The 54,976-nt window shown below is 70.3% G+C and carries 59 protein-coding genes (2 of these 59 only partly in view); 41 read left to right on the top strand and 18 right to left on the bottom strand.

The features are described 5' to 3' along the window. Together AC07PU_RS33255 and AC07PU_RS33250 are read left to right on the top strand one after the other, a co-directional pair. Positions 1-131, top strand: partial view of an NAD(P)/FAD-dependent oxidoreductase gene (locus AC07PU_RS33255; protein ID WP_495322524.1) — the 3' portion only. The gene continues 1,216 nt to the left of window position 1, outside the view; the window shows 131 of its 1,347 coding nt (coding positions 1,217-1,347); its start codon lies off the left edge, out of view; the stop codon is at positions 129-131. A 25-nt stretch (positions 132-156) separates the two neighbouring features. After that, positions 157-408: a hypothetical protein gene (locus AC07PU_RS33250; RefSeq protein ID WP_296776335.1), complete on the top strand. Its 252-nt coding sequence runs from the start codon at positions 157-159 to the stop codon at positions 406-408. 30 nt (positions 409-438) lie between these two features. On the opposite strand, the gene AC07PU_RS33245 is transcribed toward AC07PU_RS33250, so the two are convergent. Beyond that, complete coding sequence (locus AC07PU_RS33245; protein WP_296776338.1) at positions 439-2,376, bottom strand: PhoX family protein; 1,938 nt, start codon at positions 2,374-2,376, stop codon at positions 439-441. 98 nt (positions 2,377-2,474) lie between these two features. Further along, entirely contained in the window at positions 2,475-3,002 is a 528-nt protein-coding gene (locus AC07PU_RS33240; RefSeq protein WP_208511984.1) for a thermonuclease family protein, read from the bottom strand. A gap of 201 nt (positions 3,003-3,203) precedes the next feature. Between AC07PU_RS33240 and AC07PU_RS33235 the strand changes: the two genes are divergently transcribed. After that, positions 3,204-3,926 carry an SDR family oxidoreductase gene (locus AC07PU_RS33235; protein ID WP_495322523.1) on the top strand — a complete coding sequence of 241 codons (723 nt, stop codon included), beginning with the start codon at positions 3,204-3,206 and terminating at the stop codon, positions 3,924-3,926. Between the two features lie 11 nt (positions 3,927-3,937). Continuing rightward, the gene (locus tag AC07PU_RS33230; protein WP_495322522.1) at positions 3,938-4,639 is read left to right on the top strand and encodes an aspartate/glutamate racemase family protein; all 702 of its coding nucleotides are present in this window, start codon (positions 3,938-3,940) and stop codon (positions 4,637-4,639) included. A 9-nt stretch (positions 4,640-4,648) separates the two neighbouring features. Here AC07PU_RS33230 and AC07PU_RS33225 read toward each other — a convergent pair whose 3' ends face one another. Beyond that, on the bottom strand, positions 4,649-6,346 hold the full coding sequence (locus AC07PU_RS33225) for a long-chain fatty acid--CoA ligase (protein ID WP_495322521.1): 1,698 nt from the start codon (positions 6,344-6,346) through the stop codon (positions 4,649-4,651). A gap of 289 nt (positions 6,347-6,635) precedes the next feature. Between AC07PU_RS33225 and AC07PU_RS33220 the strand changes: the two genes are divergently transcribed. From AC07PU_RS33220 to AC07PU_RS33165, 12 genes are all read left to right on the top strand, one after another. Further along, the gene (locus AC07PU_RS33220; protein WP_057596490.1) at positions 6,636-7,076 is read left to right on the top strand and encodes an OsmC family protein; all 441 of its coding nucleotides are present in this window, start codon (positions 6,636-6,638) and stop codon (positions 7,074-7,076) included. Between the two features lie 47 nt (positions 7,077-7,123). Next, positions 7,124-8,092 (top strand): Bug family tripartite tricarboxylate transporter substrate binding protein, encoded by a 969-nt coding sequence (locus tag AC07PU_RS33215; protein ID WP_296776342.1) that lies wholly within the window; start codon positions 7,124-7,126, stop codon positions 8,090-8,092. 406 nt (positions 8,093-8,498) lie between these two features. Next, a complete protein-coding gene (locus AC07PU_RS33210; protein ID WP_495322520.1) occupies positions 8,499-9,272 on the top strand; it encodes a GntR family transcriptional regulator in 774 nt (257 codons plus the stop codon). Further along, a complete protein-coding gene (locus AC07PU_RS33205) occupies positions 9,269-10,069 on the top strand; it encodes a transporter substrate-binding domain-containing protein (RefSeq protein WP_495322519.1) in 801 nt (266 codons plus the stop codon). Before AC07PU_RS33210 ends, AC07PU_RS33205 begins: the two co-directional genes overlap by 4 nt. A 15-nt stretch (positions 10,070-10,084) precedes the next feature. Next, a complete protein-coding gene (locus AC07PU_RS33200; RefSeq protein WP_495322518.1) occupies positions 10,085-10,747 on the top strand; it encodes an amino acid ABC transporter permease in 663 nt (220 codons plus the stop codon). 7 nt (positions 10,748-10,754) lie between these two features. Next, on the top strand, positions 10,755-11,408 hold the full coding sequence (locus tag AC07PU_RS33195) for an amino acid ABC transporter permease (protein WP_093340005.1): 654 nt from the start codon (positions 10,755-10,757) through the stop codon (positions 11,406-11,408). Continuing rightward, positions 11,392-12,174, top strand: coding sequence for an amino acid ABC transporter ATP-binding protein (locus AC07PU_RS33190; protein WP_495322517.1), 783 nt, complete (start codon positions 11,392-11,394; stop codon positions 12,172-12,174). The genes AC07PU_RS33195 and AC07PU_RS33190 overlap by 17 nt, the downstream gene beginning before the upstream one ends. Before the next feature lie 192 nt (positions 12,175-12,366). Then, positions 12,367-12,861 (top strand): P-loop nucleotide/nucleoside kinase family protein, encoded by a 495-nt coding sequence (locus AC07PU_RS33185; protein ID WP_495322516.1) that lies wholly within the window; start codon positions 12,367-12,369, stop codon positions 12,859-12,861. A 99-nt stretch (positions 12,862-12,960) separates the two neighbouring features. After that, positions 12,961-13,470 carry a sigma-70 family RNA polymerase sigma factor gene (locus AC07PU_RS33180; protein ID WP_093340011.1) on the top strand — a complete coding sequence of 170 codons (510 nt, stop codon included), beginning with the start codon at positions 12,961-12,963 and terminating at the stop codon, positions 13,468-13,470. A gap of 1 nt (position 13,471) precedes the next feature. Then, positions 13,472-14,458, top strand: a complete 987-nt coding sequence (locus AC07PU_RS33175; RefSeq protein ID WP_495322515.1) for a FecR domain-containing protein — start codon at positions 13,472-13,474, stop codon at positions 14,456-14,458. 104 nt (positions 14,459-14,562) lie between these two features. After that, complete coding sequence (locus AC07PU_RS33170) at positions 14,563-17,010, top strand: TonB-dependent siderophore receptor (protein WP_495322514.1); 2,448 nt, start codon at positions 14,563-14,565, stop codon at positions 17,008-17,010. Between the two features lie 35 nt (positions 17,011-17,045). Beyond that, on the top strand, positions 17,046-17,531 hold the full coding sequence (locus AC07PU_RS33165) for a GNAT family N-acetyltransferase (RefSeq protein WP_093340014.1): 486 nt from the start codon (positions 17,046-17,048) through the stop codon (positions 17,529-17,531). 3 nt (positions 17,532-17,534) lie between these two features. Here the strand turns inward: AC07PU_RS33165 and AC07PU_RS33160 are convergent, their stop codons facing one another. The 3 genes from AC07PU_RS33160 to AC07PU_RS33150 are packed head-to-tail and all read right to left on the bottom strand — an operon-like array spanning position 17,535 to position 20,564. Then, positions 17,535-18,758, bottom strand: a complete 1,224-nt coding sequence (locus tag AC07PU_RS33160; protein ID WP_093340016.1) for a CaiB/BaiF CoA transferase family protein — start codon at positions 18,756-18,758, stop codon at positions 17,535-17,537. 14 nt (positions 18,759-18,772) lie between these two features. Next, entirely contained in the window at positions 18,773-19,564 is a 792-nt protein-coding gene (locus tag AC07PU_RS33155) for an enoyl-CoA hydratase/isomerase family protein (RefSeq protein ID WP_057596478.1), read from the bottom strand. Between the two features lie 46 nt (positions 19,565-19,610). After that, positions 19,611-20,564, bottom strand: a complete 954-nt coding sequence (locus AC07PU_RS33150; protein WP_143129053.1) for a tripartite tricarboxylate transporter substrate-binding protein — start codon at positions 20,562-20,564, stop codon at positions 19,611-19,613. Positions 20,565-20,653: 89 nt separating this feature from the next. On the opposite strand from AC07PU_RS33150, the gene AC07PU_RS33145 reads away from it, so the two are divergent. From AC07PU_RS33145 to AC07PU_RS33090, 12 genes are all read left to right on the top strand, one after another. Next, a complete protein-coding gene (locus AC07PU_RS33145; protein ID WP_296776362.1) occupies positions 20,654-21,340 on the top strand; it encodes a GntR family transcriptional regulator in 687 nt (228 codons plus the stop codon). A 104-nt stretch (positions 21,341-21,444) separates the two neighbouring features. Beyond that, positions 21,445-22,032: a DUF1439 domain-containing protein gene (locus AC07PU_RS33140; RefSeq protein ID WP_495322513.1), complete on the top strand. Its 588-nt coding sequence runs from the start codon at positions 21,445-21,447 to the stop codon at positions 22,030-22,032. After that, positions 22,029-23,051 (top strand): glycerophosphodiester phosphodiesterase, encoded by a 1,023-nt coding sequence (locus tag AC07PU_RS33135; protein WP_495322512.1) that lies wholly within the window; start codon positions 22,029-22,031, stop codon positions 23,049-23,051. Before AC07PU_RS33140 ends, AC07PU_RS33135 begins: the two co-directional genes overlap by 4 nt. A gap of 26 nt (positions 23,052-23,077) precedes the next feature. Further along, positions 23,078-23,329: a hypothetical protein gene (locus AC07PU_RS33130; RefSeq protein WP_371268778.1), complete on the top strand. Its 252-nt coding sequence runs from the start codon at positions 23,078-23,080 to the stop codon at positions 23,327-23,329. Positions 23,330-23,355: 26 nt separating this feature from the next. Continuing rightward, positions 23,356-23,781, top strand: a complete 426-nt coding sequence (locus tag AC07PU_RS33125; RefSeq protein WP_093340025.1) for a hypothetical protein — start codon at positions 23,356-23,358, stop codon at positions 23,779-23,781. Between the two features lie 77 nt (positions 23,782-23,858). Continuing rightward, a complete protein-coding gene (locus tag AC07PU_RS33120) occupies positions 23,859-25,340 on the top strand; it encodes a TolC family protein (RefSeq protein WP_495322511.1) in 1,482 nt (493 codons plus the stop codon). A 1-nt stretch (position 25,341) separates the two neighbouring features. Beyond that, positions 25,342-26,727, top strand: coding sequence for a multicopper oxidase family protein (locus AC07PU_RS33115; RefSeq protein WP_495322510.1), 1,386 nt, complete (start codon positions 25,342-25,344; stop codon positions 26,725-26,727). Positions 26,728-26,766: 39 nt separating this feature from the next. Then, complete coding sequence (locus tag AC07PU_RS33110; RefSeq protein ID WP_495322509.1) at positions 26,767-27,279, top strand: cupredoxin domain-containing protein; 513 nt, start codon at positions 26,767-26,769, stop codon at positions 27,277-27,279. 19 nt (positions 27,280-27,298) lie between these two features. Beyond that, the gene (locus AC07PU_RS33105) at positions 27,299-27,748 is read left to right on the top strand and encodes a DUF411 domain-containing protein (RefSeq protein WP_495322508.1); all 450 of its coding nucleotides are present in this window, start codon (positions 27,299-27,301) and stop codon (positions 27,746-27,748) included. Positions 27,749-27,783: 35 nt separating this feature from the next. After that, a complete protein-coding gene (locus AC07PU_RS33100; protein ID WP_093340032.1) occupies positions 27,784-28,074 on the top strand; it encodes a copper-binding protein in 291 nt (96 codons plus the stop codon). Positions 28,075-28,138: 64 nt separating this feature from the next. Beyond that, complete coding sequence (locus AC07PU_RS33095; RefSeq protein ID WP_495322506.1) at positions 28,139-28,357, top strand: addiction module protein; 219 nt, start codon at positions 28,139-28,141, stop codon at positions 28,355-28,357. A 2-nt stretch (positions 28,358-28,359) separates the two neighbouring features. Beyond that, positions 28,360-28,656 carry a type II toxin-antitoxin system RelE/ParE family toxin gene (locus AC07PU_RS33090; protein WP_495322505.1) on the top strand — a complete coding sequence of 99 codons (297 nt, stop codon included), beginning with the start codon at positions 28,360-28,362 and terminating at the stop codon, positions 28,654-28,656. Positions 28,657-28,668: 12 nt separating this feature from the next. On the opposite strand, the gene AC07PU_RS33085 is transcribed toward AC07PU_RS33090, so the two are convergent. After that, positions 28,669-29,970 carry an NAD(P)/FAD-dependent oxidoreductase gene (locus tag AC07PU_RS33085; protein ID WP_495322504.1) on the bottom strand — a complete coding sequence of 434 codons (1,302 nt, stop codon included), beginning with the start codon at positions 29,968-29,970 and terminating at the stop codon, positions 28,669-28,671. A 47-nt stretch (positions 29,971-30,017) separates the two neighbouring features. Between AC07PU_RS33085 and AC07PU_RS33080 the strand changes: the two genes are divergently transcribed. From AC07PU_RS33080 to AC07PU_RS33060, 5 genes are all read left to right on the top strand, one after another. After that, the gene (locus tag AC07PU_RS33080; RefSeq protein WP_398498261.1) at positions 30,018-31,052 is read left to right on the top strand and encodes a P1 family peptidase; all 1,035 of its coding nucleotides are present in this window, start codon (positions 30,018-30,020) and stop codon (positions 31,050-31,052) included. Between the two features lie 18 nt (positions 31,053-31,070). Beyond that, complete coding sequence (locus AC07PU_RS33075; RefSeq protein ID WP_495322503.1) at positions 31,071-32,597, top strand: TAXI family TRAP transporter solute-binding subunit; 1,527 nt, start codon at positions 31,071-31,073, stop codon at positions 32,595-32,597. Between the two features lie 48 nt (positions 32,598-32,645). Further along, positions 32,646-34,400, top strand: coding sequence for an aminodeoxychorismate synthase component I (pabB, locus tag AC07PU_RS33070; protein WP_495322502.1), 1,755 nt, complete (start codon positions 32,646-32,648; stop codon positions 34,398-34,400). A gap of 69 nt (positions 34,401-34,469) precedes the next feature. Next, a complete protein-coding gene (locus AC07PU_RS33065) occupies positions 34,470-34,976 on the top strand; it encodes a MerR family transcriptional regulator (RefSeq protein ID WP_495322501.1) in 507 nt (168 codons plus the stop codon). Continuing rightward, the gene (locus AC07PU_RS33060) at positions 34,885-35,346 is read left to right on the top strand and encodes a carboxymuconolactone decarboxylase family protein (RefSeq protein ID WP_495322500.1); all 462 of its coding nucleotides are present in this window, start codon (positions 34,885-34,887) and stop codon (positions 35,344-35,346) included. The genes AC07PU_RS33065 and AC07PU_RS33060 overlap by 92 nt, the downstream gene beginning before the upstream one ends. Positions 35,347-35,364: 18 nt before the next feature. Here AC07PU_RS33060 and ettA read toward each other — a convergent pair whose 3' ends face one another. Beyond that, positions 35,365-37,026 (bottom strand): energy-dependent translational throttle protein EttA, encoded by a 1,662-nt coding sequence (gene ettA / locus AC07PU_RS33055; RefSeq protein ID WP_093340042.1) that lies wholly within the window; start codon positions 37,024-37,026, stop codon positions 35,365-35,367. A 343-nt stretch (positions 37,027-37,369) separates the two neighbouring features. Between ettA and AC07PU_RS33050 the strand changes: the two genes are divergently transcribed. Beyond that, positions 37,370-39,163, top strand: a complete 1,794-nt coding sequence (locus AC07PU_RS33050) for a DEAD/DEAH box helicase (RefSeq protein WP_495322498.1) — start codon at positions 37,370-37,372, stop codon at positions 39,161-39,163. Positions 39,164-39,252: 89 nt separating this feature from the next. Then, a complete protein-coding gene (locus AC07PU_RS33045) occupies positions 39,253-40,284 on the top strand; it encodes an endonuclease/exonuclease/phosphatase family protein (RefSeq protein ID WP_296781330.1) in 1,032 nt (343 codons plus the stop codon). 12 nt (positions 40,285-40,296) lie between these two features. Here AC07PU_RS33045 and AC07PU_RS33040 read toward each other — a convergent pair whose 3' ends face one another. From AC07PU_RS33040 to AC07PU_RS33020, 5 genes are all read right to left on the bottom strand, one after another. After that, positions 40,297-41,493 carry a mandelate racemase/muconate lactonizing enzyme family protein gene (locus AC07PU_RS33040; RefSeq protein ID WP_495322497.1) on the bottom strand — a complete coding sequence of 399 codons (1,197 nt, stop codon included), beginning with the start codon at positions 41,491-41,493 and terminating at the stop codon, positions 40,297-40,299. Between the two features lie 65 nt (positions 41,494-41,558). Further along, on the bottom strand, positions 41,559-42,566 hold the full coding sequence (locus tag AC07PU_RS33035; RefSeq protein ID WP_093340048.1) for a TRAP transporter substrate-binding protein: 1,008 nt from the start codon (positions 42,564-42,566) through the stop codon (positions 41,559-41,561). Between the two features lie 61 nt (positions 42,567-42,627). Then, on the bottom strand, positions 42,628-43,929 hold the full coding sequence (locus tag AC07PU_RS33030; RefSeq protein ID WP_208513005.1) for a TRAP transporter large permease: 1,302 nt from the start codon (positions 43,927-43,929) through the stop codon (positions 42,628-42,630). Continuing rightward, complete coding sequence (locus AC07PU_RS33025) at positions 43,926-44,492, bottom strand: TRAP transporter small permease (RefSeq protein WP_208513006.1); 567 nt, start codon at positions 44,490-44,492, stop codon at positions 43,926-43,928. The genes AC07PU_RS33030 and AC07PU_RS33025 overlap by 4 nt, the downstream gene beginning before the upstream one ends. Before the next feature lie 94 nt (positions 44,493-44,586). Continuing rightward, on the bottom strand, positions 44,587-45,336 hold the full coding sequence (locus tag AC07PU_RS33020; RefSeq protein WP_203202117.1) for a FadR/GntR family transcriptional regulator: 750 nt from the start codon (positions 45,334-45,336) through the stop codon (positions 44,587-44,589). 171 nt (positions 45,337-45,507) lie between these two features. On the opposite strand from AC07PU_RS33020, the gene AC07PU_RS33015 reads away from it, so the two are divergent. The 5 genes from AC07PU_RS33015 (at position 45,508) to AC07PU_RS32995 (ending at position 50,174) form a co-directional block, all read left to right on the top strand. Beyond that, the gene (locus AC07PU_RS33015) at positions 45,508-47,247 is read left to right on the top strand and encodes an IlvD/Edd family dehydratase (RefSeq protein WP_495322495.1); all 1,740 of its coding nucleotides are present in this window, start codon (positions 45,508-45,510) and stop codon (positions 47,245-47,247) included. Between the two features lie 8 nt (positions 47,248-47,255). Next, positions 47,256-48,167, top strand: a complete 912-nt coding sequence (locus AC07PU_RS33010; RefSeq protein WP_495322494.1) for a 2-dehydro-3-deoxygalactonokinase — start codon at positions 47,256-47,258, stop codon at positions 48,165-48,167. Continuing rightward, on the top strand, positions 48,164-48,805 hold the full coding sequence (locus AC07PU_RS33005) for a 2-dehydro-3-deoxy-6-phosphogalactonate aldolase (RefSeq protein WP_431509727.1): 642 nt from the start codon (positions 48,164-48,166) through the stop codon (positions 48,803-48,805). Before AC07PU_RS33010 ends, AC07PU_RS33005 begins: the two co-directional genes overlap by 4 nt. Before the next feature lie 35 nt (positions 48,806-48,840). After that, positions 48,841-49,578 carry an aldolase gene (locus AC07PU_RS33000; protein WP_296797521.1) on the top strand — a complete coding sequence of 246 codons (738 nt, stop codon included), beginning with the start codon at positions 48,841-48,843 and terminating at the stop codon, positions 49,576-49,578. A 281-nt stretch (positions 49,579-49,859) separates the two neighbouring features. Beyond that, the gene (locus AC07PU_RS32995) at positions 49,860-50,174 is read left to right on the top strand and encodes a hypothetical protein (protein WP_203202122.1); all 315 of its coding nucleotides are present in this window, start codon (positions 49,860-49,862) and stop codon (positions 50,172-50,174) included. Between the two features lie 63 nt (positions 50,175-50,237). Here the strand turns inward: AC07PU_RS32995 and AC07PU_RS32990 are convergent, their stop codons facing one another. The 4 genes from AC07PU_RS32990 to AC07PU_RS32975 form a co-directional block, all read right to left on the bottom strand. Continuing rightward, complete coding sequence (locus AC07PU_RS32990) at positions 50,238-50,945, bottom strand: SDR family oxidoreductase (RefSeq protein WP_431509728.1); 708 nt, start codon at positions 50,943-50,945, stop codon at positions 50,238-50,240. A 34-nt stretch (positions 50,946-50,979) separates the two neighbouring features. Then, positions 50,980-52,395 carry an MATE family efflux transporter gene (locus tag AC07PU_RS32985; protein WP_490876791.1) on the bottom strand — a complete coding sequence of 472 codons (1,416 nt, stop codon included), beginning with the start codon at positions 52,393-52,395 and terminating at the stop codon, positions 50,980-50,982. Positions 52,396-52,423: 28 nt separating this feature from the next. Next, a complete protein-coding gene (locus tag AC07PU_RS32980; protein WP_431509729.1) occupies positions 52,424-53,758 on the bottom strand; it encodes an MFS transporter in 1,335 nt (444 codons plus the stop codon). A gap of 111 nt (positions 53,759-53,869) precedes the next feature. After that, positions 53,870-54,325, bottom strand: a complete 456-nt coding sequence (locus AC07PU_RS32975) for a MarR family winged helix-turn-helix transcriptional regulator (protein WP_495322493.1) — start codon at positions 54,323-54,325, stop codon at positions 53,870-53,872. 56 nt (positions 54,326-54,381) lie between these two features. Between AC07PU_RS32975 and AC07PU_RS32970 the strand changes: the two genes are divergently transcribed. After that, positions 54,382-54,930, top strand: coding sequence for a PaaI family thioesterase (locus AC07PU_RS32970; protein WP_296781321.1), 549 nt, complete (start codon positions 54,382-54,384; stop codon positions 54,928-54,930). A gap of 27 nt (positions 54,931-54,957) precedes the next feature. On the opposite strand, the gene argC is transcribed toward AC07PU_RS32970, so the two are convergent. Continuing rightward, positions 54,958-54,976, bottom strand: the end of a protein-coding gene (gene argC / locus AC07PU_RS32965) for an N-acetyl-gamma-glutamyl-phosphate reductase (protein WP_495322492.1). It continues 911 nt past the right edge of the window; only the last 19 of its 930 coding nucleotides appear in the window; its start codon lies beyond the right edge, outside the window — the gene reads right to left on this strand; the stop codon is at positions 54,958-54,960.

Raw genomic sequence — 54,976 nt, 5'->3', positions numbered from 1 at the left:
TCGCGCACGCGTACTTCCTGATCGGCTTCCGCAACCGCATCGTGGTGATGATGGACTGGGCCGGCGCCTACTGGAGCTTCCAGCGCAATGCGCGCGTGGTGGCCGACGTGAACGGCCGCAGCGAGTCCTGAGCCGCGCCGCCGCAGGAGGTCCGCCATGTCGCTGCTGCCCTGGATCGCGCTGCACGCCCTCACCGCGCTGTTCTGGCTCTGGATCCTGCGCTGGGGCGGCGCGCACTGGCTCGAAGGCACCTTCGCCTCGGGCTTCCTCGTGAGCATCTTCGCGCCGCGCTGGAGCGAGGAAGGCCTGCGCATGTGTGCGCTGCTGATGCTGATCGTCTGCGGCATCAGCTTCGTGCTCGGGCTGGTCATGCCCGAACTGCGCTGCTGGTACGGCGGCGCCTGCTGAGCGCCGCCGCTCGCTCCCGGGGACCAGCGCTCAGGTCCCGACCACGCCGCCGTCGTTCTTCGTGATCGCCACCGTCGCCGAACGCGGGCGGCCCGCGCCGTCGGGCCATTTCGACACCGCGAGCGGACGATCGGGATCGCTGCGCTCGTTGGCCGGCTCGCCCGGGTGCTGGATGTTGATGAACAGCGTGCGCAGGTCCGGCGTGGCCGTGAGGCCGGTGATCTCGCAGCCGGCCGGGCCGAGCAGGAAGCGGCGGATCTCGCCTTGCGTCGGATCGCAGGCCAGCATCTGGTTGTTCGGCAGGTTGGTGTAGTCGCCCTTGCCGAGCGTGGAGGTCGAGACGTCGGTCTGGATCCACAGCACGCCGCGCGCATCGACCATCAGGCCGTCGGGGCTGCCGAAGGCGTCGCCCTTGACGTTGCCCTGCGCTTCCCAGCGCGACTGCTTCGGGTCGCCCGCGAGCACCAGGTGGTTCCACGCGAACTTGGTGCCGTCGAGGTCGCCCTGCTCCTTCCAGCGGATGATCTGGCCCATGGTGTTGTTGGAGCGCGGATTGGCCGCGTCCATGAACGGCTGGCCGGCACCGCCGCGGTTGCTGTTGTTGGTCAGCGTGCAGTAGACCTCCTTGGTCAGCGGATCGACGGTGGTCCACTCCGGGCGGTCCATCTTGGTCGCGCCCAGCAGGTCGCTGGCCTGGCGCGACTTGATCAGCACGTCGCCCTGGCTCGCGAAGCCCTTGTCGGCCACGAGTCCGTTCTGGCCCTGCACGAGCGGCAGCCATTCGCCGCTGCCGTCGACGTCGAAGCGCGCCACGTAGAGCGTGCCGTGGTCGAGCAGCTCGCGGTTGGCGGCCGCGCCGCCGGGCTTCACCGCGTCGCGGCTCACGAACTTGTAGATGTACTCGAAGCGCGAGTCCTCGCCCATGTAGACCACGGCCCGGCCGTCGGCGGTCAGCGCGGTGGCCGCGCCCTCGTGCGCGGCGCGGCCCATCGCGGTGCGCTTGCGCGGCGTGGAGGCCGGGTCCTGCGGATCGATCTCCACCACCCAGCCGTAGCGGTTGGGTTCGTTCGGGTTCTTCGTCACGTCGAAGCGCGGCTCGTGCTCGTGCCAGCGGTACTTGGCGCCGTTGCCCTTGCGGATGCCCCAGCGCTTCTGGTGCGCGTCGGGCGACTCGGGGCCCTCGAAGTAGTCGGCGAAGTTCTCCTCGCAGGTCAGGTAGGTGCCCCAGGGCGTCTGGCCGTTCGAGCAGTTGTTGTAGGTGCCCAGCACCTGCGTGCCGCTCGGATCGGCGGCCGTGCGCAGCATCGGATGGCCGGCGGCCGGGCCGCTCAGTGTCATCGGCGTGAGCGCGGTGACGCGGCGCGCGAAGCGCGAGGGCAGCACCTGCGACCACTTGGCGCCGTCGCGCTGCAGCTCGATCACCGACACGCCGTGCGCGTTCATCGACTTGCGCACCTTCTCGGGCGTCCAGGTTTTCATGCCGTCGACGTGCAGCAGGCCGTCGTCGACGTACTCGTGGTTCAGCACCAGCAGGCCGCGGTTCGAGCCCTCGATCGGGAAGAAGGCCATGCCGTCGTGGTGCATGCCGGCCTGCAGCGCCTGGTCGTCGGCCGAGTTGGAGCCGTCGGTCCTGAAGGCGGGCATGCTGCCGGCCACGCCGGTCGGATCGCCCCAGCGGTAGAGCACCTGCGCGCTGTAGCCCTCGGGCACCACCACCTGGTCGACCGCGGCCATCGCGATGCCCTTGAAGCCGATCGCGCGGCCCAGGCCGGCGACCGCGCCACCGCCGCTGCCGGCGGTCGATGCGCAACCCGCGAGCGAGCCGGCCGCGAGCGGGCCGAACAGCCCCGCCACCGCGGCGGCGAGGCCGCCACGCACGAGCACGCGCCGCGCCGGATCGGACACCTCGTGGATCGTGGGGTTGGCGGAAAGGTTGGAGTCCTCCATCCGGTCGAAATTCTTGGCCATGTCGTTGTTCTCTTCGGTGCGTGGGTTGCAAGAACCCCGAATGCTCTTCGCGCCGCATGAATCTCGCGTGACATGGGCCGTGCCCGGCCTCAAGGCACTCAGAAGGACGAGAAGAAGTTGTCACTCCAGTGAGATTCGCGTCGCTGCCGGCGCCATTCCCAAGGGGGCGTGGGCTTGGTATCCGCCCACAGCCCGGCGCGCTGGGCGCGGGCGCCGTCCTGCAGCCGGAACAGGTCGCCGCCGCGCTTGCTCGCGATGCCGTGGTAGTCGTAGACCCAGGCCCAGCCCTCCGACACCATGCGCCGGCCCGCGTCCTCGCCGTTGCACGACACGTCGGCCACGGTGCGGCCGTAGCGGTCGGTGTCGCGCGCGGTGATCAGCGCCTTCTCGGCATAGCAGAGCCGGCTCAGCGCCTGGCGGCTGCGCTGGCCATAGGGCTGCGCCTTCTCGGGCGCGTCGATGGCGGCGATGCGCACCTTGACCTGTTCGTAGGCACCGCTGCGGCCGCAGCGCGCGGTCAGCGTGTCGCCGTCGCTGACGCCGACGACGAGACAGCTGCGGGAAGCGGCCGCATGGGCCAGCAGGGGGAAGGCAAGAAGGATGGGAAGGAACGCGCGCAGGTGCATGAAGAAGACGGACGGATCGACAACGGACGAGGACGCATCGAGGCTAAGGGATTCGCGCGTCGGGCGCGGTGGGGACACACATTTTTTCCAGCGGCGCGCGGCACCGTGCCGCGCGCTTGACAGGGCGGCGCGGCCTTCTATGATCGAGTTCAATTATTTTGATTTGAGTTCCGAAATATGGAACTCGTTAAAAATCCAATCATGAGCAACACCTTCTCCCAGCAACGCGTCGCCATCGTCGGCGGCACCTCCGGCATCGGTCTCGCGGTGGCGCAGCGCGTCGTCCAGCAGGGCGGCCAGGTCCATGTGGGCGGTCGCTCGCCGCAGCGGCTGGCGGCCGCGCTCGAGCAGCTCGGTCCCGCGGTCACCGGCGCCACGGTCGATTCGTCCGACGCCGATTCGCTCGCGCGCTTCTTCGCGCCGCTGCCCACCATCGACCACCTGTTCACGCCCGGCGCGAGCTACAGCGTCGCGCCCTTCGGCAGCGAGGACGTGGCCCAGGTCGAGAGCCCGTTCCGCCAGAAGTTCTGGCCCCAGTACTGGGCCGTGCACCATGCGCTCGCCAAGCTGTCGCCCAGCGCTTCGGTGGTGCTGATGTCGGGCGGCGCGGGCGCGCGGCCGCTGCCGGGCGTCGCCAGCTACGCGGCCTGCAACAGCGCGATCGAGGGCCTGGGGCGCGCGCTCGCGATCGACCTGGCGCCGCGGCGCGTCAACACCGTGTCGCCCGGCACCATCGACAGCCCGCTGTGGCGCGGGCGCCCGGCCGCCGCGCGCGAGGCCGCCTATGCGGGCTTCGCCGCGATCAGCACGCTGGGCCGGGTCGGCACCGTCGAGGAAGTGGCCGACGCGGTGGTGTTCCTCATGGGCAACGGCTTCATGAGCGGCACCACGCTGTTCGCCGACGGCGGCTACACGCTGCGCTGAGGAGCCGCGCCATGCCGATCCGCATCCGCGTCGTCACGCCCCATGTCGCCCCGGTGCCCGCGAAGCTGCGCGAGATCGAGGATCTCGCCGAGGGCGGCGCGCTGCAGCTGTCGCAGGTCAACATCGCCGACGGCCCGCGCGCGATCGAGAGCCCGGCCGACGAGCACCGCTGCCTGCCCGGCGTGCTCGCGCGCATCGAGGAGGCCGAGGCGCAGGGCCTCGATGCGGTGGTGGTCGACTGTTTCGCCGATCCCGGCGTGGCGGCCGCGCGCGAGCGCGTGGCGATCCCCGTCATCGGCCCGGGCGAGGCCAGCCTGCACTTGGCGGCGACACTCGGCCGGCGGCTCGCGATCGTCACGGTGCTCGAGAGCGTGCGCCCGATGATCGATGCGCTCGCCGAGCGCACCGCGCTGGGCCCGCGGCTGGCGCCGCTGCGCGTGGTCGACACCGCGGTGCGCGAGCTCGACGCCGATCCCGAACGGCTGCTCGCGCGCCTGACCGAGGCGGCGGCGCGGGCCGTGCGCGACGACGGCGCCGACGCGATCGTGCTGGGCTGCACCGGCTTCCTGGGCGTGAGCGATGCGCTCGCGCGGACCCTGGCCGCCCAGGGCCTTGTCGTGCCCGTGGTGCATCCGCTGCGCAGCGCGGTGCTGCTGGCCGCGGCGCAGGTCCGGCTGGGGTTGCGGCACCGGGCGGCGCGCCCAGCGCGCTGACTCGGCGGATCAGGCGTTCTCGGCTTCCTGCAACAGGCGCCACATGACCTTGCCGCTGCCGCTCTTGGGCAGCGCGTCGACGAACTGCACCTGGCGCGGGATCTTGTAGACCGCCATGTTCTCGCGGCACCAGTCGATGATCTGCTGCGCGGTCGTGTCCTTGTGGGTGGCGCGCAGCACCACCACGGCCTTGACCGATTCGCCGCGGTAGGCGTCCTTGGTCGAGATCACGCAGGCTTCCTGGATCGCCGGGTGGCGGAACATCAGCAGCTCGACCTCGGCCGGCCAGACCTTGAAGCCGCTGGCGTTGATCATGCGCTTCAAGCGGTCGGTGATGAAGAAGTAGCCCTCCTCGTCCATGCGGCCCATGTCGCCCGAGCGGAAGAAGCGCTTGCCCTCGAACTCGACGAAGGCCGCGGCCGTGGCCTCGGGCCGCTTCCAGTAGCCCTGGAACACCTCGGGGCCATGGATGATGATTTCGCCCGATTCGCCCGGCGGCAGTTCCTTCAGCGTGTCGGGGTCGACCACGCGCGCGTCGGTGCTCATGAACGGGATGCCCAGGCACTGCTGCTTGGGATGCTCGGCCGGGTTCGAGTGCGAGGGCGCGGCCGTCTCGGTGAGGCCGTAGCCTTCCTGGTACTTGAGGCCGAACTGGTCCTGCAGCCGCTGCGCCACCGCCTGCGGCATGGCCGCGCCGCCGCCGCCGATGTAGCTGAGGCTCGAGAGGTCGTAGCTCGCGAAGTGCGGGCTCGCCATCAGGTCGATCACCATGGTCGGGATGTTGGTCCAGCTCGAGACCTTCCAGCGCGAGATCAGGCGCCCGGCCACGTCGCGGTCCCAGCGCGGCATGATGACCAGCGTGGCGGCCGCGAGGATCGCGGTGTGCATCATGCTGACCACGCCGGTGATGTGGAACATCGGCACCACGGCCAGCACCACCACCTCGGAATGGGCGCAGCCCCACAGGACGCCCGACAGGGCGTTGTGCATCAGGCTCGAATGGTGGTGGATGCAGCCCTTGGGCAGGCCGGTGGTGCCGCTGGTGTAGGGCAGCAGCGCCATGTCGTTGGCGCCCACCACGTGCTCGGGCACCGGGTGGCTGGTCTCGAGCGCCTCGGTCCAGGCCATGACCTCACCGCCGGCCAGCGCGGGCAGCGGATGGCGGGTGCCGAGCCAGTCGACCCAGGCGGGCGCGGGCGCGTCGTCGCCGGTCACGCCGGGATCGAAGGCGTCGGTGAACTGGGTCACGATCATCCTCGACAGGCGTTCGCCCTCGGGCAGCGCGTCGCTGGCCTTGGCCAGTTCGCCGGCCAGGTCGCCGGTGGTGATCGCCACCTTGGCATCGGCGTCGGTGATGTAGTGCTTGAGCTCCTCGGCCCGGTTCATCGGGTTGACCGGCACCACCACGGCATTGGCGCGCAGGATCGCGAAATGCGCGATCACCAGCTGCGGGCAGTTCTGCATGTCGAGCAGCACGCGGTCGCCGCGCTTCACGCCCAGCGCATGCAAGGTGCCGGCCAGGCGCTCGACCTGGCTCGCCAGCTCGCGGTAGCTGGTGACGCGGCCGAAGAACACCAGGGCGTTGTTGTCGGGGTAGCGCTCGGCGGCGGTCTTGAGGTTGTGCCAGAGCGACACCGCGGGCACGGTGATCGAATGCGGCAGGCGTTTGGGCCAGAACTTGTAATGCGGGCGTTGTTCCAGGGTCATGGCAGGCGGGCGGAAGGGGGAATTGGGGAATCCGGGCGGGGCGCGTCCGGCCGGAATGCCGGGCGCGCGAACCGCACGCCAGCCTAAGCCGAGCGCGGCGCGGCTCCCATCGGGGAAGCCCCCGGAGCGTCACCTTGGCGACGCCCTTTTTTCTACGTCGTCCGATCGCGGCCCACCGAAAAGGCCGGGGCGACAGCGCCGGCGACTACAGACGCGGCGCCCCGTTTCGGCGATACCCGGGGCTCCGCATCCCGTTCACCCATCCACCGACCACCGAAGGAGCATCTCCATGGCAGCAGAAAAGCACGCGAGCGTTCACTGGGAAGGCGCCGGCAAGACCGGCAAGGGCCAGGTCAGCACCGAGACCGGCGCGCTCAAGGACTACCCCTATGGCTTCGCCAGCCGTTTCGAGGACGACCGGCGCGGCACCAACCCCGAGGAGATCGTCGGCGCCGCGCACGCGGCCTGCTTCACGATGGCCTTCGCTTTCGCGCTCGAGAAGGAAGGCCTGGCCGCCACGAAGATCGACACCCGCGCGGCCGTGCGCCTGGCCAAGGACGGCGAGGGCTTCAAGATCGACCGCATCGCGCTCGAGCTCGACGCCGCCGTACCCAACCTCGACGAGGCGAAGTTCCAGCAGATCGCCGCGGCCGCCAAGGCCGGCTGCCCGCTGTCGAAGGCGCTCGCGAGCGTGCCCGAGATCACGCTGAAGGCGACGCTGGCCGGCTGAGGGCCTTGCCTATGATCGTCTCCTCACCAAGAACGAGGAGACGGATCATGAGCAACAACACCCTGCGGACCGCGCTCGCGGTCCTATCGCTGGCCGTGGGCACGGCCGCCACGGCCGCCTTTCCCGACAAGCCGATCAAGGTCGTGATCGGCTTCCCGGCCGGCGGCCCGCTCGACCAGCATGCGCGCCTGCTGACCGACAAGCTGCAGGCGGCGCTGGGCCAGCCGCTGATCGTGGACTACAAGCCCGGCGCGGGCGGCTCGGTAGGCGCCGACGCGGTCGCCAAGAGCCCGGCCGACGGCTACACGCTGATGCTCGCGAACACCGGCGTGGCCGTGATCAACGGTGCGCTCTACAGCAAGCTGCCCTACGACACGCAGCGCGACTTCGTGCCGATCGCGCGCACCGCGATGCAGCCGCTGGCGCTGCTGGTCACGCCCAAGCTGCCGGTGCAGAACCTCAGGCAGTTCATCGACTACGCGAAGGCGCGGCCGGGCCAGGTCAACTACGGCTCGGCCGGCAACGGCGGCATCAGCCACCTGGTGCCCGAGATGTTCAAGACCGCGACCGGCATCTTCATGGTCCACATCCCCTACCGCGGCAGCGCGCCGGCCTTCACCGACCTGATGGGCGGGCAGGTGCAGTTCATGGCCGAATCGATCCCGCAGGCCGCCAACTACCACAAGCAGGGCAAGGTGCGCGCGCTGGCCGTGACCAGCCGCGAGCGCAATCCCGCGCTGCCCGACATCCCGACCGTGGCCGAATCGGGCGTGAAGGGTTTCGAGGTGGTGGGCTTCTACGGCTTCTTCGCGCCCAAGGACACACCCAAGGAGGTGGTGGCCAAGCTCAGCGAGGCCTTCAAGCAGGTGCTGACCAGCGCCGAGGTGCGCGAGCGCATGGTGAGCCAGGGTGCCGACCCGGCCTTCCTGGGCAGCGAGGAGTTCGCGCGCTTCCTGGCGACCGAGACGCCGCGCTGGCGCGAGGCGGTGAAGGCTTCGGGCGCGCGGATGGATTGAGCCGGGAGGCCTGAGATACGCCGGGGGCGCGTGCACAGGACAGCGGGTACTTCCCTCCGCGAATGTCCCCCGGCCTTCGGCCTCCTCCTTGATTTCGCTGCGGGAAGCACCCGCTGCCCTGTGCACGTGGGCGCAGCGGTGGTGCGGGCGGCTCAACAACGATTGCGTCCAGGCTCACGCTGATGGGGTACTCCCCGCAGCGAAATAAAGGAGGAGCCGAAGGCGGGGGACATTCGCGGAGGGGAGTACCCCATCGGCGTGAGCCCGTCCCCCCTGTAAACGAAGCCAGCTCCGACACACCCGTGCGAGCCCGAGGCACCCGCACCACCGGCGCACTCCGCCCGGCCCATTTCGGTGCACACATCTTGCATACCAGTTGGCACGGAAGCTGCTGGTATGCAGGCGAATGTCTACCTCCGCTTCCGAAATCAGTGCGCGCATCGTCGAGGCGGTGATGGCGCAGAAGCTCGCGCCGGGTTCGCGCCTGGGCGAGCAGCAGCTCGCGATGCTGTTCGATTGCAGCCGCACCATCGTGCGCGAGGCGCTCACGCGGCTGGCGGCGCGCGGCATTGTCACCGTGAGCGCGCGGCGCGGCTGGTTCGTGATCGAGCCCTCGCAGGACGAGGCGCGCGAGGCCTTCGAGGCGCGGCGCGTGATCGAGCTCGGCCTGATCCGAAGCGCGGGCAGCGCCGGCAAGCTCCAGAAGAGCGCGCTGCGCCAACTGAAGACGCACCTCCAGCGCGAGAAGGCCGCGCTCAAGGAAAGCGACGTCGGCAACCGCAGCTTCCTGCTCGGCGACTTCCACGTCTGCCTGGCCGAATGCCTGGGCAACACGCTGCTGGCCGACACCCTGCGCGACTACACGGCGCGCACCACGCTGATCGCCATGCTCTACCAATCCACGCACGACGCGGTGCAGTCCTGCGAGGACCACGTGCAGATCGTCGCGGCGCTCGAGCGCGGCGACCATGCCGCCGCCGAGGCCCTGATGGCCGAGCACATCGGCACGGTGCAGTCGGCCCTGCGCGTGCAGGCGCCCGCCGATCCGCTGGCCCAGCTGCGCGATGCGCTGGCGCCGCTCCAGAACACGGCCACCACGCCTTCCCCCCGGAGCAAGCGCCGCAAGCCCGGCGCGGCCCCCGATCCCGACTCTTCGACTTACCTAGGAGCCCTGCTATGACCTTCCTCGCATCCAAACGCCGCGTCGCTCTCGCGCTCGCCTCCATCGCCCTGCTGGCCTCGGCCGGCGGTGCCTACGCCCAGAACGCGCTCGACAACGTGCTCAAGGCGAAGACCATCAAGATCGCCGTGCCCACCGACTATCCGCCCTACGGCTCGGTCGACAAGAACATGAAGCCGCAGGGCCTCGACGTGGAGATGGCCGAGCTCATCGCCGCCAAGCTCGGCGTGAAGGTCGAGCTGGTGCCCGTGACCAGCGCCAACCGCATCCCCTACCTGCAGACCAGGAAGGCCGACCTCGTGATCTCCACGCTCGGCAAGAACGCGGAGCGCGAGAAGGTGATCGACTTCTCGTCGGCCTATGCGCCCTTCTTCCAGGCCGTGTACGCCGCCAAGAGCATGAAGCTCGCCAGCTTCGCCGACATGGCCGGCAAGACCGTGGCCGTGACGCGCGGCGCGATGGAGGACCAGGAGCTCAACAAGGTGGCGCCGCCGAACGTCGACTACCGCCGCTTCGAGGACAACAACGCGACCATCGCGGCCTTCGTCGCGGGCCAGACCCAGACCCTCGCGACCAGCGCGGCCGTCGCCGGCGACATGCTCGCCAAGAACCCGAAGGTCAGCGCCGAGTTCAAGCTGCTGCTGAAAGACAGCCCCTGCTTCGTCGGCATCGCCAAGGGCGAGACCGCGCTCAAGACCAGGGTCAACGAGATCATCGCGACGGCCAAGAAGGACGGCACGCTCGACGCCCTGTCGAAGAAGTGGCTCGGCAAGGCCGCCGGCGACCTGCCGGTCTGATCGAACCACGCGGCCATGAACATCGAGTTTGACTTTGGCGCCGTGCTCGCCGAGTGGCCGCTGCTGCTGCGCGGCATCGCGTGGACCATCGGCCTCACGGCCGTGGGCACCGTGCTGGGCATGGGCGTCGGCACCTTCTGCGCCTGGGCGCGCGCCGACGGCCCGCGCTGGCTGCGCGCCATCGTGGGCACCTACGTGGAGCTGATCCGCAACACGCCCTTCATCGTGCAGCTGTTCTTCATCTTCTTCGGGCTGCCGGCCGCGGGCGTCAAGCTCACGCCCGAGGTGGCTTCGGTGATCGCGATGGTGCTGAACCTCGGGGCCTATTCCACCGAGATCATCCGCGCCGGCATCGAGGCCACGCCCAAGGGCCAGATCGAGGCCGCCGTGAGCCTGGCGCTGAGCCGCTCGCAGGTGTTCCTGCGCGTGGTGCTGCCGCCGGCGCTCAAGAAGGTGTGGCCCGCGATGGTGAGCCAGATCGTCATCGTGATGCTGGGCTCGGCCGTGTGCGGGCAGATCTCGACCGAGGAGCTGAGCTACGCGGCCAACCTGATCCAGAGCCGCAACTTCCGCGCCTTCGAGGCCTTCATCGTCGCCACGCTGATCTACCTCGCGCTCTCGGTGGCGCTGCGGCGGCTGCTCGACTGGGCCGGTCCCCGCTTCTTCTTCGGCCGCTGAATCCGCCATGACCGATTTCTCCCTCTGGGACATCCTGCGCAACCTGCTGCTGGCGCTGCGCTGGACCGTCGTGCTCTCGCTCATCGCCTTCGTCGGCGGCGGCATCGTGGGCGCGCTGCTGCTGTTCCTGCGCCTGCGCGGCGGCCGGGCCGTCGGCAAGGCCGTGGGCCTCTACGTGCAACTGTTCCAGGGCACGCCGCTGCTGATGCAGCTGTTCCTGGCCTACTTCGGCATCGCGCTGTTCGGCATCGACGTGTCGGCATGGACCGCGGCCAGCGTGGCGCTCACGCTCTACACCAGCGCCTTCCTCACCGAGATCTGGCGCGGCTGCGTGGCCTCGATCCCGAAGGGGCAGTGGGAAGCCTCGGGCAGCCTCGCCCTGAGCTTCGGCGAGCAACTGCGCCACGTGATCCTGCCGCAGGCCGTGAGGATCGCGATCGCGCCCACCGTGGGCTTCCTGGTGCAGGTCATCAAGGGCACGGCGCTGGCGTCGGTCATCGGCTTCGTCGAACTCACCAAGGCCGGCAGCATGATCTCCAACGCCACCTTCCAGCCCTTCGTGGTGTTCAGCTGCGTGGCCCTGCTCTATTTCGTGCTGTGCTTTCCCGTGAGCCTGTACGCCAAGACCCTCGAGAGGAAAACCCATGGCCGCCGTGCTTGAACCGCAACAACAACCCGCCGTCGCGGTCGGCTCGCCGATCGTGCGCATCACCGCGCTGCGCAAGTCCTACGGCAGCAACGAGGTGCTCAAGGGCATCGACCTCGACGTCAAGCGCGGCGAGGTGATCGCCATCATCGGCAAGAGCGGCTCGGGCAAGAGCACGCTGCTGCGCTGCATCAACGGCCTCGAGGCGTTCCAGGAGGGCTCGCTCACCGTCGACGGCAAGCCGCTGCTGCACGAGAGCGCAATGGCGATGCGCGAGCTGCGCCAGCGCGTGGGCATGATCTTCCAGGGCTTCAACCTGTTCCCGCACCTCACGGTCGGCAAGAACGTGATGCTCGCGCCCACGCTGGTGAAGAAGCGCTCGTCGCTCGAGGCCGCCTCGCAGGCGCGCAAGCTGCTCACGCGCGTGGGCCTGGCCGAGAAGTTCGACGCCATGCCCGACCAGCTCTCGGGCGGCCAGCAGCAGCGCGTGGCGATCGCGCGCGCGCTGGCCATGGAACCGGGCGTGCTGCTGTGCGACGAGATCACCTCGGCGCTCGACCCCGAGCTGGTGGGCGAGGTGCTGCGCGTGGTCGAGTCGCTGGCCGACGAGGGCATGACCCTGCTGATGGTCACGCACGAGATGAACTTCGCGCGCAAGGTGGCCGACCGCGTGATCTTCATGCACCAGGGCCGCGTGCACGAGATGGGAGCGCCCGCCGAGCTGTTCGCGAACCCGCGCACGCCCGAGCTGCGCCAGTTCCTGTCGTCGCTGCACGACTGAAGCGCGCGGCCGTGGGCTATGCTCGGCCCATGGCCTGCCCGCGCATCATCGCGTCGATCATTCGCACCATTTTGAAGATGGTGGGTTGACGCACGGTTCCTCGAGTTCATGCCATGCAACCCGCCCCAGAAGGCGGGTTTTTCGTTTTCCGGGGCGCTTCTTCCAAGCCCACCACCCTCCGGAGAAAACGAAATGACAGCGACCCCCTCCACCCCCGTGCTGCACATGGTCTGCGGCAAGATCGGCGCCGGCAAGTCCACGCTCGCGCGCCGGCTCGCCGCGGCACCCGCCACCGTGCTCGTGAGCGAGGACGCCTGGCTCGCGGCGCTCTACCCGGGCGAGATCCGCGAACTGCCCGACTACGTGCGCTGCGCGGGCCGCCTGAAGCAGGCCATCGAGGGCCACCTGGCGGCGCTGCTCGCGGCCGGCGTGTCGGTGGTGCTCGACTTCCCGGCCAACACGGTCGCGAACCGGCACTGGATGCGCGGCATCTTCGAAGCGGCCGGCGCGGCGCACATGCTGCACCTGCTCGAGCTGCCCGACGCGGTCTGCAAGCAGCGCCTGCGAGAGCGCAACGCGAGCGGCACGCATCCCTTCGAGACCAGCGAGGCGCAGTTCGACCTGATCAGCAGCCACTTCGCCGCGCCTTCCGCGGCCGAAGGCTTCACGGTGCGGCGGCACGGCTGAAAACCCATGGCCCGGGCGAGCGCTTCATCTAGAATTAATGAGAAACGTTCTCATTAATCTCGACCCATGCCAGGCCGCTGGCGAAGAGGGAATGCCGCCATGCCTGCCGCCGAATCCGCCATGCACGAGGAAGTGCGGTCGCTCTATGGCGAGCACCATGGGTGGCTGCAGGGCTGGCTGCGGCGCAAGCTCGGCGATTCCTTCGCCGCGGCCGACCTGGCACAGGACACCTTCGTCAGCGTCATCACGACCGGCACCGCGGCCGGCATCCGCGAGCCGCGCCCCTTCCTCGCCACCATCGCGCGGCGGCTGATCGCGCACCGGCATCGCCGGCAGGTGCTCGAACAGAGCTACCTCGAGGCGCTGGCCGCGCTGCCGCAGGAGATGGCGCCCTCGCCCGAGGTGCAGCTGCTGGCGATCGAGGCGCTGCACCAGGTCGATCGCGTGCTCGACAGCCTGCCGCCGGCCGCGAAGGAAGCCTTCCTGCTGGCCCATCTCGAAGGCCTGAGCTACGCGCAGATCGCCGAGCGGCTCGGCGTGTCGGCCAGCTCGGTCAAGCAGTACCTGTCGCGCGCCAACCGCCAGTGCTTCTTCGGCCTGGCCGACTGAGATGCGCAGCGCCCCCCTCGACACCGCCACCGCCCTGCCCTTCGGCGAACGCGCGGCCGACGAGGCCGCCGAGTGGCTCACGCTGTTGATGTCGGGCGAAGCCACGGAAGACGACCGCCGGCGCTGGCAGCAATGGCGCCGCGGCCATCCGGACCACGAGCGCGCGTGGCAGCACATCGAGAGCTTCAGCGCGCGCCTCAAGGGCCTGCATCCGGCAGCCGCCCATGCCGCGCTCGCCTCCGGCCGCACGCCCGCGCCGCGGCGCAAGGCGCTGCGCGCGCTGCTGTGGCTCGGCGCGGCCGGCGCCACGGGCGTGCTCGCCTCGCGCACGCAGACCTGGCAGCAGACGGTGGCCGATTTCCGCACCGGCACCGGCGAGCAGCGCGACCTGTCGCTGCCCGACGGCACGCGCCTCACGCTCGGCACGGCCAGTGCCATCGACGTGCGCTTCGACGACCGGCAGCGGCTGGTGCGGCTGGTGGCGGGCGAAGTGCTGATCGTCACCGGCCACGACCGCCCCGACAGCCCGCCCTTCGTGGTCGACACCGCCCAGGGACGGATCCGCGCGCTCGGCACGCGCTTCAGCGTGCGCCAGGACGAGGGCCGCAGCCGTGTCGCCGTGCTCGAGAGCGCGGTCGAGATCGCGCCCGCGGAGGCCACGGCCGTGCCGGTGCGGCTGCGCGCCGGCGAGCGCGCGAGCTTCGGCCGCGGCGAGGTCGGCCCGATCGCCGCGGTGGATGCGCAGACCACGGCCTGGACGCTCGGGCAGCTCATCGCCGACGACATGCGCCTGGACGACTTCCTGGCCGAACTCGGCCGCTACCGGCCCGGCATCGTGCGCTGCGATCCGGCCGTGGCCGGGCTGCGCTTGTCGGGCGTGTTCCCGCTGGCCGACACCGAGCGCATCCTCGCGATGCTGCCGAGCGTGCTGCCGGTGCAGGTGCGGCTGCGCACCCGGTTCTGGGCGACGGTGGAGGGCGTCCAGTAAGCACCGGCCTCCAAAAAAATTTCGTCGTCGCCTGCCCGATTTGCTTTCTCGCGGCACCTGTCAAGTGAGGGCTTCTTTTTCAGCAATCACTTCGAGAGACCACCATGCCGACCAACGGGCGCCAGCCGCGACACCAGAAGAACAAGCATCCAGCTCAGGGAATTTCAGCCACGGCGCTGTGCGGCCTCGCGCTGCTGGGCGCGCAGATGGGCCTGCCGGGCACTTCCCGCGCCCAGGCACCGCAGGCGCAGGCCGCGCGCCAGACCTACGACGTTCCGGCCGGCCCGCTCGCGCCGGCGCTGCGCAGCTTCGCGAGCGCGGCCAACCTGCCGCTGAGCTTCGTCGCGGAGCAGACCGACGGCAAGCGCACGGCCGGCCTGCGCGGCCCCTTCACGCCGCAGGAGGCGCTGGCCGCGCTGCTGGCCGGCACCGGCTTGCAGGCGCTGCGGCTGGACAACGGTGGCTACGTGCTGCGCAGCCAGCCCGCGCCCACAGAATCCGCGCCCACCGCGCCCGTCACGGGCAGCGGCAGCCTTCCCGCCGTGCAGGTGAACGCAAGCACCGAGCGCGAAAGCGGCAACGGCCCCGTGCCCGGCTATGCCGCGCGCATCAGCGGCACGGCCACCAAGACCGACACGCCGCTGATCGAGGTGCCGCAATCGGTGTCGGTGATCGGCCGCGAGGAAATGGAGGCGCGCGGCGCGCAGGACGTGATGGAGGCGCTGCGCTACACGCCCGGCGTGACCACCAGCACCTACGGTCCCGACAACCGCGGCTGGGAGTACGTGCTGCTGCGCGGCTTCAACTCGTCGACCACCGGCGTCTACCGCGACGGGCTGGCCCAGGCCTCCTTCGTTCCCACCTACTACCTGACCGAGCCCTATGCGCTGGAACGCGTGGAGGTGCTGCGCGGCCCGGCGTCGATGGTGTTCGGCCAGGCCGACGCGGGCGGCATCGTCAACCGCGTGAGCAAGCAGCCCACGGGCGAGCGGATCCGCGAGATCGAGCTGCAGTACGGCAGCTACCAGCGCCAGCAGCTGGCCTTCGACCTCGGCGACCGGAGCGGCAGCGACGCTGTGCTGAGCTACCGGCTGGTCGGCCTGAGCCTCGACAGCAACGACCAGGACCGCTACCCCGACGGCCGCAAGCTCAACCACACGCGCACCTACATCGCGCCCTCGCTGCGCTGGCAGCCGAACGCGGGCACCTCGCTGACCGTGCTGGCCGAGTTCCTGCGCAACAACACGGCCGAGGATCCCTACTACCTGACGCAGAACTACGCCCTCTCGTCGATCAAGGTGGGCGACCACAGCTTCGGCCAGCTCAAGCAGACGCAAGGCGCCATCGGCTACCGCTTCGAGACCGCCCTGGGCGACCAGTGGACCCTGCGCCAGAACTTCCGCTACAGCCGCGTCGACCCGAGCCGGCGCGTGGTCTGGGCCGATGCGCTGGGCGAGGACCAGCACACGCTGTCGCGCATCGCCAGGACCTGGCGCGACCCCGTGAACCTCGCGACGCTCGACACCAGCGTGCAGGGCAGGCTGCAGCATGGCGATGTGCAGCACACGCTGCTGCTGGGCGTCGACTACAGCGACCAGAAGGGCCGGCAGCGGCGCTTCATCGGCCCGGCGCCCAGCCTCGACCTGCTCGCGCCCGTCTATGGCCAGCCGGTGGAACTGCCCACCGAGCCGCTCGCCAACCTCGACCAGTCGACGCGCCAGCTCGGCTTCTATGCGCAGGACCAGCTCAAGTTCGGCGAGCGCTGGGTGCTCACGCTCGGCGGCCGCCAGGACCGCGTGCGCCAGGTCACCGACGACCATCTCGACAGCAGCCGCTCCCGCAAATCCGACAGCGCCTTCAGCGGCCGGGCCGGCCTCAGCTACCTGCTGGGCAACGGCTGGGCGCCCTACCTGAGCTACGTCACCTCCTTCCTGCCCAACAGCGGCACCGATGCGAACAACGAGGCCTTCCGGCCCAGCCGCGGCAAGCAGGTCGAGCTCGGCCTCAAGTTCCAGCCCGCGGGTTCGCGCAGCCTGTTCACCGCGGCCGCCTTCGACCTGCGCAAGACCAACGTGGTCACCTACGACCCCGCGACCTTCGAGGGGCGCCAGATCGGCAGGCAGCGCTCGCGCGGCATCGAGCTCGAAGCCAAGGGCGAACTCGCGCCGGGCCTGAACATCGCGGCGGCCTACACCTGGCTCGACATGAAGGTGCTCGCCAGTGCCGACCCCGACGAGATCGGCAAGATCCCGCCGCTGGTGCCCAAGCAGTCGGCCTCGGTCTGGCTCGACTACACGCTGGGCAACGGGCTGGGTTTCGGCGGCGGCGTGCGCTACGTCGGCAAGCGCCAGAACGACGAGCACAACACCAGCGCCGAACGCGGCGTGACGCTGCTCGACGCGGCCCTGCACTACGAGCGCGGCCCGTGGCGCGTGGCGCTCAACGTCTCCAACCTGGCGGACAAGAAGTACAACTCGATCTGCTACCACGGCGAGTGCTACCAGGGCACGCGCCGCACGGCGACGCTCACGGCACGCTATCGCTGGCAGTGAGGACCGCGGCGGCGGGCCGCTATGCTTCGCACCCCATGCAGATCGAACCCGCCCGCCCCGAGGAAGCCCCCACCGTCGTCGCCGTGCTGCACGAGGCCGCGCAATGGCTGGTCGACGAAGGCCGCACCCTGTGGTCGGGGCCGGAGATCGCGCCCGCGCGCATCGAGCGCGACTGCGCAGCCGGCGGCTACTTCATCGCGCGCATCGATGGCCAGGTGGCCGGCGTGGTCCGGCTCGACCTCGAGGACCCGTATTTCTGGCCCGAGATCGAGGCCGGCAGCTCGCTCTACGTGCACAAGCTCGCGGTGCGCCGCGGCTTCGCCGGGCAAGGCGTGTCGAACGCCTTGCTGGTGTTCGCGCGCGAACGGGCGACGGCGCTCGGCAAGCGCCACCTGCGGCTCGACTGCGTGGCCGACCGCGCGCCGCTGCGCCGCCTCTACGAGCGCTTCGGCTTCGCGCTGCACAGCGAGATCCGCAAGGACTTCGGCCTCTTCGCGCGCTACGAGTTGCCGCTGGGCTGATCCTCAGGCCGCGGCGTGCTGCGCGATGACCTGCGCGCGCTGCAGCCGTTCGATCTCCTCATCGCCGAAATCGAACTCACGCAGCACCTCGTGGGTCTGCTCGCCCACGCGCGGCGCGGCCGAGCGCGCATGCGGCGACACGCCGTCGAAGTGCAGCGGCAGCCCGAGCGAGCGCGTGGTGCCGCCCTCGGCATGGTCGACCTCCACCACCATCGACACCGCGCTCGATTGCGGATGCTCGAGCGCCTGCTTCACGTCGTGCACCGGTCCCACCGGCACGCCGGCGCGGTCGAGGCGCTCGATCCAGTGGTCCGCGCCGTGCGGCGCCAGCGCCTGCGTGATCAGCGCCTCGAGCGCGGCCTGGTGCGCGAGCCGGTCGCGGCCCGTGCGAAAGCGCGGGTCGTCCACCCACTCGGGATGGCCCAGCACCTCGGCGATGCGCTGCCAGTTGGCCTGGTTGCCGCCGCCGATCGCGATCGCGCCCTCGGCGCAGCGGAAGGTCTGGTAGGGCGCGATCAGCGGATGGGCGGTGCCCATCGGCCGCGCGATGGCGCCGCTCGAGAAGTAGGCCGCAGCGAACCAGTACATCTGCTGCAGCGAGGCCTGCAGCAGCGAGGTCTCGACCTTGCTGCCGATGCCGGTGCGCAGCCGCCGCACATAGGCCGAGAGGCTGCCGAGCGCGGCCAGGATGCCGGCATTGATGTCGGCGACCGAGTTGCCGGGCTTGGCCTGCTCGCCGCCGAGGCTGCCGGTGACGCTGATCAGGCCCGAGAAGGCCTGCAGCACCAGGTCGAAGCCGCCCTTGTCGCTCAGCGGGCCGTTGGGGCCGTAGCCGCTGATCGAGCAGTAGACAAGGCCGGGGTTCGCGGCGCGCAGCTGCTCGTAGCCGAGGCCGAGCGCATCGAGCTTTCCGCGCCGGAAGTTCTCGGTGACGATGTCGCAGCGCGCCGCGAGCCGGCGGATCACGTCCTGCCCGGCCGGCTGGCGGATGTCGACCGCCACCGAGCGCTTGCCGCGGTTGAGCATCACGAACGATGGCGCGAGCCCCGGGTCGTTGGGCCGTGCATAGCCGCGCGCATCGTCGCCGGCCGGAAACTTCTCGATCTTGATGACCTCGGCGCCCATGTCGGCCAGCATCAGGCCGCAGATCGGGCCGGCCATGATCTGCGACAGCTCGAGCACGCGCACGCCGGCCAGCGGCAGCGCGGCGGGGTCCGGTGGCGGCATTCCGTGCGCCACGCTCAATGGCCCTCGAAGCGCGGCGCGCGGTTCTCGGCGAAGGCCGCCAGGGCCTCGTGCAGGTCGCGCGTGCGCAGGCTGGCGACATGCGCCTGCTGCGCGGCCGCCTCGTCGTACTGCTGGCGCGCGGTCTCGTTGAGCGTGCGCTTCATCGTGACCAGCGGGATCGGCGCCACCGCGAGCAGCTCGTCGAGCCAGGTGCGCAGCTCGGCATCGAGCGCCTCGGGCGCGACCAGCGCATCGAGATAGCCCACGCGCAGCATCTCCTCGGCCTGGATCGCGCGCGAGGTCAGGAACAGCTTCTTGGCCGCGCCGAGTCCCAGCCGCGAGACCCAGCGGCGGATGCCGTGGCCGTAGTAGTGCAGGCCCAGGCGCGAGGCCGGCATGAACATGCGCATGCCCTGCACGCCGAGGCGGAAGTCGCAGGCCAGCGCGAGGTCGGTGGCGCCGCCGTAGACCGGCCCGTGCAGCCGCGCGATGGTGACCGCGCGCGCGTTCTCGATCTCGTCGGTGAACTGCTCGAACAGGTTCTCGCCGGTGGCCGCGGCCTTGCCCAGGCGCGAGAGGTCGAAGCCCGAGCTGAAGCTCTTGCCCGTGCTCGCGAACACGATCACGCGCACCGCGGGATCGGCGTCGAGCTGGCGCAGGTAGCCGCGCAGCACCGGCAGGTCGTCGGGCTCGATGCGGTTGTGGCTGCCGGGCCGGCGCAGCGTGATGGTGGCGACGGCGCCGTCGATGGCGAGCAGCGGCGGCGCGGCGGTGTCGGCCGCGGGGTCCTGGAGGGTCGTGGTCATGCGTGAAGGTCCTTGGAGAGGAAAAGAAAAAAGGAAAAGGGGCGGGTCAATCGAAACGGAGTTGCTGCTCGCGGATCACCTGGCCCCACTTGCGGAAGTCGGTCGCGACCAGCTCGGCGGCCGCCTCGGGCGGGCCGGCCTCGATGTCGCTGCCCGTGGCCAGGAGGCGCTCGCGCACCGCGGGCGTCTGCAGGGCGGCGTTGAGCGCCGCGTTGAGCCGTCGCACCACGGGCGCCGGCAGGCCCTTGGGCGCGGCCAGCACGAACCAGCCCTGCGCGTCGTAGCCGGGCAGGCCCTGCGCGGCCACGGTCTTCACGCCCGGCAGCGCCGGCACCTCGCGCGCCGAGGTCACGGCGATGGCGCGCGCCCGGCCGCCCTGCACCACCGGCACGGCGGGCGCGATGGTGGCGAACGAGACCGCGACCGCGCCACCCATCAGGTCGTTCATGGCCGGCGCCGCGCCCTTGTAGGGCACGTGCATCAGGTCGCTGTGGCTCGCGGCCTTGAGCAGCTCGCCCGCCAGGTGGTGGATGGTGCCGTTGCCCGAGCTGGAATAGGCCAGCTGCCCCGGCTGCGCGCGCGCCAGCGCCAGCAGTTCGGGCAGGGTGCGCGCGGGCACCGAGGGATTCACCAGCACCACCAGCGGCGACTTCGAGACCACGCCCAGGTAGCTGAAGTCGCTGCGCGGGTCGTAGGGCACCTTGCGCGCGTTCGGGATGATGGTCAGCGGCGCGCCGTCGATCAGGCCCAGGGTGTAGCCGTCGGGCGCGGCGGTCTTGACGGCCTCGGCGCCGATCGCGCCGCCGGCGCCGGGCCTGTAGTCCACCACCACAGGCTGGCCCAGCGCCTTCTCCATCACCGGCGCGAGGTCGCGCGCCACCGCGTCGGCCGCGCCGCCGGGCGTGTAGCCGAGCACCAGCCGCAGCGGGCGGGTCGGCGACCAGCTTTCCTGCGCATGCAAAAATCCGGGCGCACCCAGCAGAAATGCAGAACCGGCCACCACGACCTTCCAAAGCAGTCTTGAAAACACCACGCGTCTCCGTTTAAATATTTATAAACGAGTTCAGTATATTTTCAGATCACATCCGTATGCAACCCGGTAGAAGCCCCGTTGCCAGCCCGACGCTGGCCGAATCGATCCGCCTGTCGATCATCGAAAGCCTGGCCAGCGGCCTGCTGCAGCCCGGCCAGCCCATCGACGAGCGCGGACTCAGCGAGCGTTTCGAGGTCTCGCGCACCCCGATCCGCGAGGCCATCCTCCAGCTGGCGGCCCAGGGTTTCGTGGTGATGGAACCGCGCAGCGGCGCCTCGGTGCCGCGGCTGTCGATCCAGCTGCTGCGCGAGCTGCTGGAACTGCTCGGCGAGCTGGAAGGCGCGGCCGCCAAGTTCGCCGCCAAGCGCATGCGCCCGGCCGAGAAGAAGGCGCTGGAAGAGGCGCTGGCCGCCTGCGCCGAGGCCTCGGCGCGCGACGACGCGCTGGCCTACCGCGATGCCAACGACCATTTCCACGACCTGATCTACGCGGCCTGCCGCAACGAGACGCTGGTGGACCAGATCCGTGCGCTGCGCACCCGTTGCGCCGCCTACACCGCCAACCGCTTCGATTCGCCGGGCCGCATGCAGCGCTCGGCGCGCGAGCACGCGGCCATCACCGAGGCGCTGCTGCGCAGCGATCCGGCCGAGGCGCAGGCGGCGATGCTGGTCCACATCTCGATCGGCGGCAGCGATTTCGCGGAGTTCGTGAGCGGGTTGCCGCAAGACCTGTTGCATGCTTGAACGGGCCCTGTCCGGCCAGCGGTGCCGGTGACGTCCTGCAACCAATCGGGCGCGAACTCGCGCGCCTGTGGCAAGCTCCCACCGCCATGCAAAGCCGCCGCTCCATGCCCTCCTCCCCGATCCGCCCGACCCGTCTGACCCGCCGCCGCGCGCTGGGCGCCCTGCTCGGCGCCTGCGCGCTCCAGGCGCCGTTCGCCGCCTTCGCGGGCTTCAACTTCTTCACCAGCGAATACACCGCGAGCCGCGACGAGCTGCAGGCGCAGATCGCGCGCCGCTTCCCGGTGGCCGAGCGCTATGCCGAGCTGTTCACGGTCGGGCTGCGCGATCCGCAGCTGGGCCTGGACGCGGGCACCAACCGCGCCGCGATCACCGCCACGCTGACCATCGCGAGCCCGCTGCTCGGCAGCGCGCCGGTGCAGGGCACGGTGGCGGTCAGCAGCGCGCTCAAGTACGACGCCGCCACGCGCGCGCTGCGGCTCGACCAGCCCAAGGCCGAGCGCATCGAGCTGCAGGGCCTGGGCGGGCGCGATGGCGAGCGGCTGCAGCGCGTGGGCGCGCTGGTGGCGCAGGAACTGCTGCAGGGGCAGCCGCTGCGCACCTTCAAGCCCGAGGAACTCACCGTCGGGCGCAAGACCTACGAGATCGGCGACATCACGGTGCTCGCCGACGGCATCAAGGTGCAACTCAAATGACACATCGCAGACGCACGCTCCTGCTCGCCCTGGGCGCCACCGCCGCGCTCGCCGCGGGCTGCACAGGCTTCGCGCCCACGCCGCGCACGCGCTTCGACCTCGAGGCCCACCGCGGCGGCCGCGGCCTCGCGCCCGAGAACACGCTGGCGGCCTTCTCCAACGCCATCGACCTCGGCGTGACCACGCTCGAGCTCGACATCGGCCTGAGCGCTGACGGCGTGGTGGTGGTGTCGCACGACACGGCCCTCAACCCCGACCACACGCGCGATGCCGCCGGCCAGTGGCTCGCGCCCGCGAACGGCCGCAGCGGACCCACGATCCGCTCGCTCACGCTGGCGCAGCTGCAGGGCTACGACGTGGGCCGGCTCAATCCCTCGAGCAGCTATGGCCGCCAGTTCGCGCTGCAGCTGCCGCGCGACGGCGAACGCATCCCGACGCTCGAGGCGGTGTTCGACCTGGTGCGCGCGCGCGGCCCGGCCGCGGCCACCGTGCGCTTCAACATCGAGACCAAGATCGATCCGACCAAGCCCGACGAGACCGCCGCGCCCGAACCCATGGTGCGCGCGCTGCTGGCGGTCATCGACAAGGCACAGATGGCCGAGCGCGTGACCCTGCAGAGCTTCGACTGGCGTACGCTGGCGCTGGTGGGCCAATGGGCGCCCGCGATGTCGCGCGCCTACCTGAGCACGCCGCGCACGCTGAAGGACAAGCGCTGGACCGCCGGGCTCGATGCCGCGGGCTTCGGCTCCACGCCGCAGCTCGTGAAGGCCGCGGCCGGCACCAGTGGCGGTCCGCTCGTCTGGTCGCCGGCCTTCGCCGACCTCGACGCGGCGCAGGTGAAGGAGGCACAGGGCCTGGGCATGAAGGTGCTGCCCTGGACCGTGAACCAGCGCGCCGACATGATCCGGCTGATGGACCTGGGCGTGGACGGCATCATCACCGACTACCCCGACGTGCTGCGCGACCTGGTGCGCGAACGCGGGCTGCCGCTGCCGCCCTCGGGAAGGAGCGCCTCGTGAGCGCCGCGCTGCAACAGCTCGACACCATCGCCGGGCACATCGACGCGCTGCGCCGCCAGGGCGGCGGCCCCGCCGGCCTGCTGTCGGACCAGGCACGCGGCAGCGCCGCGCTGCTGGCGGCCCTGCCGCCGCGCTATGGCGAGGTGCTGCTGAACCTGCTCGACCGGCTCGAATCGAGCGCGCTGTTCAGTGAGGAAAGCTGCTCGTTCAGCCAGAAAGATCTGCTCGACAACCTGTCGTTGTGGGTGGACAAGGCCCGCGCACAGCTCGGCGGCTGAGGCACGCGGTTTATCATCGGCCCTCCATGCGCACCCTGTTCCTCGCCCTCATGATCGCCCTGCTGCCGGTTCGCGGCTGGCTCGGCGACGCGATGGCGATCGAGATGGTGCGGCATTCGATGCCCGCGGCCGAGGCCGTCGCCGGCGTGGCACAGGCGGCCACCGAGGCCCACTGCCACGAGGCCGGCGACATGGCCATGACGGCCATGGACAACGCCTCGCACGCCGACCACGCGATGGCCGACACCCACGGCGACGGCAGCGACAGCGACCACGCCAGCCACCAGGGCTGCGGCACCTGCACCGCCTGCCAGGTCTGCCACTCGGTGGCACTCGGCGGCACCGAACTCAGGGGCATCGCGCACGATGCCCCCCAGGCCGCCCCCGCGGCCCCGGCGGCTCGCTTCGCGAGCACCGAGCCCTTCCTGGGCTTGAAGCCGCCCATTTCCTGATCTCCCTGCCCGTAGTCCGTCCGCGGTGAGCCCTTGCCGGCTCGCGGCGTCGATCGTATTGCTCATGGAGATCGAGCGTGAACCCTATCGTTCGCCGGCACCTGGCCGGCCCCTTTCCCTTTCGCTGTCGAACAACTGACGCGCTGCCCCGGCGCGCCCTCGCATTCGCCAGTGCCCTGTTCCTGGCCGGCTGCGCCAGCCTCTCGCCCGACGGCGGCACGGCCGACGTGCAGGCCCTGGTCGCGGGCAATCCCCTGATGGCGGGCCAGCCGGCCCAGCGCATGCCCGACGAGGCCTCGCAGAAAAGCGTCGACGCGCTGCTCGCCAGGCCGCTCGACGCCGAGGCCGCCGTGCGCATCGCGCTCGTCAACGGCCCGCGCGTGCAGAACGCCTTCGCCACCCTGCAGCTGAGCGACGCCGACCGCGTGCAGGCCGCGAGCCTGCCGAACCCGGTGCTCTCGTTCAGCCGGCTGGCGCAGGGCCGCGAACGCGAGCTCGAACGCATGCTGAGCTTCAACGTGATCGGCCTGGTCACGCTGCCGTGGCAGGCGCGCTGGGCCGGCCAGCGCCACGAGGCCGCCAAGCTGCAGGCCGCGCAGAGCGTGCTGCTGCTGGCCGCCGACACGCGTCGCGCCTGGGTGCGCGCGGTGGCGGCGCAGCAGAGCGTGGTCTACCTGCGCGATGCCAGGGAGGCGGCCGAGGCCGGCGCCGAGCTCGCGCACCGCATGGCCCAGGTCGGCAACTGGAGCGCGCTGCAGCGCACGCGCGAACAGCTGCTGCTGGCCGATGCCGCGGCGCAGCTCGCGCGCGCCGAACAGGCCGCCGTGGCCTCGCGCGAGCAGCTCACGCGCCTGCTGGGCCTCGCCGGGGAGCGCACTGCCTACACCCTGCCCGACCGCCTGCCGCCGCTGCCCCAGGCCGCGCCCGAGCTCGGCGACGTGCAGGCGCGCGCGCTGCGCGACCGGCTCGACGTGCGCTCGGCGCAGGCGCAGAACACGGCCGTGGCCGATTCGCTGGGCCTGGTGCATGCCACGCGCGTCATCAACGCGATGGAGCTCGGCGTGGTGCGCAACACCACCTTCGAGAACGACGCCGACCGTTCGCGCGCCACGCAGCGCGGCTTCGAGCTCGACCTGCCGCTGCCGCTGTTCGACTGGGGCCAGGCACGCACCGGCCGCGCCGAGGCGCAATACATGCAGTCGGCCGCGCGCGTGCGCGACGTGGGCGTGCTGGCCGCGAGCGAGGCGCGCGAGGCCTGGCGCGGCTGGAACACGGCCTATGGCCTGGCGCGGCGCTACCGCGACGAGGTGCTGCCGCTGCGCAGGAAGGTCAACGAGGAGATGGTGCTGCGCTACAACGGCATGCTCGCGAGCGTGTGGGAACTGCTCGCCGAGACGCGCGCGAGCATGCTCGCGGTGAACGCCGGCATCGAGGCGCAGCGCGACTTCTGGCTGGCCGACACCGACCTGCAACTGGTGCTCACGGGCAGTTCGCCCGGCGGCATGACGGCGCTGCAGACCGCGGCCGCCAGCGACGCCCCCGCGGCGGGAGGACATTGAGATGAACCGCCGCAATTTCTTCGCGGGCGCCGCCACGGCCGTGGCCGCCACCACCGTCAGCCGCGTCTCGATGGCCGCGCTGCCCGAGCCCGTCTCGCAAAGCTCCACCGCCACGGCCGCACCGCTGGTGCCGCCCAACGGCCGGCTCTACAACCCCGTCGTCACGCTCAACGGCTGGACCCTGCCCTGGCGCATGAACGCCGGCGTCAAGGAATTCCACCTGGTCGCCGAGCCCGTGGTGCGCGAGATGGCGCCGGGCTTCAAGGTCAACATGTGGGGCTACAACGGCCAGTCGCCGGGACCGACCATCGAGGTGGTCGAGGGCGACCGGCTGCGCATCTACGTGACCAACCGGCTGCCCGAGCACACCACCGTGCACTGGCACGGCCAGCGCCTGCCCAACGGCATGGACGGCGTGGGCGGCATCACGCAGCCGCAGATCCCGCCGGGCAAGACCTTCGTCTACGAGTTCACCGCGCGCCGCCCCGGCACCTTCATGTACCACCCGCATGCCGACGAGATGGTGCAGATGGCGATGGGGATGATGGGCTTCTGGGTCACGCACCCGAAGGCCGATCACCCGCTGATCGAGAAGGTCGATCGCGACTTCTGCTTCCTGCTCGGCAGCTTCGACGTGGAGCCCGGCAGCGCCACGCCCAAGGTCAGCACCATGACCGACTTCAACCTCTGGAGCTTCAACAGCCGCGTGTTCCCGGCCATCGACACGCTCAACGTGCGCCGCGGCGACCGCGTGCGCATCCGAGTGGGCAACCTCACGATGACCAACCACCCGGTCCACATCCACGGCCACGAGTTCGAGGTGACCGGCACCGACGGCGGCCCCGTGCCGCGCACCGCGCGCTGGCCCGAGGTGTCGGTCGACGTGGCGGTGGGCCAGATGCGGCAGATGGAGTTCATCGCCGACGAGGAAGGCGACTGGGCGCTGCACTGCCACAAGGCGCACCACACCATGGGGCCGATGGGCCACGAGGTGCCGACCATGATCGGCGTGGACCACAAGGGCGTGGCCGAGAAGATCCGCAAGCTGGTGCCCGACTACATGGTGATGGGCGACAAGGGCATGGCCGACATGGGCGAGATGGAGATGCCCATTCCCGACAACACGGTGCCGATGATGACCGGCACCGGCCCCTTCGGCTCGGCCGAGATGGGCGGCATGTTCACGCTGCTCAAGGTGCGGCGCGACCAGAAGCCCGGCGACTACCGCGACCCGGGCTGGTTCAAGCATCCGCCGGGCACGGTCGCGCACGAAGTACCGAACGCCAACGTACCGCCGGCCCCGCGCGCGAAGGCACCGGCCCCGTCGGCCGCCGAGCCCGATGCCAGCGTGCGCAAGCCTTCAGGCCATGGCGCGCACCAGCACTGAACCCGCTTCATTCCTTTTCATTTTTTTGGAGTTCCATCCATGAACAAGACACTCAAGCTCGCCGCCGTCGGCCTCGTGCTCGCGGCCTTCGCCACCGCCTCGCTGGCGCACGAGAACCACGTCGCCAGGCCCAAGGGCGCGGCCGAACTCGCGCCCGAGCAGAAGCCCTGGGGCATCGTCGGCAAGCCCGGTGCCGTGAAGCGCACCATCGACATCGCGATGGCCGACGACATGACGTTCACGCCCTCGGTGATCGAGGTGCGCGAAGGCGACACGCTGCGCCTGCGCTTGAAGAACAAGGGCCGTGACCTGCACGAACTCGTGCTCGGCACCACGGCCGAGATCGAGGCCCACGCGGCCATGATGAAGAAATTCCCCGGCATGGAGCACGACGAGCCCTGGATGGCGCACGTGCTGCCGGGCCAGACCGGCGAGCTGGTCTGGACCTTCAACCGCGCCGGCGACTTCGACTTCGCCTGCCTGGTGAAGGACCACTACGAACTCGGCATGGCCGGCCGCGTCCGCGTGCTGCCCGCCGCCGGCAAATCCTGAAATCCCGAAAGGAACTCCCATGCAAAGAAGACGACTGATGCTGGCCCTGGCCTCCACCGCCGCCCTGCCTTTCGCCGCGCGCGCCGCGGCGCCGATGGTCGAGATCTGGAAGGACCCGAACTGCGGCTGCTGCCAGGACTGGGTCAAGCACCTGAACAGGAACGGCTTCGCCACGCGCGTGCACGACGAAGGCAACGCGGCCGCGCGCAAGCGCCTGGGCCTGCCCGAGAAGCTGGGCTCGTGCCACACGGGCCAAGTCGGCGGCTACGCCATCGAGGGCCACGTGCCCGCGCGCGAGATCCAGCGCCTGCTCAAGGAGAAACCCAAGGCCGTGGGCCTCGCCGTGCCCGGCATGCCGGTCGGCTCGCCGGGCATGGACGGTCCGGCCTATGGCGACCAGCGCGATCCCTACGACGTGCTGCTGGTGCTGGCCGATGGCGGCACGCGCGTGTTCCAGAGCTACCGATGAATCCTTCGATCACCCTGCAAGAAAGACCGATCACCATGAAGAAATCGCTCGCCGCCCTCGGCGCCCTCCTGTTCGCCGCCGTCGCCTTCGCACAGACGGCCCTGCCGCCCGTCGAGGGCGAGGTCCGCAAGATCGACACCGAGGCGAACAAGATCACCTTGCGCCACGGCGACATCCCCAACCTCGAGATGACCGGCATGACCATGGTCTTCCGCGTGAAGGACCCGGCGCTGCTCACGCAGGTCAAGCCTGGCGACAAGGTGCAGTTCACGGCCGACAAGGTCGATGGGGCGCTCACGGTGTTGTCGATCGCACCTGCGAACTGAGGGCCTTAGGGCTTTGGGCACGCCTGCCTAGAATGATGCGTTGATCCACTTTCGGGAGATCGAATTGGGAAGCTCCGATCTGCAGCAGGCTCTTTCTTCGCTGAGCATGGCGGAACGCATCGAGCTGGCCGAAGAACTGTGGGACAGCGTGGCGCGCGATGCCGAATCGCAAAGGCTGAGCGCGCACGAACAGGAAGAGGTCGCACGCCGCCGCGCCGAGCATCGTGCCGACCCGCAGGCGGTCGTGCCCTGGGACCAGGTCAAGGCATCGCTGAAGCTCTGACCTTGCTGAGCGTCTTCTTTCGGGAAAGCGCGCTGCGCCAGTTGCAGGACGCGCAGGGCTGGTACGACATGCAGCGCGCCGGCCTGGGCGCGGAGTTCGCGCGCAGCGTCGAGGCCGTGGTGCACCGGATCGCACGACAGCCCGAAGGCGCGCCGCTGGTCTGGGAAGACGTTCGCAGGGCCCACCTACGGCGCTTCCCCTATTCCGTCTTCTATCTCGTCGAATTCGATCGCGTGGTGGTGCTGAGCTGCATGCATCAGCGCCGCGACCCTGCGGGCTGGCCCTCTTCGTCCGCCTGACGGCGAGCAGCGCTACGCCCCGAAGCGCCTCGGATCGAACGGCGCCAGCGCGATCTCCGGCGCCAGCCCCGCCATGACCTGTGCCGCCAGCCGCCCGGTGCGCGCCGAGCCGCACAGCCCCACATGCCCATGGCCGAAGGCCAGCACCACGTCGGCGCTGCCGGCGGCGGGGCCGATGCAGGGCAGGCCGTCGGGCAGGCTCGGGCGATGGCCGAGCCAGCGCTGCACCTCGGCCCCTTCGGGCGGCGCGTCGGCGAGCGCGGGAAACATCGAGCGCAGGTGCTGGTGCAGGATCTCGGCGCGGCGCCAGTCGGGCGCGGCCTCGAGCCCCGCGATCTCGACCTGACCGGCGGCGCGCAGGCCGCCGTTCATCCAGTGCGCGATGAGCTTGCCGTCGGCCACCATCACCGGCGTGCGCGGGCCCACCGCGGCCTTCGGCAGCACGACGTGATAGCCGCGCTCCGATTCCAGCGGCACCGGCGAGCCGGCCGCGGCGGCCAGGGCGCCCGAGCGCGCGCCGGCGCAGACCGCGGCGGTGTCGCAGGCGATCTCGCCGGCTTCCGTGCGCACGGCGCGCAATCGCCCGCCCTCGATGCGGAAACCGGTGGCGCGCGCGGCCACGCGGTCGGCGCCGAGCGCACGCGCATGCGCGGCCAGCGCCGCCACGTAGGCGCCCGGGTCGCGACAGTGGCCGGCCTCGCCGACGTGGATGCCGAGCGTGTAGCGCGCATCGAGGTCGGGCTCCTGCCGGCGCAGTTCGTCGGCATCCCACTCGCTCCATCGCACGCCGGTGCGCGCGCGCACGCGCCAGGCCAGCGCATCGCCCTCGAACTCGGCGCGCGAGCGGTAGGCATGCAGCAGGCCGCGCTGCTCGATCAGTTGCGGCACGCCGGCCTCGGCCGCCAGCCGCGCATGCAGCGCCGGTGCATCCACCAGCAAGGTGCGCAGCGCGTCGGCGATGCGCTGCACGCGCGCCTCGGTGGCGCCCGAGGCCAGGTAGCGCAGCAGCCAGGGCAGCGCGCGCGGCAGGTAGGGCCAGCGCACCGCCAGCGGGCCCAGCGGATCGGCCAGCCAGCCCGGCACCTTGCGCCAGGCGCCCGGCAGCGCGGGCGGCACCACCGAATGCGAGGAGAGCCAGCCCGCGTTACCGTAGCTGGTGGCCTGCGGCGCGCCGGGCTCGTCCGGCTCGACCACGGTGACGCGCAGGCCCGCGCGCAAGGCCTCGATGGCGGTGGCGCTGCCCACGGCGCCCGCGCCGATCACCACCGCATGACGCCGCGCGCCGGACTGGAAACCACTTCTTTCAACTGTCATGGCGCCCATCGTAGGGGCCACGCGGCATGGTTCCATAATCGGCCGCCATGTCCGCCACGCCTTCCCACGCTTCCCCCTCCTCTTCCGACGGTGCCATCACCGACGTCGCCGGCATCGAGGTCGGCCACTTCTCCGACACCCGCCGGCCCACCGGCTGCACCGTGATCATCACGCGCGAAGGCGCGGTGGCCGGCGTCGACGTGCGCGGCGCCGCGCCCGGCACGCGCGAGACCGACCTGCTCGCGCCCGGCAACCTGGTGCAGCAGGTGCACGCGGTGATGCTCGCGGGCGGCAGCGCCTGGGGCCTGGCCGCGGCCGAGGGCGCGATGCGCTGGCTCGAGGAGCGCGGCGTGGGCATGGACGTGCGCTTCGGCACCTTGCCGATCGTGCCCGCCGCCGTGCTGTTCGACCTGCCGATGGGCGATGCCCGCATCCGGCCCGATGCCGCGGCCGGCTATGCCGCCTGCGAGGCCGCGGGCCGCGACGCGCCGGCCGAGGGCAACGTGGGCGCCGGCACCGGCGCGCTGGTGGGCAAGCTGTTCGGCGTGCAACGCGCGATGAAGGGCGGCATCGGCACCGCCTCGGTCACGGTCGGCGGCGTCACGGTCGGCGCGCTGATCGCGGTCAATTCGCTCGGCGACGTGATCGATCCCGACACCGCGCTGCCCGTGGCCGGCGCGCGCACCGAGGACGGCCGCGCGCTGCTCGACACGCGCCGCGCCCTGCTGCGCGGCGAGCTGCCCAAGCCGCTGCTGGCCGGCACCAACACCACCATCGGCGTGATCGCCACCGACGCGGTGCTGACCAAGGTGCAGGCCAACCGGCTCGCGACCGTGGCGCACGACGGCCTGGCGCGCGCCATCAATCCCGTGCACACCATGAGCGACGGCGACACCCTGTTCGCGCTCGCCACCGGCCGCGTGCCGCTGGCGGCCGACGGCCCGGGCATGACGGTGCTCAGCGCCATGGCGGCCGAGGTCGCCGCGCGCGCCACCCTGCGCGCGGTGCTGGCGGCGCGCTCGGTGACGGTCGGCGAGCTGCACATCCCCTCGGCCGCCGAGCTCGGCACCGCGCCGCGCTGACCCCACGAACGAGACACCATGGCCTTCCCGAGAACCCTCAAGCTGATCCTGCTGTCGATCCGCGACCTGATCGCCTCCGCCGGCCCGATCCTGTTCCTCGTGATCGGCCTGTTGATCGCCGCCTACTGGTGGCTGCAGCCGCAGCCGCCCAAGCAGGTCACGCTGGCCACCGGTCCCACGGGCAGCGCCTACGCGCAGTTCGGCAAGCGCTATGCCGAGTCGCTGAAGCTCAGCGGCATCGAGGTCACGCTCAAGCCGACCTCGGGCTCGTCGGAGAACCTCGAGCTGCTGCGCGAGGGCGAGGCCGACGTGGGCTTCGTACGCGGTGGCAGCGCCGACCCGGTGGCCGACGAGGAGGCCGGGCTCAGTTCGCTCGGCAGTCTGTTCTTCGAGCCGATCTGGCTGTTCTACCGGCCCGACGCGATCACGCGCGCGCCCGACAGCGTGATCGCGCAGCAGGCGGCGGAGGCCGAGAAGGCGAAGAAGGCGGCCAAGGCAGCCGCGAAGGGTCGCCGCAGTGCCGAGCGCAAGAAGACAGCGGCACCGCAACCCGCCGTGCCCCCCGCACCGATCCCGCTCACCTCGCTGACGCAGCTGCGCGGCCTGCGCGTCAACGTCGACATGCCCGGCAGCGGCCTGCCCGAACTCATGGGCCGGCTGCTCGATGCCAACCGGCTCGCGCCCGATGCGCTGCTGCTGTCGAACCTAGAGCAGTCTGCGGCCGCCGAAGCGCTGCAGGCCGGGCTGCTCGATGCGATCGTGCTGTCGTCGGCGCCGCAGTCGCCGCAGGTGCAGCGGTTGCTGCGCGCGAACGACATCCGGCTCATGGACTTCGTGCAGGCCGACGCGTACACGCGGCGCTTCCCCTTCCTCTCGGCCGTGACCCTGCCGCGCGGCGTGGTCGACCTCTCGAAGGACCTGCCGGCCGGCGACGTGTCGCTGCTCGCGGCCACCACCTCGCTGCTGTCGCGCGAGGACACCCATCCCGCGCTGCGCCAGCTGTTCGCGCAGGCCGCGCAGCACCTGCATGGCGGTGCCGGCTGGTTCAACCGGCCGCGCGACTTCCCGAACACGCGCACCAGCGAACTGCCAGTGAGCCCCGAGGGCGACCGCGCCATCAACGGCACGCCGCCGTTCTGGCAGCGTTACCTGCCGTTCTGGGCCAGCAACCTGATCGAGCGCATGTGGCTGGTGCTCGGCGGCCTGCTGGTGCTGATGCTGCCGCTGAGCCGCGTGGTGCCGCCGCTCTACCAGTTCCGCGTGCGCCGCCGCGTGTTCCGCTGGTATGCGCGGCTGCGCGACATCGAGGGCAAGGTCGACGGCCAGCGCGGCGATCCGGCCGAGCTCACGAAGGAGCTCGACGAGCTCGACCGCGTGGTGAACCGCGTGGCGGTGCCGCTGTCGTATGCCGACGAGCTCTATGCGCTGCGCAACAACATCTATGCGGTGCGCAAGCGGGCGCTGGCGCGCGGCGCCGGTGCGCCGGCCGGCCCCGCGATGCCACCGTCGCCACCGCTCTCGCCTTCGCCCTCCGCACCGCGCTGACCGGTACGCGGCGTCGGCGGGCGCCGTTGCCTTTTCCCAAGACCCATCGTGTCCACCCTGATCGACTTCGCCGACCCGCGCACCGATGGCGCGCAACGGCTGCGCCTGGCGTTCGGCGCCCCTTCCCGCACGCTCGTGGCGCGCAGCCTGGCCGAAGTGCGGCCCGTGCTCGCGCAGGCCGAGGCGCTGGCGCGCGCGGGCCACTGGTGCGTGGGCTACCTGCGCTACGAGGCGGCCGCGGCCTTCGATGCCGCGTTCGAGACGCATGCGGGCGATGGCAGTGCGCTAGCGTGGTTCGGCGTGCACGACCAGACCCAGCCCTGGCCCGAGGAAGCCCCGCCCTCTCCCTCCAGCCCGCCGATCGCCTGGCGCGACAGCCTCTCGCGCATCGACTTCGATCGGCAGATGCAAGTCATCCACGCGGCGATCGCCGCCGGCGGCCTCTACCAGATCAACCACACGGCACCGCTGCTCGGCGAATACGCCGGCGACCCGCTGGCCCTGTTCGCCGCGCTGCGACTCAACCAGCCCGCGGGCTACGCGGCCTTCATCGACAGCGGCGAGGAACAGGTGCTGTCGCTGTCGCCCGAGCTGTTCTTCGACTGGCACGGCGAGCGCATCCTCGCGCGCCCGATGAAGGGCACCGCGCCGCGCGGCGCGACGCCGGCCGAGGACGAGGCCCAGGCGCAACGGCTGCGCAGCGTGCCGAAGGAACGGGCCGAGAACGTGATGATCGTGGACCTGCTGCGCAACGACCTGTCGCGCATCGCGCAGCCCTTCTCGGTGCGCGTGCCGCGGCTGTTCCACACCGAGGCGCTGCCCACCGTGTGGCAGATGACCTCGGACGTGGAAGCAGCGGTTCGGCCCGGCACCTCGCTGGTCGACGTGTTCCACGCGCTGTTCCCCTGCGGCTCGGTCACGGGCGCGCCCAAGGTGGCGGCGATGCGGCTGATCCGTGAGCTCGAGCAGGCGCCACGCGGCGTGTACTGCGGCGCGGTCGGCGTGCTGCGGCCCGGTGGGCATGCGACCTTCAACGTGCCGATCCGCACCGTGACGCTGCGCGGCGGCCAGGCACGCTGCGGCATCGGCAGCGGCATCACGGCCGATGCCACGGCCGACGCCGAATGGGCCGAGTGGGGCCACAAGCGGGCCTTCCTGGGCGCGGCCGCAGTCGCCGAGGCGCCCGGCTTCGAACTGCTCGAAACGCTGGCGCTGGTCGACGGCACGCTGCGCGATGCGCCGCTGCACATCGAACGCATGGCCGGCGCGGCCGCCCACTTCGGCTTCGCCTGGGATGCCGCACGCGTCGAGGCAGCGCTGCAATCGCTGCGCGATGCGCATGCCGAAGGCACCTGGCGCGTGCGTCTGCTGCTCGATGCGCGGGGCCTGCCACGCGCCGAAGCGCATGAAATGGGCGCTGCGTCCCACCGCGTGAAGCTGCAGCTGGCCGACCGCCCCTTCGACGAGGCGCACAGCGAGTTCACGCGCTTCAAGACCACGCGCCGCGCGCACTACGAGGCCTTCGCGCCGACCCTGCCCGAGGCCTTCGACACGCTGCTGTGGAACCGCGAAGGCGAACTCACCGAATGCACGCGCGGCAACATCGCGCTGCGCCTGGACGACGGCCGCTGGGTCACGCCGCCGCTGCGCTGCGGCCTGCTGCCCGGCATCGGGCGCGCGCAGCGGCTGGCCGAGGGCTCGCTGGTCGAGCAGACGGTGCGGCGCGAGCAGCTCTCGCGCGTGACCGCGCTGGCCTTCGTCAACAGCCTGCGCGGCTGGATCGAGGCCGAACTCGTCCCCTGAATCGCCGCATCGGAGGAAGATGCGAAAAGCGCTTGACTTAGAGCGCGCTCCAACTTCGAGAATTCCCCCATGGAAAGCAACCTGAGCATCGCGGAAGTGGCACGACGCACCGGCCTCACGGCCCACACGCTGCGCTATTACGAACGCATAGGCCTGATAGCAGCCGTGTCGCGCGCACCCGGCGGCCAGCGCCGCTATGCCGCCGCCGACATGGAATGGCTCGCTTTCCTGTTGCGCCTGCGCGAGACCGGCATGCCCATCCAGGGCATGCAGGCCTTCGCCGGGCTTCGCAGTCAGGGGGACGCGAGCATCGGCGAACGCCGCGCGATGCTCGAATCGCATCTCGCCGAGGTTCGCTCGAAGGTGGAGGCGCTGCAGCAATCGATGCAGGCGCTGGCGCACAAGATCGAGCACTACCGCGGGATCGAGGCCCGGCGTCCCTCTTCATCGGGCATCGCCCCGGCTTCAACGAAGAGGAAGAAACATGCAGCACCCAATCCATCCGACGACGACCAACCAGCCGACCGGCGAGCGCTACGCGCGCGGTCTCGCGAAACTGCAGCAGATCGACGGTGAAGGCGGCATCAAGGTCGTCGAAGGCTTGGCCGACATCGCACCCGATTTCGCGCGCCTGCTGATCGAGTTCCCGTTCGGCGACGTTTATTCGCGCCCCGGCCTGGACCTGCGCTCGCGCGAGATCGCGGTGGTGGCCGCGCTCACCGCCATGGGCAATGCGGCGCCGCAGCTCAAGGTGCACATCCAGGGCGCGCTCAACGTCGGCGTGACGCGCGAGGAAGTGATCGAGGTGATCATGCAGATGGCCGTGTACGCGGGCTTCCCCGCCGCGCTCAACGGCCTGAGCGCCGCCCGCGAGGTGTTCGCGGCCGACGATGAAAAAAACGCGCGGCCCCTTGCGGAACCGCGCGCCCTGGTCAAGCCAGCCTGACGAAGGCCGCAGCAGGCCTTACTTGAGGGCCTTGAAGCGCACGCGCTTGGGCTTGGCGCCCTCTTCGCCCAGGCGCTTCTTCTTGTCGGCTTCGTACTCCTGGTAGTTGCCGTCGAAGAACACCCACTGCGAGTCGCCTTCGGCGGCCAGGATGTGGGTGGCGATGCGGTCGAGGAACCAGCGGTCATGGCTGATCACCAGCACGGTGCCCGCGTACTCGAGCAGCGCGTCTTCGAGCGCGCGCAGCGTTTCCACGTCCAGGTCGTTCGAGGGTTCGTCCAGCAGCAGCACGTTGCCGCCCTGGATCAGCGTCTTGGCCAGGTGCAGCCGGCCGCGTTCGCCGCCCGACAGGTTGCCGACCTTCTTCTGCTGGTCCTGGCCGTTGAAGTTGAAGCGGCCCGCGTAGGCGCGGCTGGCCATCTGGAACTTGCCGACGTTGATGATGTCCAGGCCGTTCGAGATGTCTTCCCACACGGTCTTGTTGTTGGCCAGTTCGTCGCGGTGCTGGTCGACGAAGGCCATCTTCACGGTCTGGCCCACCACCACCTCGCCGCTGTCGGGCTGTTCCTTGCCGGCGATCAGCTTGAACAGCGTGGACTTGCCGGCGCCGTTCGGGCCGATGATGCCGACGATGGCACCCGCGGGAATGTTGAAGTTCAGCTTGTCGATCAGCAGGCGGTCGCCGAAGCTCTTGCTCACGTCCTTGAACTCGATCACCTGGCTGCCCAGGCGCTCGGCCACCGGAATGAAGATTTCCTGCGTTTCGTTGCGCTTCTGGTATTCGACGTCGCTCAGCTCCTCGAAGCGGGCCAGGCGCGACTTGCTCTTGGCCTGGCGGGCCTTCGGGTTCTGGCGCGACCACTCCAGTTCCTTCTTCAGGGCCTTGGCGTGGGCTTCCTCGCTCTTCTGCTCCTGCGCCAGGCGTTCGCCCTTCTGCTCGAGCCAGGTGCTGTAGTTGCCCTTCCATGGAATGCCGCGGCCGCGGTCCAGTTCGAGGATCCACTCGGCGGCGTTGTCGAGGAAGTAGCGGTCATGGGTGATGGCCACCACGGTGCCCGTGAAGCGCTGCAGGAACACTTCGAGCCACTCGACCGATTCGGCGTCCAGGTGGTTGGTGGGTTCGTCGAGCAGCAGCATGTCGGGCTTGGACAAGAGCAGCTTGCACAGCGCCACGCGGCGCTTCTCGCCACCCGACAGCAGGCCGATCTTCGCGTCCCACGGCGGCAGGCGCAGCGCGTCGGCCGCGATCTCGATCTGGTGCTCGGAATCGGTGCCGGCGGCGGAAATCACCGCCTCGAGCTCGCCCTGCTCGGCCGCCAGCGCGTCGAAGTCGGCGCCTTCCTCGGCGTAGGCGGCATAGATCTCCTCGAGACGCGCCTTGGCGGCGTTGACCTCGCCCATGGCCTCGTCGATCGCGTTGCGCACCGTGTGCTCGGGATTGAGCTTGGGCTCCTGCTCGAGGTAGCCGATCGACAGGCCGGCCATCGGAATGGCTTCGCCCTCGATCTCCTTGTCGACGCCGGCCATGATCTTGAGCAGCGAGGACTTGCCCGAGCCGTTCAGGCCGAGCACGCCGATCTTGGCGCCGGGAAAGAAGGACAACGAGATGTCTTTCAAGATCTGCCGCTTGGGCGGCACGGTCTTGGAGACTCTGTTCATGGTGTAGACGTACTGGGCCATCTTCTGTGTAGGACTGCTGATTGCTGAGGTGGCGAAAGCCGGAAAAAGCCGAAATCCCCTGGAGGAAGCCCCTGGAAGACGGCGGCAGGCCCGGCGCGCGGAATCGCGGAAACGGAGCGCGAAAAGCAGTGATTATCGACTCATGCGACAATCGCCACCGTGCCGGGTCCAGTTGCCCGCACACCGGCTCTCTGCCGGGGACGAAGAAAACCCTTCCGCAAGTCGGTTTTTCGGGCTCCCACTCCTGACCTTCATCAGCCTTGACTGGCTCGCGTCACAAGAACGAAAGACGCCGAGCGGGCCGATGTCACCGCGCCGTGTATGGCGCTTGTTGTTTCACACAATGACTTTTGATGAACTGAAGTTGGCTCCGGCCATCTTGAAGGCCGTGCACGAGCAAGGCTACGAGACCCCCACCCCGATCCAGGCCCAGGCCATTCCGGCCGTCCTCGAGGGCCACGACCTTCTCGGCGGCGCCCAGACCGGCACCGGCAAGACCGCCGCCTTCACGCTGCCGATGCTGCACAAGCTCACCATGAGCCGCAGCGCCACCAACAAGTTCGGCGGCATCGGCATCCGCGCCCTGGTGCTCACGCCCACCCGCGAACTCGCGGCGCAGGTCGAGGAATCGGTGCGCGACTACGGCAAGTACCTGCAGCTCGGCTCGACCGTGATCTTCGGCGGCGTGGGCATGAACCCGCAGATCGACCGCCTCAAGCGCGGCGTCGACATCCTGGTGGCCACTCCCGGCCGCCTGCTCGACCTGCAGCAGCAGGGCATGCTCGACCTGTCGACCGTGCAGATCCTGGTGCTCGACGAAGCCGACCGCATGCTCGACATGGGCTTCATCCACGACGTGAAGAAGGTGCTGGCGCTGATGCCGGCCCAGAAGCAGAGCCTGCTGTTCTCGGCCACCTTCAGCGACGAGATCCGCGAACTGGCCAACGGCCTGCTGCGCAACCCGCAGAGCATCCAGGTCACGCCGCGCAACACCACGGTGCAGCGCATCACGCAGGTGGTCCACCCCGTGGGCCGCGGCAAGAAGAAGGCGCTGCTCGCGCACATCATCAACGAGCACCAGTGGAGCCAGGTGCTGGTGTTCACCCGCACCAAGTTCGGCGCCAACAGCGTGGCCGAATTCCTCACCAAGAACGGCATCGAGGCGATGGCGCTGCACGGCAACAAGAGCCAGAGCGCGCGCACCCAGGCGCTGGCCGGCTTCAAGAGCGGCGACATCCGCGCGCTGGTGGCCACCGACATCGCGGCCCGCGGCATCGATATCGACGAGCTGCCGCACGTCGTGAACTACGAGATCCCGAACGTCAGCGAAGACTACGTGCACCGCATCGGCCGCACCGGCCGCGCGGGTTCGAGCGGCGAGGCCGTGAGCTTCGTCTGCCTCGACGAGGAAGGCTTCATGCAGGAGATCGAGCGCTTCACCAAGCAGACGATCCCCGTGCAGGTCATCGAGGGCTTCGGTCCCGAGGAAGGCGAGCGCGCCGAGCCGATCGCCATGGGCCGCCAGACCATCTGGGGCGGCGCCGGCCGTCCGCCGAGCCGCGAAGTCATGCAGGCGGCCGCCAAGGCGGCGCGCGGCGAGATGATGCAGCGCATCCGCGACAACAAGGCCAGCCAGGGCGGCGGCGGCGGTGGTGGCAATGGCCAGCGCCGCGGCGGTGGCGGCAACGGTGCCGGCCAGGGCCGCAGCGCCAATGGCGGCGGTGGCCAGCAGGCCCCGCGCGGCCAGGGCCAGGGACCGGGCAATCGCGCGCCGCAAGGCCGCGCACCGCAGGGCCAGCCGCGTCCGCATCACCATGCGGCGGCGCACCCGCAGCAGAACCATCAGCCGCACGACGAGCGCCAGCCGCGCCATCACGGCAACAGCCACAGCCCGACCCAGGCCAACCAGGTCGCGCACCTGCGCGCCGAGGCGATCACCGGCGCGGCCGGCCAGCCCGATCCGTTGCGCACCAGCGTCGACCACATGGGTGGCGGCCGCGGACGCGGCGGCCGCTCGGGTGGCGGTGGCTACGGCGGCGGCAACCGTTCGGGCGGCGGTGGCCGTTCGGGTGGCGGCGGCTACGGCGGCGGCGGTGGCCGCTCGGGCGGCGGCGGTGGCCGTTCGTTCGGCCGCTGAGGCACGACGCACGCAGAACAGAGGGCGCTTCGGCGCCCTTTTTCATGGCCGTTCGGGGGCTGAAACACCTTCCGGACACAATCGTCGCCATGCAGTACATCCCGCCGAACTTCGCCACCCTCTTCGTGGCCACCTGCAATCTGCTCAATCTCGCGAACCCGCACCGCGTGTACTACGAGAACCAGGACGCCTACAACGAGCGCGAGTACGAACGCAAGATCGACTGGCTCGGCGAGCGCTTCCATGCGCTCAATGCCGACGTGCTCGCGGTGCAGGAGGTCTGGGACGAGGCGGCGCTGAAGGCCGCCCTCCACCGCAGCGGCCTGCGCTACGACTTCGTGGCCGTGCCCGGTGCCGAGAACACGCCCGCCCAGCCCGGCCTGCCGCCGCGCCCCGGCGCGCAGGGCACGCCGCGCGTGGGCATCGCCACGCGGCTCAAGGTCGACCGCATCCAGTCCTTCGTCGACTTCCCGCCGGGCTTCGGCGTCGAGGTGCCGGGCCTCGGGCCGCACACCCGCTTCGAACGCCCGCCGCTGCTGGCCACGCTGCGCATGAAGCACGGCCAGGCCGTGCACGTGCTGACGGTGCACCTGAAGTCGAAGCGGCCCAAGTTCCTGCAGGACGCGCAGGGCAACCACCTCGAGGACCGCGACGACCGCAAGGTGGGCGCGATGGCCTCGCTGCGCTCGCTGCTGATGCGCGGCGCCGAGGCCGCGGCCCTGCGCTGCATCGTGATCGACCTGCTGCAGGGCACCAACGTGCCGCTGGTGGTGATGGGCGACTTCAACGACAACCCGCACAGCGTGACCACGCAGCTCGTGGCGGCCACCTCCGAGGTGGCCTACGACAAGGCGGCGCGCGACGTGGCGCTGTTCAATGCCTACGAGATGCAGGGCGAGGCCGCGCTCAAGAAGGACGTGGCCTATTCGCACGTGCACCAGGGCTACCCGGAGGTGCTCGACCAGATCCTGGTGAGCGAGGAGTTCATCGCGGGCAGCCGCCACAGCCTGGGCGACGTGCGGCGCGTGGACTACTTCAACGACCACCTGCACGAGGGGCGCGACCGCTCGCGCTCGGACCACGGCTTCGTGCGCGCGCTGCTGCGGCTGCGCACCGACTGACGACGCGCCCGCTCAGGCCTTCGAGATCCGCACCATCGCATCGGCGCGCTTGTGCAGGTCGGGCAGCAGCTCGAGCCCCAGCCCCGGCTTGTCGTTGAGGCTGATCATGCCGTTCTCGACCTTCGGCAGCTCGGTCACCAGGCCCTGGTACCAGCCCGTGAAGAAGGCGCGCACGCTCTCCTGGATCAACGCGTTGGGCGCATGCAGGCTCAGGTGCGTCGATGCGGACCAGACCACCGGGCCGGTGCAGTCGTGCGGCGCCACCGGCAGCTGCCAGGCATCGGCCATGGCCGCGATCTTGCGCGCCTCGGTGAGGCCGCCGCACCAGCTCAGGTCGAGCATCGCGACGCCGGCCACGCCGGTCTGCAGGTAGTCCTTGAAGCCCCACTTGTAGCTCAGCGTCTCGCTGGCGCAGACCAGCGCCTTGCAGTCGACGGCGTACTGCTTCAACAGGTCGAGGCTGTCCATGCGGATCGCGTCCTCGTGCCAGAAGGTGTCGAACTCCTGCAGCGCGCGCGCGATCTTCTGCGCCATCGGCAGCCGCCAGAGGCTGTGGAACTCGACCATGATGTCCATGCGCTTGCCGACCGCGCCGCGGATCTTGCGGAACGGCTCGAGCGCCGCGTCGAGGTCGGCGTTGCTGATGTACTGGCCGTGGCTGCGCTCGGCCGCCGGATCGAAGGGCCAGATCTTCATCGCCGTGATGCCCTCCGACAGCAGCGACTCGGCCAGCTCGTCGGCATGGTGCAGGAAGCCCTGCAGGTCCTCGTAGGGGCCGGCCGCGTTGCCGATGCCCCAGTTGGAACTGGTCTGGTTCGCGGCGCTGCGGATGTACTGGTAGCCCGCGCAGGTGTTGTAGATGCGGATCGCGTCGCGGCTCTTGCCGCCGAGCGCGGTGTGCACCGGCATGTTCGCGGCCTTGCCGAACAGGTCCCACAGCGCGATGTCCACGGCCGAGTTGCCGCGCGTCTCCACGCCCGACCCGCGCCAGCCCAGGTAGCCCGTGAGGTCGCGGTTGCGCGCCTCGATCGCCAGCGGGTCGGTGCCCAGCAGCTTGTGGGCGCCCCACTCGTGCAGATAGGCCTCGACCGCCTCGGCGCCCATGAAGGTCTCGCCGAGGCCGACCAGGCCTTCGTCGGTGTGCAGGCGCACCCAGAGGATGTTGGGGAATTCGCCGAGGCGGATGGTTTCGAGCTGCGTGATCTTCATGGCGGTTCGGGATGCGGTGACTGAACGGCCGGCGCGCTCTCGAGCGCCGCCGGCCCGCGAAAGACTCAGCCGCCGCGCGCCTTCTTCAGCGCGTCCATCACCACGTTCACGGCCTCGGGGCCGATCGCCGGCACGTTCTTGTCGTACACCGGCTTCACCTTGTCGAGCATGCGCTTCTGCTCGGCCGGCGAGACCTCGTTGACCGTCATCGTCTTCTTGAGGCTCGCGAGCGACTTCTCGTTGAGCGCGCGGTTGGCGGCGCGCTCCACCTTCTGGCCCTCGACCGCGGCCTCGCGCAGCACCGCCTGTTCCTCGGGCTTGAGCTGGTCCCAGAGCTTCTTGCTGTAGAGCACCAGGAACGGCGTGTAGGCATGGCGCGTCACGCTCAGGTACTTCTGCACCTCGCTGAACTTCGAGGTCTCGATGGTCACGAAGGGGTTCTCCTGGCCGTCGATGGTGCGCGTCTCGAGCGCGGTGAAGATCTCGCCGAAGGCCATCGGCACGGCGTTGGTGCCCAGCGTCTTGAACGAGTCGAGGAAGATGTTGTTCTGCATCACGCGCACCTTGATGCCCTCGAGGTCCTCGACCTTGGCCACCGGCCGCTTGCTGTTGGTGAGGTTGCGGAAGCCGTTCTCCCAGTAGGCCAGGTTCACCAGCCCCGCGGCCTCGAGCTTCTTGTTGAAGTACTCGCCGGCCGGGCCGTCGAGCACCGCGTCGGCCTCCTTCTCGTTGTTGAACAGGAACGGCAGGTCGAACACGCCGAGTTCCTTCACGATGCCCACCAGCGGCGAGGACGAGGTGCACACCATCTCCTGCGTGCCCGCGCGCAGCGCCTGCGTGGCCGGCAGGTCGCCGCCGGCCGCGCCGCCCCAGAAGGCGACGATCTTCATCTTGCCGCCGGTCTTGGCGGCCAGCACCTCCTGCATCTTCTTCACGCCCAGGCCCACCGGGTGGTCCTCGTTCACGCCGTTGGTGAACTTGATGGTGCGTTCGGCGAACTGGGCGAAGGCCGGCGTGGCCGCCATCAGGGCCGCGGCGGTCGCTGCCGCCATGAGGGTTCTGCGCTGGATCATGGTCTGTGTCTCCTACTTCTTGGGTGATGAACGAACGGACGGGAAACTCTGCAAAACGCCCTCAGCGCGCCAGCCACCACGACAGCGGCACGGTGACGATCTGCGGGAAGAACACCAGCGCGAACAGCACGATGAGCTGCGCGATCAGGAAGGGCATCACGCCCTTGAAGGCATCGTCCATGGTGATGCGCGCCACGCCGCACACCACGTTGAGCACGGTGCCCACCGGGGGCGTGATCAGGCCGATGGCGTTGTTCATGATGAACAGCACGCCGAAGTACACCGGGTCGATGCCGGCCTTGAGCACCACCGGCATCAGCACCGGCGTGAGGATCAGCACGGTGGGCGTGAAGTCGAGCGCGGTGCCCACGATCACGATGAGCACCATCATCATCAGCATCAGCAGCGTCTTGTTGCCCATGAAGGGCTCGAGCATCCGCGTGACCTCGCCCGGGATGTCGGCCACCGTGATGAGCCAGGCGCTGACCATGGCCGCGGCCACCAGGAACATCACGACCGCGGTGGTCTTGCCGGCCGCCAGCGTGAGGCGGTAGAGCATCGAAACCTTGAGCTCGCCGTAGACGAACATGCCGACCACGAACGAGTACACCGCCGCCACCACGGCCGCCTCGGTCGGCGTGAAGATGCCGAACTTCATGCCGCCGATGATCACCACCGGCAGCGCGAGCGCGAGGCTGCCGCGCGCGGTGATCGCCAGCCGCTCGCCGAAGGGCACGCGCGGCGCGGCCTGCACCTTGTCGCGGCGCGCCACGATCCACCAGGCGATGCCGATCGCCACGCCCATCAGGATGCCCGGCACGATGCCGGCGAGAAAGAGCTTGGTGATCGAGACGTTGCCCGCCACGCCGAACACGATGAAGCCGATCGACGGCGGGATCACCGGCGCGATGATGCCGCCCGCGGCGATCAGGCCGGCCGAGCGGTTGGTGTCGTAGCCCGCGCGGTTCATCATCGGGATCAGCAGCGCCGCGAGCGCCGCCGTGTCGGCCACCGCCGAGCCCGAGATCGAGGCCATGATGATCGCGGCCACCACCGCCACGTAGCCCAGGCCGCCGCGGAAATGGCCGACCCAGGCCATCGCCATGTCGACGATGCGCCGGCTCAGCCCGCCCGCCGTCATGAATTCGCCGGCCAGCAGGAAGAAGGGCACGGCCAGCAGCGGGAAGTTGTCGGCGCCGTCGACGAAGCGCTGCGCGATGATCTGGCTGTCGAAGGCCGGCAGGCCGCCGGTGTAGGCCAGCCAGCCCATGAGCGAGACGCCGCACACCAGCAGCGCATAGGCGATCGGCATGCCGATCGCCATGGCGGCGAGCAGCGAGACGATGAAGACCGTGACCGTCATCGCGCACCTCCCGCGGTGCCCGAAGCGGGAGCGGTGGCGGCGGCGGGCTCGTGCGCCACGTCCTCCGACTCCATCACCTGCACCAGCTCCTCGTCGGAGACGCGGCCGGTGGCCAGGCGCCACAGCTTGTTGAGGTTGATGATGCCCATCACCACCGACACCACGTAGCCGATGCCGTAGACCCAGATCATCGAGATGCCGACCACCGGCGAGACATTGGTGCGCTGCAGCTCGTGCATCTCGAAGGTGCCCATGAAGAACAGCACGTTGCAGAACAGCATGAGCAGCTGGTTGAGCACGAAGCAGATGGTCTTGCCCAGCCGCGGCAGGCGGCGGATCAGCGTGTCGACGCCGAGGTGCGCGCCGTCGCGCATCGCGACCATGGCGCCGATGTAGGTGAGCCAGATGAAGCAGTAGCGCGACATCTCGTCGGACACCGTGATGCCCGAGTTGAAGCCGTAGCGCAGCACCACGTTGCCGAACACCATGACGACCATCGCCACCATGCATGCGACCACGAGGAATTCCAGCACCCGGAAGAATCCGTCGATCAACCTCTTCATTCGATGTCTCCTGTTGCCCTTGTGTTGTTGTTCGCTTGTTCCGTCGTTGCGCGGCCGCGCGCGCGGCCTCCTGCCGCCTCGTCGCCTTCGCCTGCTAGAGCGCGAAGGCCTTGAGCTGGGTCGCGGGTCGGCTGATGCGCGGGATCTTGCGGCGCGAGGCCAGCACGGTCTCGATGTCCTGGCGCGCGCCGTCGATCAGCACCAGCACCGCCTTCTCGGCGCGTGCCGGGTTGCGCGCGATCACCGCGTCGAGCACCGCGCGGTGCAGCGGCAGCGAGCTCGCGGGACCGTTCTTGCGCGTGGTCGAGATCTCGAAGCTGGTGCGCAGCAGCGCGCCGAGCGCGCGGCTCATCTGCACCAGCATGCGGTTGTGGCTGGAGCGGATCAGCCCCTGGTGGAAGCGCAGGTCGGGCGTGATGTAGTCGCCGCCGAACTCGATGGCCTGCTTCATGCCGGCATAGGCCTCCTCCATGTCGGCGATGTCCTCGGGCGTGGCGCGCGAGGCGGCCAGCGCCACCGCGGCCGGCTCGACCACGCGGCGCAGGTCCTGCAGGTCGCGCAGGAACTCGATCGACAGGCCGGCCTGCGTCTGCCACACGATGACGTCGGCATCGAACCAGTTCCACTGGTCGGGCGGCTGCACGCGCGTGCCGACCTTGGGGCCGGTGGTGACCAGGCCCTTGGCGATCAGCGACTTGATGGATTCGCGCACCACGGTGCGGCTCACGCCGAGCTCCTCGCACAGGATCGGCTCGGGCGGGATCGCGGCGCCGGGCGCGTAGCGGCCCGCGACGATGTCGCTGCCGAGCCGATCGACCGTGTTGCCGTGGACGTTCTTGATCATGCGAAGCCGTTGGTTGTGCGACGCGGCCAAGGCCGCCCGGCGCGCCCCGCTCGCTCGGAAACCCTGAGCGCCCCGCCAGGACAGCGCGCTTATCATATGATGATTGAAAATGCGGTTCGGCAGGACAAACCCTGACCCCGCGGCGCCTTCCCGCAACCGGAGACACCCTCGATGAGCACCCCTCCCAAGAAGAAGAATCCCGAAGAGCTGCGCAGCCAGCAGTGGTTCGGACGACACGACCGCGACGGCTTCATCTACCGAAGCTGGATGAAGGGCAAGGGCGTGCCGCACGACCAGTTCGACGGCCGCCCGGTCATCGGCATCTGCAACACCTTCAGCGAACTCACGCCCTGCAACTCGCACTTCCGCACGCTCGCGGAGCAGGTGAAGATCGGCGTCTACGAAGCCGGCGGCTTCCCGCTCGAGTTCCCCGTGATGTCGCTCGGCGAGACCTTGTTGCGCCCCACCGCCATGCTCTATCGCAACCTCGCGAGCATGGACGTGGAGGAAAGCATCCGCGGCAATCCGCTCGACGGCGTGGTGCTGCTCATGGGCTGCGACAAGACCACGCCCGCGCTGATGATGGGCGCGGCCAGCGTCGACCTGCCGACCATCGGCGTGTCGGGCGGCCCGATGCTGTCGGGCAAGTGGCGCGGCCAGGAGCTGGGCTCGGGCACCGGCGTGTGGCAGATGAGCGAGCAGGTGCGCGCCGGCACGCTCAAGCTGCAGGACTTCTTCGAGGCCGAGAGCTGCATGCACCGCAGCCACGGCCACTGCATGACGATGGGCACCGCGAGCACCATGGCCAGCATGGTCGAGTCGCTGGGCATTGGCCTGCCGGGCAACGCGGCCTTCCCGGCCGTCGACGGCCGCCGCAACGTGCTCGCGCGCGAGGCGGGCCGGCGCATCGTCGGCATGGTCCATGAGGACCTGAACATGTCGAAGATCCTCACGCGCCAGGCGATCGAGAACGCGATCAAGGTCAACGCCGCGATCGGCGGCTCGACCAACTTCGTGATCCACCTGCTGGCGATCGCCGGGCGCATCGGCGTCGAGCTCACGCTCGACGACTTCGACCGCCTGGCCTCCGAGCTGCCCTGCATCCTGAACCTGCAGCCCTCGGGCCAGTTCCTGATGGAGGACTTCTGCTATGCCGGCGGCCTGCCGGTGGTGATCAAGGAGATCGCCGACCACCTGCACAAGGACATCCTCACCGTCACTGGCCGCAGCGTGTGGGAGAACGTGAAGGACGCCGAAAACTACAACCCGCAGGTGATCCGCACCCAGGCCGAGCCCTTCAAGGACAAGGCCGGCATCTGCGTGCTGCGCGGCAACCTCGCGCCCAACGGCGCGATCATCAAGCCCAGCGCGGCCACGCCCGAGCTGCTGGTGCACAAGGGCCGCGCGGTGGTGTTCGAGAGCGCCGACGATCTGCACCGCCGCATCGACGACGAGAACCTCGACATCGACGAGCACTGCGTGATGGTGCTCAAGAACTGCGGCCCCAAGGGCTACCCCGGCATGGCCGAGGCCGGCAACATGCCGCTGCCGCCCAAGGTGCTGCGCAAGGGCATTACCGACATGGTCCGCATCAGCGACGCGCGCATGAGCGGCACCGCCTACGGCACCGTGGTGCTGCACACCGCGCCCGAGGCCGCGGCCGGCGGCCCGCTGGCGCTGGTGCAGGACGGCGACATCGTCGAGCTCGACGTGCCGAACCGCAAGCTGCACCTGCACGTGAGCGACGAGGAACTGGCGCGCCGGCGCGCCGCCTGGGTCGCGCCGAAGGCACCGCTCGATTCGGGCTACTGGAAGCTCTACGTCGACACCGTGCTGCAGGCCGACGAAGGCGCCGACCTCGCGTTCCTGCGCGGCCGTCGCGGCGCCTTCGTGCCGCGCGACAACCACTGATGGCGGCGATGACGGGTCCCTTGGTCGCGGTCGACTGGGGCACGACCTCGCTGCGCGGCGCGCTGATCGCGGCCGACGGCACGGTGCGCGAGGAACGCAGCGACGCGCGCGGCATCCTCGCGGTGCCCGCGGGCGGCTTCCCCGCGGTGTTCGAGCAGCTGTTCGGCGACTGGATGCGCGAGAGCGGCGCGCGCTGCCTGATCTCGGGCATGGCCGGCAGCAAGCAGGGCTGGGTCGAGGCACCCTACTGCGCCTGCCCCGCGGGCCGCGTCGAAGTCGGCCGCAGCATCATCGCCATCGACGCCATTCCCGGCCAGCGCATCGCGATGGTGCCGGGCCTGCGCGACGAGCACGACGGCGTGCCCGACGTGATGCGCGGCGAGGAGGTGCAGATCTTCGGCGCGCTGTCGCTGCTGGGCCGCGACGAGGGCCTGTTCGTGCTGCCGGGCACGCACAACAAGTGGGCCATGGTGAAGAAGGGCCGCGTGACCGGTTTCCGCACCTTCATGACCGGCGAGTTCTATGCGTTGCTGAGCCAGCACTCGATCCTTTCGCGCACGCTCGATGCGTCGGCGCCGCTCGACGAGGCCGCCTTCGTCGAGGGCGTGACCCGCGCCGACAACGGCCAGGGCCTGCTGCACAACGCCTTCGGCGCGCGCACGCTGGCGCTGTTCGATCGCATGCCGCGCGCCGAGCTCGCGAGCTATCTCTCGGGCCTGCTGATCGGCGAGGAGCTGCGCACCCAGTCGCTGCAGGCCGCGGGCGAGGTGGTGCTGATCGGCTCGCCCGCACTCACCCAGCGCTATGCGCTCGCGCTGCGCGCCAGCGGCACGGCCACGCGCTCGCTGGGCGCCGAAGCCACCTGGGCCGGGCTGCATGCGCTGTCCGGCTTCCTCGATTCCTCCGCCACCCCATCATGACCACGCCCTTCGACAAATTCGACGCCGCCCTGCGCACCTTGCCGCTGGTGGCCATCCTGCGCGGGCTCGAGCCGCATGAAGCCGATGCCGTCGGCGACGCCATCGTCGAGCCCGGCTTCCAGCTGCTCGAGGTGCCGCTCAATTCGCCGCAGCCGCTCGACAGCATCGCGCGGCTGCGCGCGCGCTTCCCGCAGGCGCTGGTCGGTGCCGGCACGGTGCTCGATGCGCAACAGGTGCGCGAGGTGCAGGCCGCCGGCGGCGAGCTGATCGTGTCGCCGAACTTCGATGCCGCCGTGGTGCGCGAGGCCGCGCGCCTGGGCCTGGTGTGCCTGCCCGGCGTGATGACCCCGACCGAGGCCTTCGGCGCGCTCGCCGCGGGCGCCACCGGGCTCAAGCTGTTCCCAGCCGAGCTGGCCTCGCCAGCGGTGGTGAAGGCGCTGCTGGCCGTGCTGCCGCGCGGCACGCCGCTGATGCCCGTGGGCGGCATCACGCCCTCGAACATGACCGAGTGGCGCGAGGCCGGTGCGGCCGGCTTCGGCATCGGCTCGGCGCTGTTCAAGCCCGGCAAGAGCGCGCAGGCCGTGCGCGACGATGCGCAGCGCTTCGTCGCTGCCTACACGGGCACGACGCGCGCCTGATTCGATTTCCCCACGCAGAACACCAGAGGATCACGATGTCCGCCGATGCCGACTACGCCAGCCCCGAAGTGCGCCAACTGCGCGAAGACCTCGCGCTCGCGCTGCGCGCCGCCGCCCACCACGGGCTGTCGGAAGGCGTGTGCAACCACTTCAGCGTGATGCTGCCGGGCCGGCAGGACCGCTACCTGATCAACCCGCGCGGCCTGCACTGGAGCGAGATCGGCGCCGACGACATCGTGCTGATCGACGTGCACGGCGAGGTGCTCGCGGGCCGCCATCGCGTGGAGCCCACCGCGCTCTTCATCCACGGCGCGGTGCACCGCATCGCGGGCCATGCGGTGGTGCTGCACTGCCACATGCCCTATGCCACCGCGCTCACCATCACGGTCGACCGAGCGCTCGATCCGACCGCGAGCCAGAACGCGATGCGCTACATCGACCGCATCGCCGTCGACCGCGAGTACAACGGCCTGGCGCTCGACGACGCCGAGGGCGAGCGCATCGCGCGCGCGATGGCGGGCAAGGACGTGGCCTTCCTCGCGAACCACGGCGTGATCGTGGCGGGCGCCACCATCGCCCATGCCTACGACGATCTCTACTACCTCGAGCGCGCCTGCCTGCACCAGGTGATCGCGCAGTCGACGGGCCGCCCGCTGGCACCCGTGAACCGCGAACTGGCCGCGCGCGTGGCGGCGCAGATCCAGGGCGAGCGCGAGCAGTCCGACCTGTTCTTCGAAGCGCTGCGGCGCATGCTGCCCGCACCGCGCGGCTGAGCCGTTCCGCACCCGCGTTGCTGTCGCCGTGCGGCGACAGCGGCGGCCTCTTTGTGTCGAGGCGTTTCCCGTGCTTTCAATTGCCTTGCGGCGCTGGCCGCGGCGCGTTACGTCTTGCGCCGGACGCGGCATTCGCGCGGGCAGAATCCGCCCGGTCGCCGTGAGCGAAGTCCTACGCCCCGGCGTTACAGCGCTTCATCGGATTTCGCCCGCGCCTTACACAGCGTTGACATGAACGCGGGAGGATGACACCCATCAACAACCACTCCCCTGGAGTTGCCATGAAAAAGCTCACCTACGCATTCGGCGCCGCGGCCCTTCTCTCGCTGGCGGCGATCAGCGCTCCGGCCCAGGCGCAGAGCGGCCCCTTCATCCAGGCCCAGGTCTACGTGACCCCGGCACCGCCGCATCGCCATTACGACCGCCGCTACTACGCGCCCCCGCCGCCGCCCCACTACCACCCGGGCTATCACCGCGGCGACCGCTACTACCGCCATGACCGCTACGAAGGCCGCCGCTACGGGCGCCACGACAACGACCGCGACGGCGTGCCGAACCGCTACGACCGCCGGCCCAACAATCCGTACCGCTACTGACGCGGTCGTCTCCAGCAACGAAAAAGCCGGGCCTCGCGCCCGGCTTTTTCATGGCCGCCGCGTTCAGGCCGCGGGCACCTGCGCGTAGGGCGGCGTGTCGCTGGCGAAGCCCTGCTTGAGCCCGCGCGAGATCGCATCGGCCAGCACCTCGGGCAGGCCCTGCTCCACGCCCTCGTAGGCCAGCCGCGCCACCTCGTCGGGCGAGGTCTTCGGCGCATCGACGTGCGCCGCCATGTCGGTGTCCATGTAGCCCACGTGCACGCTGACCACCTGCGTGCCCTGGCCCGCGAGTTCGTTGCGCAGACCGTTGCTCAGCGACCAGGCGGCCGACTTGGTCGCGCTGTAGGTCGCCACGCTCGGGAAAGTGGTCCAGGCCAGCGCCGACAGCACGTTGACGATGGCACCGCCGCCATTGGCCGCCAGCACCGGCGCGAAGGCGCGCGACAGCGCCCAGGGGCCGAAGAAGTTGGTCTCGAGCTCGGCGCGCGCGGCCGCCACCGAGTCGGGCCCGAGCAGGTTCGAGCCGCGCGAGATGCCGGCGTTGTTGACCAGCACCGACACGTCGCCGCAGGCGCGCACCGCGGCCTCGATCTGCGCCGGCTGGGTCACGTCGAGCGCCACCGGCACCACGCCGGCCAGGGTGATGGTCTGGGGGTCGCGCGCGGCGCCGTAGACCTTGCGCGCGCCGGCCGCGAGCGCGGCCTTGGCGAAGGCGAGCCCCAGGCCGCGGTTGGCGCCGGTGATGAAGACGACCGAATCCTTGATGTTCATGGGAGCCCTTTCGAAGTTGGACGAGAAAAACGCTTCAGGCCTGCGCCATGCGCCGCAGCAGCCCGCTGGTGGTGCGCGGCCAGCCGACGCGGCCGAACCAGGCGCCACCCGCGATCGCCGAGCCGATGACCAGGCCGTAGACCACGAGGGCGATGCCCTGGGCCGCGAACACGCCCGTGAGCCCCGCGCCCCAGCGCAGCGCCAGCCAGCCGCCGATGCCCGCCACGGCCAGCCGCGCGAGGTTGCCGATCACCGGCCACAGCAGCCGGCCCGCGCCCTGCGAGGCGAAGTACAGCACCAATCCGACGCCGAAGAAACCATAGAGCGGGCCCACCACGCGCAGGTAGTGGATGCCGGTGTCGAGCATCGCGGTGTCGTGGCCGAACAGCATCAGCCACGGCCGCGGGAAGAACGCCGCCAGCAGGCCGATGGTCTCGGCCAGCGTGAAGGCCAGCGCGGCGCCGATCCAGGTGGCGCGCAGCGCGCGCTCGCGCTGGCCCGCGCCCATGCAGGTGCCGACCATCGCGACCAGCGGCGCGCCCAGGCCGAACACCAGCGGCACCAGCAGGTACTCGAGCCGCGAGGCCGTGCCGTAGCCGGCCAGGGCCTCGGGACCGAAGTGGCCGGTGAGCGCGGTGGCGATGCCGATCGACAGGTTGGTGGCCACGGTCGACACGGTGCCCACGAGGCCCACGCGCAGGATGTCGCGGAAGAAGGGCCAGCGCAGCTTGAGCGCCGCCAGCGCGGGCTTGAGCAGGCTGCGCGGCGAGCGCAGGTAGACGATCAGCGCGATCGAGCCCAGCAGGTAATAGAGCAGCAGCGCCATCGCGCCGCCCGCGATGCCCATGCCCGGCAGCGGGCCCCAGCCGAAGATCAGCAGCGGCGAGGCGGGGATCAGGAACACCACGCCCACCACCGTGACGTTGGCCGGCACCGCCATGTTGCCGGTGCCGCGCAGGATGGCCGACAGCGAATTGAACAGCCACACCAGCACCGCGCCCGAGAACACCCAGTTGGAATAGGTCAGGGCCGCCTCGAGCGCCGGGCCGCTGCCGCCCATGATCCCGTAGAGCCAGCGGCCGCCGAACAGCAGCGCGAGCGAGAACAGCACGCCGAAGCCCAGCGCGATGACGATCGCATGCCACACCAGCGAGTCGGCATCGGCGCGGCGGCGCGCGCCGAGCGCGCGCGCGATGGCCGAGGAGATGCCGCCGCCCATGGCGCCGCTCGAGGTCATCTGCATCAGCATCACGATCGGGAACACCAGCGCCATGCCGGCCAGCGCGTCGGTACCGAGCTTGCCGACGAAGTAGGTCTCGATCAGGCCGACCGAGGCCTGCGCCACCATCACGAGGACGTTGGGCGCGGCCAGCTTCAGCAGCGTGGGAACGATGGGCGCCTCGAGCAGGCGGCGGGTGCGCGGATCGAGATCGGCGGCGGAAGCGGTCATGGCCTGGGGCTCCGTGGCGTGGGGACGATCAGGCGCGGGCCGTGGCGGGCTGGCCCGCGGCGGAAGGCGTCGCGGGTGCGCCGCCGGCCTTGGGCGCCGCCGGACGGCGGATCGCCATCACCATCAGCGCCGCCAGCAGGCAGGCCGCGCCGGCGACGTAGAGCGCCGGGGTGTAGGTCAGCAGCAGCGTGCGCGCGAAGCCCGCGCCATAGGCCGCGGTGGCGGCGCCGAGCTGGTGCGCGGCGAACACCCAGCCGAACACCATGCCGACCTTGGCCGGGCCGAAGGTGGAGCCCGCGAGCTTGACCGTGGGCGGCACGGTCGCGATCCAGTCGAGGCCGTAGAACATCGCGAACAGGCCCAGGCCGTAGATGGTGAATTCGGAATGCGGCAGCCAGAACAGCGAGAGGCCGCGCAGGCCGTAGTACCAGAACAGCAGCTTGCGGTTGTCGTAGCGGTCGGACAGCCAGCCCGAGAGGATGGTGCCCACGAAGTCGAAGGCGCCCATCATCGCGAGCACCGAGGCCGCGGGCACCGCGCCCATGCCGTTGTCGCCGCACAGCGAGATGAAGTGGGTCTGCACCAGGCCGTTGGTGCTCAGGCCGCAGATGAAGAAGGTGGCGGCGAGGATCAGGAAGGTGCGGTTGGTCGCGACCTCCTTGAGCACGCGGAACGGCGTGGCGAAGGTGATCGCCGCGGCGGGCGCGGCCGGTGCCTGCGGCGCATCGGGGGCTTCACCGAAGGGGCGCAGGCCGACGTCGGATGGCCGGTTGCGCATCAGGCACAGCGCCAGCACGCCGATCAGCAGGCTGCCGACCACGATCGGCACGATGGCCGAGCGCCAGCCCCAGTGCTCGATCATCCAGGCCGCGACCGGCAGGAACGCGAGCTGGCCGGTGGCCGAGCTCGCGGTGAGCATGCCCACCACCAGCCCGCGGCGCGCCACGAACCAGCGGTTGGCCACCACCGCGCCGAGCACCAGCGCCGTCATGCCGGTGCCCAGGCCCAGCATCAGGCTCCACAGCACGAACAGCTGCCACAGCTGCGAGGCCATCGTCACCAGCGCCATGCCCAGGCCGACCAGCGCGAGGCCGGTGCAGATCACCGCGCGCAGGCCCCAGCGCTCCATCAGCACCGCGGCGAACGGACCCATCAGGCCGAACAGCGCGAAGCGCAGCGCGAGCGAGGACGAGATCTGCTCGGTGCTCCAGCCGAACTCCTTGCCGAGCGGCTGCAGCATCGCGCCGGGCAGGCCCAGCGCGGCCGACATCGTCAGCATGGTCAGGAAGGTGATGGCGGCGACGATCCATCCGTAGTGGATGCCGCGGCGCTGCAGCCATGCGGAGACTTGGGTGGCGAACATGGGACCTCTGGAGGAATGGGAATGGAGGAACGGGAGAAAAGAGGGGCCTGGACCGCGGGGCCTGCGGGCGAATGGGGAGTGCGAAGAATGGGAAGCGGGTGCGGCTGCGCGTCAGTCCAGCTCGCAGGCCGGGTCGTCCGCGCCGAGCAGCTCGAGCGATTCGTCGATCAGCAGGTGCAGCGCGAGCACGCGCTCCACGCCCAGCAGCGCATTGAGCTTCTGCTGCGCCGTCTTCCAGTGGGCCAGCGCCTCGCGGCGCTTGGCTTCGCCGCTGTCGGTGAGCTGCACCAGGCGGCTGCGCGCATCGGCGCCCGCGCCCTGCGCGATCCAGCCCGCGGCGATCAGCGGCTGCAGGTTACGGCTCAGGGTCGAGGGCGTCATCTTGAGTTCGCCCGCCAGGTCGACCGGGCGCGAGGGACCGAGCCGCGCCAGATGCGACAGCAGCGAGTACTGCGTGGTCTTGAGTCCGCTGCGCGACACCTCCGCGTCATAGTGCTGCGAGAGGCGGCGCGAGAGCTGGCGCACCTTGAAGCTGGTGCAGCCGCGTGGCTTGGTGGGGGCGTCCATGGGCTATTATTGTAGCTGCAACTATTGCATATGCAACCAATTGGAGGAATGACCGCATGACCGAACCCCAGAACCTGCTCGAGACCTGGCTTGCCGAGGAGCGGGACATCATCGCGAAGCTCGAAGCCGGCCCGGGCCCCGGCGTGGCGCGCCCCGAGCAGGTGAGCGGCAAGACCGGCCTCGAGATCATGCAGGCCATGCTGCGCGGCGACATCCCCTATGCCGCCATCGCCAAGACGCTGGACTTCACCGTCATCTCGGTCAGCCCCGGCGTCGCGATCTTCCAGGGCACCCCGCTGCCGCAACACCTGAACCCGCTGGGCACCATCCACGGCGGCTGGGTCGCCACCCTGCTCGACTCCGCGCTGGGCTGCTCGGTCCACACCATGATGCCGCCCGGCCGCAGCTACACCACGGCCGAGCTCGGCGTGAACTACGTGAAGGGCCTCACGCCCAAGGTGCAGCGCGTGCGCGCCGAGGGCAAGGTGATCCACTGCGGGCGGCAGCTCGCGACGGCGGAAGCGCGGCTGGTGGGCGCGGATGGCACGCTGTATGCGCATGCCACGACGACCTGCTTCGTGTTCGAGATTCCGGCGGGGCGCTGAGCTTCGGGGTCCGGGTGGTCACCGGCGCTACAGCGCGGGCGCCAGG

Source organism: Variovorax sp. GW821-FHT10D07 (assembly GCF_059415325.1).
This window is presented reverse-complemented; position numbering and strand designations above follow the sequence as displayed.

Coding starts and splice junctions, on each gene's coding strand:
- AC07PU_RS32980 (WP_431509729.1), bottom strand. CDS start 53,758: ATGTTCGCCACCCAAGTCTCCGCATGGCTGCAGCGCCGCGGCATCCAC.
- AC07PU_RS32970 (WP_296781321.1), top strand. CDS start 54,382: ATGACCGAACCCCAGAACCTGCTCGAGACCTGGCTTGCCGAGGAGCGG.
- AC07PU_RS33160 (WP_093340016.1), bottom strand. CDS start 18,758: ATGCCGCCACCGGACCCCGCCGCGCTGCCGCTGGCCGGCGTGCGCGTG.
- AC07PU_RS33080 (WP_398498261.1), top strand. CDS start 30,018: ATGTCCGCCACGCCTTCCCACGCTTCCCCCTCCTCTTCCGACGGTGCC.
- AC07PU_RS33175 (WP_495322515.1), top strand. CDS start 13,472: ATGCGCAGCGCCCCCCTCGACACCGCCACCGCCCTGCCCTTCGGCGAA.
- ettA (WP_093340042.1), bottom strand. CDS start 37,026: ATGGCCCAGTACGTCTACACCATGAACAGAGTCTCCAAGACCGTGCCG.
- AC07PU_RS33250 (WP_296776335.1), top strand. CDS start 157: ATGTCGCTGCTGCCCTGGATCGCGCTGCACGCCCTCACCGCGCTGTTC.
- AC07PU_RS33100 (WP_093340032.1), top strand. CDS start 27,784: ATGAAGAAATCGCTCGCCGCCCTCGGCGCCCTCCTGTTCGCCGCCGTC.
- AC07PU_RS33060 (WP_495322500.1), top strand. CDS start 34,885: ATGCAGCACCCAATCCATCCGACGACGACCAACCAGCCGACCGGCGAG.
- AC07PU_RS33220 (WP_057596490.1), top strand. CDS start 6,636: ATGGCAGCAGAAAAGCACGCGAGCGTTCACTGGGAAGGCGCCGGCAAG.
- AC07PU_RS33035 (WP_093340048.1), bottom strand. CDS start 42,566: ATGATCCAGCGCAGAACCCTCATGGCGGCAGCGACCGCCGCGGCCCTG.
- AC07PU_RS33230 (WP_495322522.1), top strand. CDS start 3,938: ATGCCGATCCGCATCCGCGTCGTCACGCCCCATGTCGCCCCGGTGCCC.
- AC07PU_RS33025 (WP_208513006.1), bottom strand. CDS start 44,492: ATGAAGAGGTTGATCGACGGATTCTTCCGGGTGCTGGAATTCCTCGTG.
- AC07PU_RS33075 (WP_495322503.1), top strand. CDS start 31,071: ATGGCCTTCCCGAGAACCCTCAAGCTGATCCTGCTGTCGATCCGCGAC.
- AC07PU_RS32985 (WP_490876791.1), bottom strand. CDS start 52,395: ATGACCGCTTCCGCCGCCGATCTCGATCCGCGCACCCGCCGCCTGCTC.
- AC07PU_RS33185 (WP_495322516.1), top strand. CDS start 12,367: ATGACAGCGACCCCCTCCACCCCCGTGCTGCACATGGTCTGCGGCAAG.
- AC07PU_RS33105 (WP_495322508.1), top strand. CDS start 27,299: ATGCAAAGAAGACGACTGATGCTGGCCCTGGCCTCCACCGCCGCCCTG.
- AC07PU_RS32975 (WP_495322493.1), bottom strand. CDS start 54,325: ATGGACGCCCCCACCAAGCCACGCGGCTGCACCAGCTTCAAGGTGCGC.
- AC07PU_RS33115 (WP_495322510.1), top strand. CDS start 25,342: ATGAACCGCCGCAATTTCTTCGCGGGCGCCGCCACGGCCGTGGCCGCC.
- AC07PU_RS33205 (WP_495322519.1), top strand. CDS start 9,269: ATGACCTTCCTCGCATCCAAACGCCGCGTCGCTCTCGCGCTCGCCTCC.
- AC07PU_RS33110 (WP_495322509.1), top strand. CDS start 26,767: ATGAACAAGACACTCAAGCTCGCCGCCGTCGGCCTCGTGCTCGCGGCC.
- AC07PU_RS33135 (WP_495322512.1), top strand. CDS start 22,029: ATGACACATCGCAGACGCACGCTCCTGCTCGCCCTGGGCGCCACCGCC.
- AC07PU_RS33010 (WP_495322494.1), top strand. CDS start 47,256: ATGACGGGTCCCTTGGTCGCGGTCGACTGGGGCACGACCTCGCTGCGC.
- AC07PU_RS33155 (WP_057596478.1), bottom strand. CDS start 19,564: ATGACCACGACCCTCCAGGACCCCGCGGCCGACACCGCCGCGCCGCCG.
- AC07PU_RS33040 (WP_495322497.1), bottom strand. CDS start 41,493: ATGAAGATCACGCAGCTCGAAACCATCCGCCTCGGCGAATTCCCCAAC.
- AC07PU_RS33240 (WP_208511984.1), bottom strand. CDS start 3,002: ATGCACCTGCGCGCGTTCCTTCCCATCCTTCTTGCCTTCCCCCTGCTG.
- AC07PU_RS33215 (WP_296776342.1), top strand. CDS start 7,124: ATGAGCAACAACACCCTGCGGACCGCGCTCGCGGTCCTATCGCTGGCC.
- AC07PU_RS33210 (WP_495322520.1), top strand. CDS start 8,499: ATGTCTACCTCCGCTTCCGAAATCAGTGCGCGCATCGTCGAGGCGGTG.
- AC07PU_RS32990 (WP_431509728.1), bottom strand. CDS start 50,945: ATGAACATCAAGGATTCGGTCGTCTTCATCACCGGCGCCAACCGCGGC.
- AC07PU_RS33065 (WP_495322501.1), top strand. CDS start 34,470: ATGGAAAGCAACCTGAGCATCGCGGAAGTGGCACGACGCACCGGCCTC.
- AC07PU_RS33050 (WP_495322498.1), top strand. CDS start 37,370: ATGACTTTTGATGAACTGAAGTTGGCTCCGGCCATCTTGAAGGCCGTG.
- AC07PU_RS33125 (WP_093340025.1), top strand. CDS start 23,356: ATGCGCACCCTGTTCCTCGCCCTCATGATCGCCCTGCTGCCGGTTCGC.
- AC07PU_RS33235 (WP_495322523.1), top strand. CDS start 3,204: ATGAGCAACACCTTCTCCCAGCAACGCGTCGCCATCGTCGGCGGCACC.
- AC07PU_RS33200 (WP_495322518.1), top strand. CDS start 10,085: ATGAACATCGAGTTTGACTTTGGCGCCGTGCTCGCCGAGTGGCCGCTG.
- AC07PU_RS33005 (WP_431509727.1), top strand. CDS start 48,164: ATGACCACGCCCTTCGACAAATTCGACGCCGCCCTGCGCACCTTGCCG.
- AC07PU_RS33015 (WP_495322495.1), top strand. CDS start 45,508: ATGAGCACCCCTCCCAAGAAGAAGAATCCCGAAGAGCTGCGCAGCCAG.
- AC07PU_RS33030 (WP_208513005.1), bottom strand. CDS start 43,929: ATGACGGTCACGGTCTTCATCGTCTCGCTGCTCGCCGCCATGGCGATC.
- AC07PU_RS33180 (WP_093340011.1), top strand. CDS start 12,961: ATGCCTGCCGCCGAATCCGCCATGCACGAGGAAGTGCGGTCGCTCTAT.
- AC07PU_RS33000 (WP_296797521.1), top strand. CDS start 48,841: ATGTCCGCCGATGCCGACTACGCCAGCCCCGAAGTGCGCCAACTGCGC.
- AC07PU_RS33020 (WP_203202117.1), bottom strand. CDS start 45,336: ATGATCAAGAACGTCCACGGCAACACGGTCGATCGGCTCGGCAGCGAC.
- AC07PU_RS33085 (WP_495322504.1), bottom strand. CDS start 29,970: ATGACAGTTGAAAGAAGTGGTTTCCAGTCCGGCGCGCGGCGTCATGCG.
- AC07PU_RS33245 (WP_296776338.1), bottom strand. CDS start 2,376: ATGGCCAAGAATTTCGACCGGATGGAGGACTCCAACCTTTCCGCCAAC.
- AC07PU_RS33145 (WP_296776362.1), top strand. CDS start 20,654: ATGCAACCCGGTAGAAGCCCCGTTGCCAGCCCGACGCTGGCCGAATCG.
- AC07PU_RS32995 (WP_203202122.1), top strand. CDS start 49,860: ATGAAAAAGCTCACCTACGCATTCGGCGCCGCGGCCCTTCTCTCGCTG.
- AC07PU_RS33165 (WP_093340014.1), top strand. CDS start 17,046: ATGCAGATCGAACCCGCCCGCCCCGAGGAAGCCCCCACCGTCGTCGCC.
- AC07PU_RS33225 (WP_495322521.1), bottom strand. CDS start 6,346: ATGACCCTGGAACAACGCCCGCATTACAAGTTCTGGCCCAAACGCCTG.
- AC07PU_RS33045 (WP_296781330.1), top strand. CDS start 39,253: ATGCAGTACATCCCGCCGAACTTCGCCACCCTCTTCGTGGCCACCTGC.
- AC07PU_RS33170 (WP_495322514.1), top strand. CDS start 14,563: ATGCCGACCAACGGGCGCCAGCCGCGACACCAGAAGAACAAGCATCCA.
- AC07PU_RS33190 (WP_495322517.1), top strand. CDS start 11,392: ATGGCCGCCGTGCTTGAACCGCAACAACAACCCGCCGTCGCGGTCGGC.
- AC07PU_RS33195 (WP_093340005.1), top strand. CDS start 10,755: ATGACCGATTTCTCCCTCTGGGACATCCTGCGCAACCTGCTGCTGGCG.
- AC07PU_RS33140 (WP_495322513.1), top strand. CDS start 21,445: ATGCCCTCCTCCCCGATCCGCCCGACCCGTCTGACCCGCCGCCGCGCG.